General features: G+C 71.8%; 47 protein-coding genes (1 of these 47 running past the window's edge). 26 read left to right on the top strand and 21 right to left on the bottom strand.

From position 1 onward, the window contains the following. The 6 genes in view from M8542_RS44935 to M8542_RS44910 are tightly spaced (at most 52 nt apart) and all read left to right on the top strand, a layout consistent with a single transcriptional unit that may run on beyond the window. Nucleotides 1-947, top strand: the 3' portion of a protein-coding gene (locus M8542_RS44935; protein ID WP_257926536.1) for a ParA family protein. 25 nt of this gene lie to the left of the window's left edge; only the last 947 of its 972 coding nucleotides appear in the window; the start codon falls outside the window, past its left edge; it ends in the stop codon at nucleotides 945-947. Continuing rightward, on the top strand, nucleotides 944-1357 hold the full coding sequence (locus M8542_RS44930) for a cobyrinic acid a,c-diamide synthase (RefSeq protein WP_257926535.1): 414 nt from the start codon (nucleotides 944-946) through the stop codon (nucleotides 1355-1357). The genes M8542_RS44935 and M8542_RS44930 overlap by 4 nt, the downstream gene beginning before the upstream one ends. Beyond that, nucleotides 1357-2265, top strand: coding sequence for a segregation and condensation protein A (locus M8542_RS44925; RefSeq protein WP_257926534.1), 909 nt, complete (start codon nucleotides 1357-1359; stop codon nucleotides 2263-2265). The genes M8542_RS44930 and M8542_RS44925 overlap by 1 nt, the downstream gene beginning before the upstream one ends. Beyond that, complete coding sequence (gene scpB, locus M8542_RS44920) at nucleotides 2262-3293, top strand: SMC-Scp complex subunit ScpB (protein ID WP_257926533.1); 1032 nt, start codon at nucleotides 2262-2264, stop codon at nucleotides 3291-3293. Before M8542_RS44925 ends, scpB begins: the two co-directional genes overlap by 4 nt. Further along, a complete protein-coding gene (locus M8542_RS44915; RefSeq protein ID WP_257926532.1) occupies nucleotides 3280-4032 on the top strand; it encodes a pseudouridine synthase in 753 nt (250 codons plus the stop codon). The genes scpB and M8542_RS44915 overlap by 14 nt, the downstream gene beginning before the upstream one ends. 52 nt (nucleotides 4033-4084) lie before the next feature. Continuing rightward, nucleotides 4085-5926 carry a Xaa-Pro dipeptidyl-peptidase gene (locus M8542_RS44910; protein ID WP_257926531.1) on the top strand — a complete coding sequence of 614 codons (1842 nt, stop codon included), beginning with the start codon at nucleotides 4085-4087 and terminating at the stop codon, nucleotides 5924-5926. A gap of 109 nt (nucleotides 5927-6035) precedes the next feature. Here the strand turns inward: M8542_RS44910 and M8542_RS44905 are convergent, their stop codons facing one another. The 3 genes from M8542_RS44905 to M8542_RS44895 are packed head-to-tail and all read right to left on the bottom strand — an operon-like array spanning nucleotide 6036 to nucleotide 8124. Beyond that, the gene (locus tag M8542_RS44905) at nucleotides 6036-7229 is read right to left on the bottom strand and encodes a cation:proton antiporter (RefSeq protein ID WP_257926530.1); all 1194 of its coding nucleotides are present in this window, start codon (nucleotides 7227-7229) and stop codon (nucleotides 6036-6038) included. Nucleotides 7230-7236: 7 nt separating this feature from the next. Beyond that, nucleotides 7237-7719 (bottom strand): cation:proton antiporter regulatory subunit, encoded by a 483-nt coding sequence (locus M8542_RS44900; RefSeq protein WP_257926529.1) that lies wholly within the window; start codon nucleotides 7717-7719, stop codon nucleotides 7237-7239. 36 nt (nucleotides 7720-7755) lie between these two features. After that, nucleotides 7756-8124: a DUF4267 domain-containing protein gene (locus M8542_RS44895; RefSeq protein ID WP_257926528.1), complete on the bottom strand. Its 369-nt coding sequence runs from the start codon at nucleotides 8122-8124 to the stop codon at nucleotides 7756-7758. A 112-nt stretch (nucleotides 8125-8236) separates the two neighbouring features. Here M8542_RS44895 and M8542_RS44890 point away from each other — a divergent pair, with 112 nt between their 5' ends. From M8542_RS44890 to M8542_RS44865, 6 genes are all read left to right on the top strand, one after another. Then, nucleotides 8237-8782 (top strand): TetR/AcrR family transcriptional regulator, encoded by a 546-nt coding sequence (locus M8542_RS44890; RefSeq protein ID WP_257926561.1) that lies wholly within the window; start codon nucleotides 8237-8239, stop codon nucleotides 8780-8782. 90 nt (nucleotides 8783-8872) lie between these two features. Further along, a complete protein-coding gene (gene cmk, locus M8542_RS44885; protein WP_257926560.1) occupies nucleotides 8873-9577 on the top strand; it encodes a (d)CMP kinase in 705 nt (234 codons plus the stop codon). Next, complete coding sequence (locus M8542_RS44880; protein ID WP_257926527.1) at nucleotides 9574-10233, top strand: lysophospholipid acyltransferase family protein; 660 nt, start codon at nucleotides 9574-9576, stop codon at nucleotides 10231-10233. Before cmk ends, M8542_RS44880 begins: the two co-directional genes overlap by 4 nt. A gap of 16 nt (nucleotides 10234-10249) precedes the next feature. Beyond that, entirely contained in the window at nucleotides 10250-11719 is a 1470-nt protein-coding gene (der, locus tag M8542_RS44875; RefSeq protein ID WP_257926526.1) for a ribosome biogenesis GTPase Der, read from the top strand. A gap of 265 nt (nucleotides 11720-11984) precedes the next feature. Continuing rightward, nucleotides 11985-15911, top strand: coding sequence for a Pls/PosA family non-ribosomal peptide synthetase (locus M8542_RS44870; RefSeq protein ID WP_257926525.1), 3927 nt, complete (start codon nucleotides 11985-11987; stop codon nucleotides 15909-15911). Nucleotides 15912-16007: 96 nt separating this feature from the next. Beyond that, nucleotides 16008-17423, top strand: a complete 1416-nt coding sequence (locus M8542_RS44865) for a M1 family metallopeptidase (protein WP_257926524.1) — start codon at nucleotides 16008-16010, stop codon at nucleotides 17421-17423. Here M8542_RS44865 and M8542_RS44860 read toward each other — a convergent pair. After that, nucleotides 17420-18139 carry a hypothetical protein gene (locus tag M8542_RS44860; protein ID WP_257926523.1) on the bottom strand — a complete coding sequence of 240 codons (720 nt, stop codon included), beginning with the start codon at nucleotides 18137-18139 and terminating at the stop codon, nucleotides 17420-17422. The genes M8542_RS44865 and M8542_RS44860 overlap by 4 nt on opposite strands. 164 nt (nucleotides 18140-18303) lie before the next feature. Between M8542_RS44860 and M8542_RS44855 the strand changes: the two genes are divergently transcribed. From M8542_RS44855 to M8542_RS44845, 3 genes are all read left to right on the top strand, one after another. Continuing rightward, nucleotides 18304-20595 carry a glycosyl hydrolase family 95 catalytic domain-containing protein gene (locus tag M8542_RS44855; RefSeq protein WP_257926522.1) on the top strand — a complete coding sequence of 764 codons (2292 nt, stop codon included), beginning with the start codon at nucleotides 18304-18306 and terminating at the stop codon, nucleotides 20593-20595. A 25-nt stretch (nucleotides 20596-20620) separates the two neighbouring features. Next, nucleotides 20621-22897: a glycosyl hydrolase family 95 catalytic domain-containing protein gene (locus M8542_RS44850; RefSeq protein WP_257926521.1), complete on the top strand. Its 2277-nt coding sequence runs from the start codon at nucleotides 20621-20623 to the stop codon at nucleotides 22895-22897. 88 nt (nucleotides 22898-22985) lie between these two features. Then, a complete protein-coding gene (locus M8542_RS44845) occupies nucleotides 22986-23930 on the top strand; it encodes a peptidylprolyl isomerase (protein ID WP_257926520.1) in 945 nt (314 codons plus the stop codon). Between the two features lie 169 nt (nucleotides 23931-24099). On the opposite strand, the gene M8542_RS44840 is transcribed toward M8542_RS44845, so the two are convergent. From M8542_RS44840 to M8542_RS44815, 6 genes are all read right to left on the bottom strand, one after another. Further along, nucleotides 24100-25842: an FAD-dependent oxidoreductase gene (locus M8542_RS44840; RefSeq protein ID WP_257926519.1), complete on the bottom strand. Its 1743-nt coding sequence runs from the start codon at nucleotides 25840-25842 to the stop codon at nucleotides 24100-24102. Continuing rightward, nucleotides 25839-27584: a maleylacetate reductase and hydroxyquinol 1,2-dioxygenase domain-containing protein gene (locus tag M8542_RS44835; RefSeq protein ID WP_257926518.1), complete on the bottom strand. Its 1746-nt coding sequence runs from the start codon at nucleotides 27582-27584 to the stop codon at nucleotides 25839-25841. The genes M8542_RS44840 and M8542_RS44835 overlap by 4 nt, the downstream gene beginning before the upstream one ends. Nucleotides 27585-27758: 174 nt before the next feature. Continuing rightward, nucleotides 27759-28628, bottom strand: a complete 870-nt coding sequence (locus M8542_RS44830; RefSeq protein WP_257926517.1) for an AraC family transcriptional regulator — start codon at nucleotides 28626-28628, stop codon at nucleotides 27759-27761. 182 nt (nucleotides 28629-28810) lie between these two features. Then, nucleotides 28811-29605, bottom strand: a complete 795-nt coding sequence (locus tag M8542_RS44825) for a siderophore-interacting protein (protein ID WP_257926516.1) — start codon at nucleotides 29603-29605, stop codon at nucleotides 28811-28813. Continuing rightward, nucleotides 29605-30486, bottom strand: a complete 882-nt coding sequence (locus M8542_RS44820) for a PDR/VanB family oxidoreductase (RefSeq protein ID WP_257926515.1) — start codon at nucleotides 30484-30486, stop codon at nucleotides 29605-29607. Before M8542_RS44820 ends, M8542_RS44825 begins: the two co-directional genes overlap by 1 nt. After that, nucleotides 30486-31124 carry an MSMEG_1061 family FMN-dependent PPOX-type flavoprotein gene (locus tag M8542_RS44815; protein ID WP_257926514.1) on the bottom strand — a complete coding sequence of 213 codons (639 nt, stop codon included), beginning with the start codon at nucleotides 31122-31124 and terminating at the stop codon, nucleotides 30486-30488. The genes M8542_RS44820 and M8542_RS44815 overlap by 1 nt, the downstream gene beginning before the upstream one ends. Before the next feature lie 67 nt (nucleotides 31125-31191). Here M8542_RS44815 and M8542_RS44810 point away from each other — a divergent pair, with 67 nt between their 5' ends. Then, a complete protein-coding gene (locus tag M8542_RS44810; RefSeq protein ID WP_257926513.1) occupies nucleotides 31192-31809 on the top strand; it encodes a TetR/AcrR family transcriptional regulator in 618 nt (205 codons plus the stop codon). Here the strand turns inward: M8542_RS44810 and M8542_RS50770 are convergent. Together M8542_RS50770 and M8542_RS44795 are read right to left on the bottom strand one after the other, a co-directional pair. Then, nucleotides 31799-33646 carry a phosphotransferase gene (locus tag M8542_RS50770; RefSeq protein ID WP_443643252.1) on the bottom strand — a complete coding sequence of 616 codons (1848 nt, stop codon included), beginning with the start codon at nucleotides 33644-33646 and terminating at the stop codon, nucleotides 31799-31801. The genes M8542_RS44810 and M8542_RS50770 overlap by 11 nt on opposite strands. Beyond that, complete coding sequence (locus M8542_RS44795) at nucleotides 33643-34215, bottom strand: LuxR C-terminal-related transcriptional regulator (RefSeq protein ID WP_257926512.1); 573 nt, start codon at nucleotides 34213-34215, stop codon at nucleotides 33643-33645. The genes M8542_RS50770 and M8542_RS44795 overlap by 4 nt, the downstream gene beginning before the upstream one ends. 24 nt (nucleotides 34216-34239) lie before the next feature. Between M8542_RS44795 and M8542_RS44790 the strand changes: the two genes are divergently transcribed. After that, nucleotides 34240-35220 carry a sensor histidine kinase gene (locus M8542_RS44790; protein WP_257926511.1) on the top strand — a complete coding sequence of 327 codons (981 nt, stop codon included), beginning with the start codon at nucleotides 34240-34242 and terminating at the stop codon, nucleotides 35218-35220. Here M8542_RS44790 and M8542_RS44785 read toward each other — a convergent pair. From M8542_RS44785 to M8542_RS44775, 3 genes are all read right to left on the bottom strand, one after another. Continuing rightward, nucleotides 35162-35893, bottom strand: a complete 732-nt coding sequence (locus tag M8542_RS44785; protein ID WP_257926510.1) for a polysaccharide deacetylase family protein — start codon at nucleotides 35891-35893, stop codon at nucleotides 35162-35164. The genes M8542_RS44790 and M8542_RS44785 overlap by 59 nt on opposite strands. A gap of 76 nt (nucleotides 35894-35969) precedes the next feature. Further along, nucleotides 35970-36776 carry an NAD-dependent epimerase/dehydratase family protein gene (locus M8542_RS44780; protein ID WP_257926509.1) on the bottom strand — a complete coding sequence of 269 codons (807 nt, stop codon included), beginning with the start codon at nucleotides 36774-36776 and terminating at the stop codon, nucleotides 35970-35972. Nucleotides 36777-36802: 26 nt separating this feature from the next. Further along, nucleotides 36803-37612: an IclR family transcriptional regulator gene (locus M8542_RS44775; protein WP_257926508.1), complete on the bottom strand. Its 810-nt coding sequence runs from the start codon at nucleotides 37610-37612 to the stop codon at nucleotides 36803-36805. A 159-nt stretch (nucleotides 37613-37771) separates the two neighbouring features. On the opposite strand from M8542_RS44775, the gene M8542_RS44770 reads away from it, so the two are divergent. From M8542_RS44770 to M8542_RS44740, 7 genes are all read left to right on the top strand, one after another. Continuing rightward, nucleotides 37772-39277, top strand: a complete 1506-nt coding sequence (locus M8542_RS44770) for a sodium:solute symporter family protein (protein WP_257926507.1) — start codon at nucleotides 37772-37774, stop codon at nucleotides 39275-39277. A gap of 53 nt (nucleotides 39278-39330) precedes the next feature. Continuing rightward, nucleotides 39331-40266, top strand: coding sequence for a 5-dehydro-4-deoxyglucarate dehydratase (locus M8542_RS44765; protein ID WP_257926506.1), 936 nt, complete (start codon nucleotides 39331-39333; stop codon nucleotides 40264-40266). After that, nucleotides 40266-41522: a glucarate dehydratase family protein gene (locus M8542_RS44760; RefSeq protein ID WP_257926505.1), complete on the top strand. Its 1257-nt coding sequence runs from the start codon at nucleotides 40266-40268 to the stop codon at nucleotides 41520-41522. Before M8542_RS44765 ends, M8542_RS44760 begins: the two co-directional genes overlap by 1 nt. Nucleotides 41523-41526: 4 nt before the next feature. Beyond that, nucleotides 41527-42663: a hypothetical protein gene (locus M8542_RS44755; RefSeq protein ID WP_257926504.1), complete on the top strand. Its 1137-nt coding sequence runs from the start codon at nucleotides 41527-41529 to the stop codon at nucleotides 42661-42663. Between the two features lie 15 nt (nucleotides 42664-42678). Next, entirely contained in the window at nucleotides 42679-44133 is a 1455-nt protein-coding gene (locus M8542_RS44750; protein WP_257926503.1) for an aldehyde dehydrogenase (NADP(+)), read from the top strand. Nucleotides 44134-44304: 171 nt separating this feature from the next. Continuing rightward, nucleotides 44305-46668: a polysaccharide lyase 8 family protein gene (locus tag M8542_RS44745; protein ID WP_257926502.1), complete on the top strand. Its 2364-nt coding sequence runs from the start codon at nucleotides 44305-44307 to the stop codon at nucleotides 46666-46668. Between the two features lie 70 nt (nucleotides 46669-46738). Continuing rightward, nucleotides 46739-48184 carry a flavin-containing monooxygenase gene (locus M8542_RS44740; RefSeq protein ID WP_257926501.1) on the top strand — a complete coding sequence of 482 codons (1446 nt, stop codon included), beginning with the start codon at nucleotides 46739-46741 and terminating at the stop codon, nucleotides 48182-48184. Here the strand turns inward: M8542_RS44740 and M8542_RS44735 are convergent. The 6 genes from M8542_RS44735 to M8542_RS44710 form a co-directional block, all read right to left on the bottom strand. Continuing rightward, nucleotides 48181-48303: a ribosomal protein bL36 gene (locus tag M8542_RS44735; RefSeq protein ID WP_257926500.1), complete on the bottom strand. Its 123-nt coding sequence runs from the start codon at nucleotides 48301-48303 to the stop codon at nucleotides 48181-48183. The two genes, M8542_RS44740 and M8542_RS44735, sit on opposite strands and share 4 nt — an antisense overlap. A gap of 74 nt (nucleotides 48304-48377) precedes the next feature. After that, a complete protein-coding gene (locus M8542_RS44730; RefSeq protein ID WP_257926499.1) occupies nucleotides 48378-49586 on the bottom strand; it encodes a VWA domain-containing protein in 1209 nt (402 codons plus the stop codon). Further along, nucleotides 49583-51766, bottom strand: a complete 2184-nt coding sequence (locus M8542_RS44725) for a DUF5682 family protein (protein WP_257926498.1) — start codon at nucleotides 51764-51766, stop codon at nucleotides 49583-49585. The genes M8542_RS44730 and M8542_RS44725 overlap by 4 nt, the downstream gene beginning before the upstream one ends. Continuing rightward, on the bottom strand, nucleotides 51763-52848 hold the full coding sequence (locus tag M8542_RS44720; RefSeq protein WP_257926497.1) for an ATP-binding protein: 1086 nt from the start codon (nucleotides 52846-52848) through the stop codon (nucleotides 51763-51765). The genes M8542_RS44725 and M8542_RS44720 overlap by 4 nt, the downstream gene beginning before the upstream one ends. Continuing rightward, the gene (locus M8542_RS44715) at nucleotides 52845-54230 is read right to left on the bottom strand and encodes a DUF5691 domain-containing protein (protein ID WP_257926496.1); all 1386 of its coding nucleotides are present in this window, start codon (nucleotides 54228-54230) and stop codon (nucleotides 52845-52847) included. Before M8542_RS44715 ends, M8542_RS44720 begins: the two co-directional genes overlap by 4 nt. Before the next feature lie 406 nt (nucleotides 54231-54636). Further along, entirely contained in the window at nucleotides 54637-55932 is a 1296-nt protein-coding gene (locus M8542_RS44710) for an SWIM zinc finger family protein (protein WP_257926495.1), read from the bottom strand. Between the two features lie 125 nt (nucleotides 55933-56057). Here M8542_RS44710 and M8542_RS44705 point away from each other — a divergent pair, with 125 nt between their 5' ends. Both M8542_RS44705 and M8542_RS44700 read left to right on the top strand, forming a co-directional pair. Next, entirely contained in the window at nucleotides 56058-56567 is a 510-nt protein-coding gene (locus M8542_RS44705) for a PadR family transcriptional regulator (protein ID WP_257926494.1), read from the top strand. Continuing rightward, a complete protein-coding gene (locus M8542_RS44700; RefSeq protein WP_257926493.1) occupies nucleotides 56567-57166 on the top strand; it encodes a GyrI-like domain-containing protein in 600 nt (199 codons plus the stop codon). Before M8542_RS44705 ends, M8542_RS44700 begins: the two co-directional genes overlap by 1 nt. Nucleotides 57167-57503 lie beyond the last annotated feature (337 nt).

Raw genomic sequence — 57503 nt, 5'->3', positions numbered from 1 at the left:
TCCCGGCCGAGTCCGCCGGGTCGGCGGCGGCGAACCTCAACGACGTCAAGATCGCGACGCCGGAGATCCACGACGGCGACGAGCCGCAGGAGCGCAACGGCAAGAAGGTGAAGCTCGAGGGCATCGGGCCGACCGGCCGCCCGATCCGCGAGCACCCCGACCCGGCCCCGCTGGACAAGCACGGCCCGGCCAAGATCATGGCGATGTGCAACCAGAAGGGCGGCGTCGGCAAGACGACGTCGACCATCAACCTGGGCGCCGCCCTGGCCGAGTACGGCCGCAAGGTGCTGCTCGTCGACTTCGACCCGCAGGGCGCGCTCGCGGTCGGCCTGGGCATCCAGCCGCACGAACTGGACCACACGGTCTACAACGCCATCATGGAGCGGTCGGTCTCCGCGACCGACGTGCTCATGAAAACCCGCGTCGACGGCGTTGACCTGCTGCCGAGCAACATCGACCTGTCCGCCGCGGAGGTCCAGCTCGTCGCTGAGGTAGGGCGCGAGCACACGTTGTTACGGGTCCTTCGTCCGGTCATGAACGACTACGACTATGTTCTTGTCGACTGCCAGCCCTCGCTCGGCCTGCTCACGGTGAACGCGCTGACCGCCGCGGACGGCGTGATCATCCCGCTGGAGTGCGAGTTCTTCAGTCTGCGAGGCGTCGCCCTCCTGATCGACACCATCGAGAAGGTGCAGGAACGCCTCAACCCCAAACTGGACATAGTCGGGATTCTCGCCACCATGTACGACCCGAGAACCCTGCATTCGAAGGAGGTCATGGCTCGCGTGGTGGAGGCATTCGGCGAGACCGTGTTCGACACGGTCATCAACCGCACCGTGCGGTTCCCCGAGACGACGGTCGCGGGTGAGCCGATCACGACCTGGGCGCCCAAGTCGGCCGGCGCGGCGGCGTACCGTCAGCTTGCTCGCGAGGTGATCGCTCGGTGAGCAGGCGCGCCTCCCTGCCCGGAGCGTCGGAACTCTTCCGCATCACCTCCAGCCCCGCTCTCGACCTCCCCGCCCAGGCGCCGCCCGCGCCCGCCGAGCCCGCCGAGAAGCCCAAGCCCGCGGGCAACGGCCGCGGCGAGCAGCTCTCCCGCAGCGCGGCCCCGCACGGGTCGGGCCGCACGAAGCACGACGCGAAGATCACCGTGTACGTCTCCGGAGACGAGCTCGTGGCCATGGAGCAGGCCCGGCTGACGCTGCGCGCGAAGCACGACCTGGTCGTCGACCGCGGCCGGCTGGTGCGCGAGGCGGTCGCGGTGCTGCTGGCCGACTTCGACCAGAACGGCGACGAGTCGGTGCTGGTGCAGCGGCTGCGGGTGGTCGGCTCAGACGGCGGCGAAACCGAGGGCTGATGGACGAGCCTTCCCCGGCACCGGCTCCGGCGGACGAGGTTCCCGAAGAGCACCAGACAGTGCACGGCGGGATGATCCCCGAGGGCCTGAACACCGAGGAACTGAGCACGTCGAAGTTCAAGGTGCGGCTGGCCAACTTCGAAGGGCCGTTCGACCTGCTGCTGCAGCTGATCTCGCAGCACCAGCTCGACGTCACCGAGGTGGCGTTGCACCGGGTCACCGACGACTTCATCGCCTACACGCGGGCGCTGGGCACCGACTGGAACCTCGACGAGACGACGGAGTTCCTGGTCATCGCGGCGACGCTCCTGGACCTGAAAGCCGCGCGGCTGCTGCCGTCGGCCGAGGTGGAGAGCGAAGACGATCTCGCCCTGCTCGAGGCCCGCGACCTGCTGTTCGCGCGGATCCTGCAGTACCGCGCGTACAAGCAGGTGGCGGCGTTGTTCGGCGAGCTGGAGCAGGGTGCGCTGCGGCGCTACCCGCGGTCGGTGGCGCTGGAGGAGCGGTTCGTCGGGCTGCTGCCCGAGGTCATGCTGGGTGTGACGCCGCAGAAGTTCGCCGAGATCGCGGTGGCGGTGTTCCGCCCGAAGCCGCCGCCGACGGTGTCGATCGCGCACATCCACATGGGCCGCGTGTCGGTCCGCGAGCACGCGGCTCTGCTGCGGGTGAAGCTGGCCGAACGCGGCGAGGCGACGTTCGGCGAGCTGGTCGAGGACTGCGAGCACACGGTGGAGATCGTGGCGCGCTTCCTGGCGCTGCTGGAGCTCTACCGCGAGGCGACGGTCCAGTTCGAGCAGACCGAGGCCCTGGAGGAGCTGCACGTCCGCTGGACGGGCGGGTCGAAGGAAGAAGCCTCCGCGGCGGCCGAGCTGGACCGCGCCGCCGGAGACGAAGAGGAGTACGGGTGAGCCCCGAAGACAAGACACCGGAGCCGGGCGAGGGCGCGGCGGAGCTGGCGTTGGACGAGGCCCTGTCCGGCGAGCCGGTCGACGAGGACGGCTCGCCGGTGGAGCCGCCGGCCGAGGAGACGGTGGTCGTCGAGCCTGCCACGGGGGCGGCTGAAGTCGCGCCTGCCGATGAAGCTCCGGTCGAGGAGACGGCTGCCGCCGAAGATGAGCCGGCCGACGAGGCTGCCGCTGAGCCCGTCGCGGAAGCTGCCCCCGAGCCCGAGCCCGAGCCCGAGCCCGAGCCCGAGCCCGAGCCCGAGCCCGAGCCCGAGCCCGAGCCCGAGCCCGAGCCCGAGGCGGCACTTTCACGTGAAAGTGCCGCTCCCGCGGAGTCGGAAGCCGAGGCGGAGCTTTCACGTGAAAGCTCCGCCCCTGTGGAGTCCGATGCGGCCGATCCCGAGTCCGATCTCGTCGCCGCCGGGGATGTCGACTCCCTGCCCGACGTCACCACCGACGAGGCGCTCGAAGCCGCCCTCGAAGCCCTTCTCCTCGTCGTCGACTCGCCCGCCAGTGAGGAATCGCTCGCCGAGACCGTCGGGCAGCCCAAGGCGCGGGTCGTCGTCGCGCTGCGGACCATGGCGCAGAAGTTCACCGACCGGACCTCCGGGATCGACCTGCGGCGCGTCGGTGAGGGGTGGCGGTTCTACACTAGGGATGTCTACGCCCCGTTCGTGGAGAAGCTCCTGCTCGACGGCCAGCGGTCGAAGCTGACCCGGGCCGCGCTGGAGAGCCTCGCCGTGATCGCGTACCGGCAGCCGGTGACCCGTGCGCGGGTCGCCGCGGTGCGCGGCGTGAACGTGGACGGCGTGATCCGGACGCTGCTCGCGCGAGGCCTCATCGAAGAGATGGGCACCGACCCCGAGACGACCGGCACGCTGTACGTGACGACCGAGCTGTTCCTGGAGCGACTGGGGCTGTCGTCACTGAACGACCTGCCCGCCATCGCTCCGTTGCTACCCGAAGTGGACTCCATCGATGACATCCAGTGAACACCCCGACGGCGTCCGGCTGCAGAAGGTGCTCTCGCAGGCCGGCGTTGCCTCGCGGCGCGCGGCGGAGGACCTGATCGCGGCCGGCCGGGTCGAGGTGGACGGCCAGATCGTCACCGAGCTGGGCCGCCGGGTGCACCCGGACGAGGCGGTCATCCACGTCGACGGCACCCGCGTGAACCTCCGCGACGACCTGATCTACCTCGCCTTCAACAAGCCCAAGGGCGTCCACTCGACGATGTCGGACGACCGCGGCCGCCCGTGCGTCGGCGAGTACCTGATGGGCCGCTACGAGGAGACGCCCGGTGTCGTGCACGTCGGCCGCCTCGACGAGAACACCGAGGGCCTGCTGCTGCTGACCAACGACGGCGACCTCGGCCACCGGCTGATGCACCCGTCCTACCGGGTGCTCAAGACCTACCTCGCCGAGGTCGACGGCCTCGTCCCGCGCGGGCTCGGCAAGGAGCTCCGCAAGGGCTGGGAGCTCGAGGACGGCATCGTGAAGGTCGACCAGTTCCGGGTCAAGGACATGCACTCCGGAAAGTCGCTGGTGGAGCTGGTGATCCACGAGGGCAAGAAGCACATCGTGCGCCGCCTGCTCAAGGACACCGGGCACCCGGTGCTCAAGCTGGTCCGCACCGCGGTCGGCGACGTCCAGCTCGGCAACCAGCGCGTCGGCTCGATCCGGCGGCTGACCAAGGGCGAGGTCGGCGCGCTCTACCGCAACGTGGAGCTGTAACAACCGACTTTCCGCCGTGGCGCGAGACCGCCGCCACTGCCAGCGTTGACGCATGCGATCCGGTCTGGCACTGCTCGCGCTCGTCCTCTTCACGTCGTTCCTCCCCGGGGTGGCGCACGCGGCCCCCGCGGCGAGCGACCCGGTCTACGACTACGCGAAGGCGATCCGCGAAACCGTCTGGGTCGACATCGGCCACGACGGTGACGGCGACGGCAGGCCCGACCGCGTCGCCGCCGACATCGTGCGGCCGAGCGAGCTGACCTCGGGCGTGCCGGTGATCATGGACGCCAGCCCGTACTACTCCTGCTGCGGGCGCGGCAACGAAAGCGAGCTCAAGACCTACGACAGCGCCGGGAAACCGGTGAAGTTCCCGCTGTTCTACGACAACTACTTCGTGCCGCGCGGGTACGCCGCGGTGCTGGTCGACCTGGCCGGGACGAACCGCTCGGCCGGTTGTGCCGACGTCGGCGGCACTTCGGACGTCGACTCGGCGCGCAAGGTCGTCGACTGGCTGAACGGCCGCGCGACCGGCTACAGCGCGAAGACCGGCGGCACCGCGGTGACCGCGGGGTGGAGCAGCGGGAACGTCGGCATGATCGGGAAGTCCTACGACGGCACGATCGCCAACGGCGTCGCGGCGACCGGTGTCGCCGGGCTGAAGACGATCGTGCCGATCTCGGCGATCAGCTCCTGGTACGACTACTACCGCTCCGACGGCGCGACCTTCGGCTTCAACCCGGACGGGCTGGCGCAGACGGTCGAGGCGCGCAACAGCGGGCAGAACTGCTCGGCGCAGAACCAGCTCCTCCGGCAGGGCGCGACGGCCAACGGCGACTACGGGCCGCTCTGGGCCGAACGCGACTACGCGGCGCACGCGGGCAGCGTGCGGGCGAGCGTACTGCTTTCCCACGGCGTCAACGACCTCAACGTCAAGACCATCCACTTCGGACAGTGGTGGGCCGGGCTGAAGGTCGAGAAGAAGATCTGGCTGTCGCAGACCGGGCACGTCGACCCGTTCGACTACCGCCGCTCCGCCTGGGTCGACCTGCTGCACCGGTGGTTCGACCACTACCTGCTCGGCGTGGACAACGGCGTGCAGAACGGGCCGCAGGCGAGCGTCGAGCGGCAGCCGGACCAGTGGGCCGACCAGAGCGCTTACCCGGCGGCGAACGCCGTGGCGACGACGCTGCGGCCGCACACCGGCGGCACGCTCGGCACGTCGGCGGCGTCGGGAACCGCGTCGTTCACCGACAACCCGAACCTCGGCGAAGACACCTGGGTGACCAACCCGGGCAGCGCGGCGCTGACCTACTCGACCGGGACGCTGGCCTCGGACCTGCAGGTCTCCGGGACCACGTCGGTCACCGTGACGGCGACGCCGAGCACGGCGTCGGCCCGGCTTTCGGCGCTGCTGGTGGACCTCGGCCCGGCGACGATCCGCAACTTCGCCGGCAGCGGCGAGGGGATCAAGACGGGGACGACCGAGAACTGCTGGGGCTCGTCGACGTCCGGGGACGACGCTTGTTACAAGATCGCGTCGGCGGACGTGAAGAAGGTGAACTACACGATCCTCAGCCGCGGCTGGGCGGACCTGGCGAACTACGCGTCGCTGTCGCAGGAACGCCCGTTGACGCCGGGGACGGCGTACTCGATGACGTTCCGGCTGGCCTCGACCGACCACGTGGTGCCGAAGGGCCACGCGCTGGCGCTGATCATCGGCGGCACGGACGGCAGCTTCATCCGCGGGCCGGCCCAGCCGGGCCGGGTGACGCTGGACCTGGCCCGGACCTCGGCATCGGTCCCGCTGGCGGGAGTGGTCCCGGCGGCGACCACCCACCCGACCCCGGGCGGCGGCGCGCACGTGCCGTCGGCGGGCCGGGCGGACCTGCGCTGACCCAGACCCCCATGCGCCCCAATGTGGCGCTCGGTGCGTTGGACGCACCGAACGCCACATTGGGTGCGTTGGATGCACCCAACGCCACATTGGGGCGCTCTGGACCGGGCTAGCTTGCTTCGGCCGGTGCTGTCCGGGTGGACGACTTTCGTTGCAGTGCGCGGGCGATCGGCTCCACCACCCGGGCCGCCGTCGGGCCGAGGATCGCCATCAGCAGGACGTACGCCGTCGCCAACGCCGCCAGCTCGCCCTTGACCGCGCCCGCCGTCACCGCCAGGCCCGCGATGACGATCGAGAACTCGCCTCGTGCCACCAAGGCCGCTCCGGCCCGCGCCCGGCCCATCTTCCCGATGCCTTGACGGCGCGCGGCCCACCAGCCGGTGCCGACCTTCGTCAGCGTCGTGACCACCGCCAGCACGATCGCCCAGCCGAGCACCGGCGGGATCGACGCCGGGTTCGTGTTGAGGCCGAACACCACGAAGAACACCGCGGCGAACAGGTCGCGCAGCGGCTCGAGCATGTGCGTCGCGTTCTCCGCCGTCGACCCCGAGATCGCGATGCCCAGCAGGAACGCGCCGACCGCGGCCGACACCTGCATCGCCGAGGCCAGGCCCGCCACCAGCAGCGCCGCGCCGAGGACCTTGAGCAGGAACACCTCGCGGTCCGGGCTGTCGACGGCCGCCGAGACGTACCGGCCGAACTTCAGCGCGATCACCAGCACCACAGTGATCACCAGCAGCGAGATCCCGACGGCCTCCAGGCCGCCCAGGAACGAGACGCCGCCCAGCACCGCCGTCAGGATCGGCAGGTAGAGCGCCATCACCAGGTCCTCGAACACGAGGATCGACAGCACCACCGGCGTCTCGCGGTTACCGAGCCGGCCGAGGTCGCCCAGCACCTTCGCGACGATCCCGGACGACGAGATGTACGTGACGCCCGCCATCACCATCGCGCCGACCGGGCCCCAGCCCAGCAGCAGCGCGACGGCCGCGCCCGGGGCGGCGTTGAGGACGATGTCGAGCAGCCCGGCCGTCCAGGACCGGCGCAGGCCGGTGAACAGCTCGGCCGCGGAGTACTCCAAGCCCAGCAGCAACAGCAGCAGCACGACGCCGATTTCGCTGGCCAGGTGGGTGAAGCCGCCGATGTCGGTCAGCGGGATCAGCCCGCCGGAGCCGAAGCAGAGGCCGCCGAGCAGGTAGAGCGGGATGGGGGAGAGGCCGATCTTGCCGGCCAGGCGCCCGAGCGCGCCCAGCACGAAGAAGACCGCCCCCAGTTCGATCAGGGACAGTGCGGTGTGGTCCATGGTCGGCTCAGCCGTACTTCAGGATCTTGGCGGCGGCCTCGAGGCCTTCGCTCGTGCCGACGGCGACCAGCAGGTCGCCGCCGGTGAGCGCGAAGTCGGGCGTCGGCGAAGGGTGCACCTGCCCCGCCCGGGCCACCGCGACCACCGAGACGCCGGTGCGCGTGCGCATCGCCGTGTCGCCGAGCGTGCGCCCGTCGAAGGGCCCGGCCGGCTTGATCGGCAGCTGCTTCGTGCTGATCCCCGGCAGGTCCTGGTGCTCCTCGGTGAGCTGCGCGACCAGCTGCGGCGCGCCGAGGAGGTTGGCCAGCGTGCCCGCCTCGTCCGCGGTCAGCGGGATCGAGGCGGCGCAGGCGTCCGGGTCGTCCGACTTGGACACGATGAGCTCGGTGTGGCCGTCCCGCTGCGACACGACGCCGATGCGGCGGCCGGTACGGGTGCTGAAGTCCTTGCGGACCCCGATGCCGGGAAGAGGGGTTACTTCGACGTTCACCCAACCACCGTAACCCACGTGTCCGTTTCGCGACGTTCAGCCGAGCAGGAGCAGCACCGACGCGACGACCATCACGACGGCGGTCAGGCCGTGGACGCCGAACGCGATGGCCTTCTTCCCCCGGTGGCGCAGGATGATCAGCATGTCGAAGACGGGCCAGAGCGCGGCGGCGAGGAAGGCCCAGCCCAGCGCGTGCGGGTCGCCGTAGACCAGCAGCGCCAGCGGGACCAGGCCGGCGCCGATGTCGCGGCCGCCCTTGACGTTGAGGAAGGTCTGGGCGTTCTCTGGGACTTCGGTGAAGCCGAAGCCCGCGGCGATCTTGGCCGGCGCGAAGAGGTAGTTGAGGCCGACGTAGATGATCCCGAGCGAGACGAGCCCGACGAGGACGTAACCGGCGACGATCATGGTGTTCCCTCCAGTTTTCTAGCATCGCTAGGATTGCTAGCAACGCTAATCTAGCGGCGCTAGTTTGTCTAGCAGTGCTAGCGTGTGACGTATGACCCAGCGACAACGGCGTGTGCGCGACCGGACCGAGCGCGGCCAGCGGATCGTCACCGCGGCCCGGGAGCTGGCCGAGGCGGAAGGCTGGGACGCCGTCACGACCCGGCGGCTGGCGGCGCTGATCGAGTACAGCCAGCCGGTGCTCTACAGCCACTTCCCCGGCGGCAAGGACGCGATCATGGCGGCTGCCGCGCTGGAGGGCTTCGCCGAGCTGGCGGCGACGCTGGTGGCGGCCCGCCCCGGCGGCCTCGGCGGGGTGGCGGAGGCGTACGTGGCCTTCGCCGAGGTGAAACCGGGCCTCTACGACGCGATGTTCACGCACGCGTCGGAACTGCGGTTCGCCCAGGACGACACCCCGGACGTGATGAAGGCGTGCTTCGAGGAGCTCTTCGCGGTCATCCAGCCGACGGCGGACGAGCGGAACGCGGGCGCGTTGACCGAGGTGTTCTGGAGCACGCTGCACGGGCTGGTGATGCTGGACCGGGGCCATCGGCTGTCCCCGGTCCACCGTGACGAGCGCCTCGCGCTCGTGGTGGAGCGCTTCGGCACGCGGGGCGACTGATCTCCTCCGCACCCCGACCGGCAGAATGGGGGTCGGCCCAGCCATGTCGAGAACGCGAGGAGAGTGCCGGTGACGGGAGCCCTACGTGGTGTGGTCGCGCTGGACGGCCCGTCGGGGACCGGGAAGACCACCGTCGCGCGCAAGCTCGCCCAGCGGCTCGGGGCCGGCTACCTCGACACCGGCGCCATGTACCGGATGGTCACCCTCGCCGTGCTGCGCGCCGGGGTCGATCCCGCTGACGCCGAAGCCGTCGCCCGGGTCGCCGACACCGCCGACTTCGGCATCGGCACCAGCCCCGACCGGCCCGAGATCCGCCTCGGCGCGGACGACGTCGCCGCCGACATCCGGGGGCCCGAGGTCACCAAGGCCGTCTCGCCGGTCTCGGCGGTCCCGCACGTGCGTGAGCTGCTGGTCGCGCGGCAGCGGCGGATCATCGACGACGTCGTCGGGCACCGCGGCGGCATCGTCGTCGAGGGCCGGGACATCGGCACCGTCGTGGTGCCGGACTCGCCGCTCAAGGTCTACCTCACCGCCTCCGCCGACGTCCGCGCGTCGCGCCGCAGCACCCAGGACACCGCCGCCGGGCGCAAGTCGTCGGTCGCCGACGCGCTGGCCAGCGTCGAGCGCCGCGACCACCTCGACTCGACCCGGGCCGCCTCCCCGCTGCGCGAGGCCGACGACGCCGTGCACGTCGACACCTCGGAACTGTCGATCGACCAGGTGATCGTCGCCCTCAGCGAGCTGGCCAGCCACCGCGGCATCCTGGCGGACTGCAAAGAAGAAGTGGCGCGATGAAAGCTGACGGACTGCCGGAAGGCTCCGTCGGCTGGCTCCACGACGCCGGCCGGATCTTCGGCCGGTACCATTTGCGGTCGGCCTTCCGCATCCGCGTGCACGGCCGGGAGCGCATGCCCGCCACCGGGCCGGTGCTCGTGATCGCCAACCACAGCTCCATGATCGAACCGCAGCTGATCTTCGGAATGCTTCCCCGGCGTTCGGCGTTCCTGGTCAAAGCCGAGATGTTCACCGGGCTCGTCGGGAAGTTCTTCCGAGCGATCGGGCAGATCCCGCTCAAGCGCGGCGAGATCGACCGCAAGCCGCTGCTCACCGCGGTCGGCGTGCTCAAGGGCGGCGGTGTCGTCGGGATCTTCCCCGAAGGCACCCGCGGCGCGGGCGACGTCGGCGCGGCCGAACGCGGCGCGGCCTGGCTGGTCCGGGCCTCCGGCGCGACCGTGCTCCCGGTCGCGACGCGGGGGACCCGCAAGCCGGCCGACGGCAGACGGCGCTGGCGCCCGCGCGTGGACATCCTCGTGGGGGAGCCGTTCACGCCGAAGGTCGGCCCCGGCAAGACCGGGCTCGACCAGGGCACCGAAGAGCTGCGCGGCGAGCTCGCGGCGCTCGTGAAGACTTTGGACGATTGGCGTAGCGAAAACGGATTCGCTACGCCGTAAGGGAAATTGGGTAGTGATGGAAGAGTTGGACAGCATCGGCGAAGTCGACGGCACTTGGTCCGAGGAGACCGAGTTCGCCGCGCTCGACGCGCAGATCGAGGCGGCCGAGCTGGCCGAAGAGGCCGCGCTCGCGCAGCCGGTGCTCGCCGTCGTCGGCCGCCCGAACGTGGGCAAGTCGACGCTGGTCAACCGCATCCTCGGGCGCCGCGAAGCCGTCGTGCAGGACGTGCCGGGCGTGACCCGCGACCGCGTCGCCTACGACGCCTACTGGGGCGGCCGCAAGTTCACCCTGGTCGACACCGGCGGCTGGGAGCCGGACGCGACCGGGCTGCAGGCCTCCGTCGCCGCCCAGGCCGAGCTCGCCATGCAGACCGCGGACGCCGTCCTGCTGGTGATCGACGCCACGGTCGGCGCCACGGCCACCGACGAGGCCGTCTCGCGCGTCCTGCGCCGCTCGAAGAAGCCGGTGCTGCTGGCCGCCAACAAGGTCGACGACGACCGCCTGCTCGCGGACACCGCGTCGCTGTGGTCGCTCGGCCTCGGCGAGCCGCACCCGGTCAGCGCCCTGCACGGCCGCAGCTCGGGCGACCTGCTCGACGCCATCCTCAAGGCCCTGCCCGAGTCGCCGCGCGAAGGCGGCGCCGTGACGTCGGGGCCGCGGCGCGTCGCGCTGGTCGGCAAGCCGAACGTGGGCAAGTCGAGCCTGCTCAACAAGCTTTCGGGCGAGGAGCGCTCGGTCGTCGACTCGGTCGCGGGCACCACCGTCGACCCGGTCGACTCGCTGGTCGAGCTGGACGGCGAGACCTGGCGGTTCGTCGACACCGCGGGCCTGCGCAAGCGCGTCAACTTCGCCGCCGGCGCCGAGTACTACGCCTCGCTGCGCACCAAGACCGCGATCGACGCGGCCGAGGTCGCGATCGTGCTGCTCGACGCGGCCGAGCCGCTTTCGGAGCAGGACCTGCGGGTGCTGACCATGGTCGTCGAGGCCGGGCGCGCCTGCGTGCTGGCGTTCAACAAGTGGGACCTCGTCGACGAGGACCGCCGCCACGCGATGGTCCGCGAGCTGGAGCGCGGCCTGGTCCGCGTGCCGTGGGCCGAGCGGGTCAACATCTCGGCGCTGACCGGCCGCTCGGTGCGCAAGCTCGCGCCGGCGCTGCGGACGGCGCTGGGTTCGTGGGACCAGCGGGTGCCGACCGGCCAGCTCAACGCGTGGCTGTCGGACCTCGTCGCGGCCACCCCGCCGCCGGTCCGCTCCGGGAAGCAGCCGAAGGTGCTGTTCGCGACGCAGGCGGGCATTCGGCCGCCGACGCTGGTCCTGTTCACCACCGGATTCCTCGAAGCGGGCTATCGCCGGTTCATCGAACGCAAGTTCCGTGAGCGGTTCGGCTTCACCGGCAGCCCCGTTCGGGTGAATGTGCGTGTCCGGGAAAAGAAGGCGAAGCCGAAGGTCGGCGGAAAAGCGGCCAGGCCCGCCAAGTCCCGGTGAGTTTTTGACGTCCCAGCTGACGTCCGGCCGGCGTGGTCCGCTCGGTGCGACCTGGATCACGCTGGTCAGGGCGGTCTTGGTGAGGTCCGACACTCCGTCGTGATCTCGAAGATATGTTTCCTTCATCTGCGAGTATGGTGGAGGGTCGTTGCGGGCGCCTCATTCAGGAGTGCAAGCCCGGTGAGGCTCGCGGAAGGTGAGTGATGGGCTTGCGCGCCCATAGTTCGTCCCTGCACGTCTTCGTTCCGGTCGAGGTGAACGCCCGATGACCGTCACGATCGAACCCGCCGAATCCGCCGCGGAAATCACCGCGCCGCTCGCGTGCGTCGCCGAAGTGACGCACGCGCCCTCGACCACCCCGGTCGCCGACCGGGCGCTGTTCTGGTCCGGCCTCGGCGCCAGCGAGCGCACCCTGCTCGACATCGTCGCCACCACCGCGGAGCGGCACCCCAACGCCGCCGCGATCGACGACGGCACCACCGTCCTGACCTACCGCCGGCTGCTGGAGGAGATCGACGCCTACGGCCGCCGCCTGCGCGGCTACGGCGTCGGCCTCGGCGACCGCGTCGGCATCCGGATCTCCTCCGGCACCGCCGAGCTGTACGTCGCGATCCTCGCCACCCTGTCCGTCGGCGCCGCCTACGTGCCGGTCGACGCGGACGACCCGGACGAGCGCGCCGAGCTGGTCTTCGAAGAGGCCCAGGTCGCCGCGGTCGCGACCGACGGCAAGATCAACGTCCACAGCACCCCGGGCGGGCGGGACGGCGTCCCCGGCCCGGCCGACGACGCGTGGATCATCTTCACCTCCGGCTCCACCGGCAAGCCCAAGGGCGTCGCGGTGACCCACGCGAGTGCCGCCGCCTTCGTCGACGCCGAGGCCGAGCTGTTCCTCGCCGAGGAGCCCATTGGTCCCGGCGACCGCGTCCTGGCCGGCCTGAGTGTCGCCTTCGACGCCTCCTGCGAAGAGATGTGGCTGGCCTGGCGCCACGGCGCCTGCCTGGTGCCGGCGCCGCGCGCGCTGGTCCGCACCGGCGTCGACCTCGGCCCGTGGCTGGTCGCGCAGCGCATCACCGTCGTCTCGACCGTGCCGACGCTGGCCGCGCTGTGGCCCGCCGACGCGCTCGAGGACGTCCGCCTGCTCATCTTCGGCGGCGAAGCGTGCCCGCCGGAGCTGGCCGAGCGCGTCGCCGTCGAAGGCCGCGAAGTCTGGAACACCTACGGCCCGACCGAGGCCACCGTCGTCGCCTGCGCCGCGCAGCTGACCGGCGAGGGCCCGGTCCGGATCGGCCTGCCGCTGGCCGGCTGGCAGCTCGCCGTGGTCAACGACGAGGGCGAGCCGGTCGCCATGGGCGAGACCGGCGAGCTGGTCATCGGGGGTGTCGGCCTGGCCCGCTACCTCGACGCGCAGAAGGACGCCGAGAAGTTCGCGCCGCTGCCGTCGCTGGGCTGGCAGCGCGCCTACCGCTCGGGCGACATGGTCCGCGCCGAAGAAGACGGCCTGCTGTTCCTCGGCCGGCTCGACGAGCAGGTCAAGCTCGGCGGCCGCCGCATCGAGCTGGGCGAGGTCGACGCCGCGCTGCAGGCCCTGCCGGGCGTGCAGGGCGCGGCCGCCGCGATCCGGCGCACCAAGGCCGGCAACCAGGTCCTCGTCGGCTACGTCGTCCCCGGCGACGAGCCCTTCAACCACGACGACGCCGCGAACCGGCTGCGCGAGCACCTGCCCGCCGCGCTGGTGCCGCTGCTGGCCGTCGTCGAAGACCTGCCGACCCGCACCTCCGGCAAGGTCGACCGCAACGCCCTCCCGTGGCCGCTGTCCACTGTGGACGCCACCGGGCTGTCGCCGACCGAGACGTGGCTCGCCGAAGGCTGGGCCGAGATCCTCGGTGTGTCGGTCGACGACCCGAAGGCCGACTTCTTCACCCACGGCGGCGGCAGCCTGACCGCCGCGCAGGTGGTCGCCCGCATCCGCACCCGGCACCCGCAGGTGTCGGTCGCCGATGTCTACGCCCACCCGAAGCTGGGCGCGCTGGCCGCGATGCTGGACGCGCTGAGCGGCGCGGCCACCGAACGCCGCGACATCGCGCCGACCCCGCGTCGCGCCGGTGTGGTCCAGACGCTGCTGATGGTCCCGCTCATGGGCCTGGTCGGCCTCCGCTGGGCGACGCTCGCCGCCGCGCTTTCGAACACGATGGCGCTGCTCGGGGTCACCTGGGCGCCGACGCTCAACTGGGCGTGGCTCGGCCTGGCCTGGGTCGTGCTGTTCAGCCCGGCCGGCCGGATCGCGATCGCCGCCGGTGGCTCGCGCGTGCTGCTCTCGGGCGTCCGCCCGGGCACCTACCCGCGCGGCGGGAGTGTCCACTTGCGACTGTGGACGGCCGAGAAGCTGGCCGAGTTCTCCGGAGCCGACAGCGTCGCCGGCGCGTCCTGGATGACGACGTACGCGAAGGCGCTCGGCGCGCGGATCGGCAAGGACGTCGACCTGCACTCGCCGCCGCCGGTCACCGGCTTCCTGAAGCTGGGCCGCGGCGCCGCGATCGAGCCCGAGGTCGACCTGTCCGGCCACTGGGTCGACGGCGACGTCGTGCACATCGGCAAGGTCCGCGTCGGCGCGGAAGCCCGCATCGGCGCGCGCAGCACGCTGTTCCCCGGGGTGCGCATCGGCAAGGGCGCGGAGATCGCGGCCGGTTCGACCGTCCGCGGCGCCGTCCCGGCCGGGCAGCGCTGGGCCGGTTCGCCCGCGGCGCGCGTTTCCAAGGACGAGCGTGACGCGCTGAAGTGGCCGTCGAGCCGCCCGCCGCGGTCGCACTTCTGGGCCACCGTCTACGGCGCGACCTCGCTGCTGCTCGGGTTCCTGCCCGGCATCGCCGCGCTGGCGGGCGTCGCCGTGCTCGGCTACGCGATCGCCGGCGCCCCGACGCTCCTCGACGCGTTCGTCCAGGCGATGGTCTTCGTGCCGGTCGCCACGGCCGCGTACTTTCTGGCGTACATGCTGCTCGTGCTGGTCGGCGTCCGGGCGCTGAGCGTCGGCATGGTCGAGGGCTACCACCCGGTGCACGGCCGCGTCGCGTGGCAGGTCTGGGCGACCGAGCGCCTGATGAGCATGGCCCGCGAAGGTCTGTTCCCGCTGTACGCCAGCCTGTTCACGCCGGTGTGGCTGCGGCTGCTCGGCGCGAAGGTCGGCCGCAACGTCGAGGCGTCGACCGTGCTCGCGCTGCCGAAGATGACCAAGGTCGACAGCGGCGCGTTCCTGGCCGACGACACCATGGTCGCCACCTACGAGCTCGGCCACGGCTGGCTGCACGTCGCCCCGGCGCGGATCGGCAAGCAGGCGTTCCTCGGCAACTCGGGGATGACCGCGCCCGGCCGTTCGGTGCCCAAGCGCGGACTCGTGGGTGTGTTGTCCTCGACGCCGCTGAAGGCGAAGAAGGGCTCGTCGTACCTCGGCATGCCGCCGCTGCCGGTGCGTCGCGCGGTCGGCGAGGCCGACACGAGCCGCACCTACACCCCGGCGCTGCACCTCAAGGCGGCGCGGGCGCTGGTCGAGCTGTGCCGGATCATCCCGGTGATGTGCGGGGTCGCGCTGACCGTGTCGGTCGCGTTCGGGCTGCTGTGGGTCGCTTCCGCGTACGGCTTCGGCGTCGCCCTGCTGCTGGCCGGGCCGGCCCTGCTGGCCGCCGGGATCGTCGCGGCGCTGACCGCGACCGTGCTGAAGTGGCTGCTGGTCGGCAAGTTCCGCGAGGTCGACCACCCGCTGTGGAGCTCCTTCGTCTGGCGCAACGAGCTGGCTGACACGTTCGTCGAGGCGCTCGCGGTGCCGTGGCTGATCGGCTCGGTCGGCGGCACCCCGCTGCTGAGCGCGTGGCTGCGCACGATGGGCGTCAAGATCGGCCGCGGCGTGTGGCTGGAGACGTACTGGCTGCCCGAGGCCGACCTGGTCGAGCTGGGTGACGGCGCGACGATCAACCGCGGCTGCGTCGTGCAGACGCACCTGTTCCACGACCGGATCATGAGCATGTCGCGCGTGGCGCTCGGCGAGGGCGCGACGCTCGGCCCGCACGGCATCGTGCTGCCGGGCGCGGGCATCGGCGCGCGCACCACGGTGGGCCCGGGCTCGCTGGTGACTCGCGGCGACGAGGTGCCTGCCGACACGCGCTGGCTGGGCAACCCGATCTCCGCGTGGACGGGCAAGTAGGCAAGAAGGTCACGAAGTACCCACCGGGCTCGCCGGACTCACTCGTGGCGTGCGAGCCTGGTTTGGTACGGCCGCTCGAGGAAAGGTTCGCAACGGGTGATTTCGAAGGCTCCTGCTCCGGCACCCGGTGCGGATACTTCCGGTGACCCCTACCTGCCCGCGCACGGCAACGGCGGCTACCGGGTCCGGCACTACGAGCTGACCCTCGACTACAAGGTCGCGCCGAACCGGCTGTCGGCCTCGGCGGTGCTCACCGCGGTGGCGACGCTGGCGCTGTCGCGCGTCAGCCTCGACTTCGGCGAGTTCCGGATCAACCGCGTGCTGGTCGACGGGAAGCCCGCGAAGTACCTGAAGCGCGGCGCGAAGCTGCACGTGCGTCCGGCCAAGTCGATCGTGGCCGGCGCGACGTTCACCGTCGAGGTCCACTACGTCGGCAACCCGCGTCCGGTGCGCAGCCGCTGGGGCGACGTCGGCTGGGACGAGCTGACCGACGGCGCGCTGGTGGCGAGCCAGCCGGTCGGGGCGCCGTCGTGGTACCCGTGCAACGACCACCCGTCGGACAAGGCGACGTACCGGGTCAGCGTGACGACGGCGTCGCCGTACTTCGTGGCGGTGACGGGCGACCTGGTCGAGCGCGCGACGGCGTCCAGCACGACGAGGTGGGTCTTCGAACGCCCCGAGCCGACGGCCACGTACCTGATGAGTGTCCAGGTCGGCCGCTACGACGAGCTGGAGCTGACCGGCCGCGGCTGGATGGCGCCGGGTCTCGCGGGTGCCCGCCGGTTGATCCTGGGCTTCGGCCGCGGGCACGTCGAGTCGGTGGCCGAGTCCGTGCCGCAGCGCGCGGCGGTACCTCCACGTCTGCGCCGCGCGTTCGAGCGGGACTTCGGCCGGCAGGGCCGGATGATCGAGATGCTGCAGCGGCTGTTCGGCCCGTACCCGTTCGGCGAGTACGTCATCGTGGTCACCGACGACGACCTCGACGACCCGATCGAGGCGCAGGGAATGGCGATCTTCGGCGCCAACCACGTCGACGGCCGCCGCACGTACGAGCGGCTGGTGGTGCACGAGCTGGCCCACCAGTGGTTCGGCAACAGCCTGACGGTGGCGAACTGGAGCCACATCTGGCTGAACGAAGGCTTCGCGACGTACGCGGAGTGGTTGTGGTCGGAGGAGTCGGGCGGCCAGCCGGCTTCGGCTTTGGCCCGGTCGTGGCACGCTCGTGTCAAGGCGAAGCCTGCTGATGTTCGGATCGCGGATCCTGGGGTTGCCCGGATGTTCGATGAGCGGGTGTACAAGCGTGGGGCGCTGACGTTGCACGCGCTTCGGGCGGAGATCGGGGATCCGGCGTTCTTCGCGTTGTTGAAGTCCTGGACCGGGGACCATCGGCATGGGCTGGTGAACACGGGTGAGTTCGTGCTGGCTGCCGAGGCTTACGCCGGGCGGTCGCTCGAGGAGTTCTTCGAGCGCTGGCTGTGGACTCCGGCGTTGCCTCCGCTGCCGGACGTCTAGGTCTGGCAGCGGAACAGCGAGCTACAGGTCGGGCAGCGGGCCGTCACCCGGCGCCCCAGCGGGAGCCGCGCGTAATCCGAGAGGGCCCGCTCGTGCCCCAGCCGGTAAGCGCCGTCCGCCGCGCCGGTGAACGGGCGAACCTCCTCGCCGAACGCCAGCGCGCGCTTCGCCAGTACGTACCCCATCTCCGGCGGTGACAGGTACCCGACGCGGGACGTCGTCCGGCGGCGGGTGTAGCGCCCCTGCAGGACGTCGACGCGGTACGCCGCCAGCATCGGGCGGCCGATGCCGAGGTAGAGCGTCGCCGTGTCCACGAAGATCTCCGCCTGGGACAGGCCGTGGCGGTGCAGGAAGATGTGCATCACCTCGTGTGCCAGCACCGCGGGGATGTCCCGCGGGTCGTCCTGGTAGTGCGGGCTGAGCGTGACGAAGTATTCCGGGCCCGGCCCCAGCTCGACCTCGCCGACGTGCCCGCCGAGCGGGCTGAACGCCACGATCACCCGCGTGTCGCCGATGCCGAGGTGCCGGGTCATCGCCGCCGCCGTGTGCTGGGCCTCGACCAGCGGGTCGCGGCCCGGTGGGGGTGGCAGCTCGAGCGTGCCGAACGCCTTCACCGGCAGTCGGGTGTAGAGCGTCCGGATCGCGCTTCGGACGTCGTCGATCCGGTCGAACGTCCCCGGTGGTGCCACCGGCCGGGGCCGCCGGAGAAGGGCCATGTCCGGTAGACGACCGAGCCGGCAGGCAAGTTCCCGGGATACATCGGATGTCTTTGCCGCTTTCCGGGTGAATGGCTCTGGCCTTATGGGGCTATGTCTGCAAATATGGCCGCACGCCGCCTGTGGATCTCGTGAAACGTAGTATGAATGCGAAAGGACGCTTCATGGACGCAGTGTCGCGGCGTACCCTGCTCCGCTCCGCCTCGGTCGTCGCGGGTGCTGCCGCGTTCGGCGGGCTCTGGGCTTGGGCGGCCCCGCCGGCGTCGGCCGGGGGCACCCCGCACCGCGACGTCGCCACCGACGCGCGCATGGTCTGGAAGCGGCTGCCGAAGAACTGGCAGGAAGGCCCGTTCCTCGCGAACGGCTACCTCGGCGCGCAGGTCTACGCCGGGAAGACGCCGCAGGTGCTCAAGGTGATGCTGAGCCACAGCCAGGTGCAAGACCAGCGGATCCAGTGGGAGGCCGGGATCGGGCTGTCCCGCCTGCCGATCGGCTACCTCACGCTCACCCTTGCCGGCGCGATCACCGCCGTCGACTGGACGCTCGACCTCTACAACGCCGAGCTGGGCGGCACCATCACCACCACCCAGGGCTCGGTCGCGTTCTCCGCCGTCGTGCACAACGACCTCGGCGTGCTGCTCTTCTCGATGACACCCAGCGCGGGCGAGGCCGGGGCCGCGTGGGCCTTCCAGCCGCTGGAGTCCGCGACCACCCGGACCGTCCGCAAGCCACCCGAGTACGTCGCGAACCCCGCGCCCGAGACCGGCGACGGCTACTGCGCGCAGCCGATGCTCGCCGGCGGCGGCTACACGACGGCCTGGCGGGAGCGCGCGATCGGCGGCCGGCGGCTCCTCGCCGCCACCGTCGCCTACAGCTTCCCGGGCACGACGCACACCGCGGACGCGCTTTCCGCCGTGAAGAAGGCCCTGGCCGCGAACCCGGACGCACTGCTGGCCCGCCACCGCCGCTGGTGGAACGACTTCCACCGGCGCAGCTTCGTTTCCGTGCCGGACAAGCAGGTCCAGCGCTTCTACTGGATCCAGCTGTACAAGATCGCCGCCGCCACCCGTGCGGACGGGCCGGTCGTGTCCGAGTGGGGCCCGTGGTTCCCGGAGGTCGGCAACAGCTGGACCGCGGTCTGGTGGAACCTCAACGTCCAGGTCACCTACCCGATCGTCAACAGCAGCAACCACCCCGAGCTCGACGCCGTCACCGAGACCTTCCGGCGCGACCACGCGAACCTCGAAACGTCCGTCCCGCCGGCCTACCGTGACGGCGACACGTACGCGCTCTCCCACCCGGGGGACTGGCGGCTGCGGCCCGGCGGCACGCGCTCGGTCGGCGTCCCCGGGACGACGTCGAAGACCGACCAGACCGGAAACCTGTTGTGGGGCCTGCACAACGTCTGGCTGGCCTACCGCCACCACATGGACCGCCGGGTGCTGCGCGACGTCCTGTACCCGACCCTGGCGAAGGCGCTGAACTTCTACCGGCACTTCCTGTTCACCGGCCCGGACGGCGCCCTGCACCTGCCGCTGACCCGGTCGCCGGAGTACGCCGACGCGCCGGACTGCACCTACGACCTCTCCCTCATCCGGTGGGCCGCCCGCACCCTCGTCGACACCGCGCGGATCCTGCGCCTCGACGAGCCGCGCGTGCCGGTCTGGCGGGAGATCGGCGCGAACCTGGTGCCGTACCACGAAGATCCGGCGAACGGCGTGCTGATCGGCGACGGCGTCCCGCTCGCCGCGTCCCACCGGCACTTCTCGCACCTGCTGTGGCTTTACCCGCTGCGGGAGAAGGTCTGGGACCGCACCGGTGACCGTGCCATCATGACCCGCACCTTCGACCACTGGGCGGCCGACCAGTCCGCTTGGCACGGCTACAGCTACGCGGCCGCGTCGTCGATGAAGTCCGTGATGGACTCACCTGAAGAAGCGTTGCGCTACCTGAAGTTCTTCCTCGACCGCAACGTCGTGGCCGACACCGAGCTGACCGCGAACACGATGTACCGCGAAGGCTCGAACTTCGCGATCGAAAGCCCGATCACCGCCGCGCAGTCCGTTGTGGACATGCTCATGCAGGGCTCCGGCGGGGTGCTCAAGGTCTTCCCGTCGGTGTCGGCGACCTGGCGTGACGCCTCGATCGCCGGCCTGCGCGCGGAAGGCGCGTTCCTCGTGGACGCGTCCCGCCGCGGCGGCACGACGGAGTTCGTCCGCGTGCACAGCGAAGCCGGGGAGCCCCTGGTCCTGCAGCACGGTGTCGCCGGAGACGTCGACGTCCGCGACGAGCACGGCCGCCGCCTGCCCTGGCGCCCGGCCGGACCCGGGCGGATCGCGATCGGGCTGCGCCGCGGCGGCACCGCCGTCATCACCCCGCACGGGCGACGCCCGGACTTCGGGCCGCGCGACGTCCCCGCGCTCGGCCCGGCACCGGCTTGGGGGCTGCCGGGCTGAACACGCTTTCGACAAGGAGGCCGGAATGGACATCACTCGCAGGACCGTGCTCGGCGGCGCGCTCGCCGGGATCGCCGCCGGCGCGGCGGGGCGCACCCCCGCGTTCGCCGACGTGCCCGGCAGTGACGACTTCGGCTGGGCCGGGTTCCTGGCCACGGCGGACCTGCACTGGCGGCGGCTGCCGAAGACCTGGTACGAGGGACCGTTTCTGGGCAACGGGTTCCTGGGCTCGGGCATCTACGCCGAGCCCGGGCGCAACGCGCTCCGGTTCAACGTCCAGCACAGCCAGGTGCAGGACCACCGCCCGGAGTTCGGTTCGCTGTTCGGCCTGGCGCGGCTGCCGATCGGGTACTTCACCCTGGAGCCGGTCGGCGCGATCACCGCGATCGACTGGCGGCTGGACCTGTGGAACGCCGAGCTGACCGGCACGATCACGACGGCGGCGGGCAGCCTGAGCCTGCGTGCGATCGTCCACACCGGACAGTCGTTGCTCGCCGTCGAGGTCCGGCCGTCGGACGGCGAACGCGGGTTCCGGTGGGTGTTCCACCCGGCCGTGGCGGTCAGCCCGCGCGCCGACCCGGTGTGGGGCAAACCACCGCCGGCCGGCTACACCGCGAACCCGCCGGTGCAGCTGTCGGGCAGCGGTGACGCACGGCTGGCCGTGCAGCCGCTGCTGGCCGGCGGCGAGCACGTCACGGCCTGGCGTGAGGTCACGCGCGGCGGCGCGCGGACGCTGTACACGTCGGTGGCGTGGTCGCATCCCGCGAAGACGTCGGTGGCGCGGGCGCTCTCGACGGTCCGCCGGGCTCCGGCGTTCGGCGCGCTCACCCAGGACCACCGGCGTTGGTGGCACGACCACTACCGCGCGAGCTTCCTGTCCATTCCGGACACCCGGCTGCAGAGCTTCTACTGGATCCAGCTGTACAAGGTGGCGTCGGCGGCGCGGCGGGAGGCGCCGGTGATGGCGACGTCCGGGCCGTGGCTGGAGAACACGCCGTGGCCGGCGACGTGGTGGAACCTGAACGTCCAGCTCGAGTACTGGCTGATCCACGGCTCCAACCACCTGGAGCTCGACGCCGTCAGCTACGCGCTGGGCAAGTACCGCGACAACCTGACGAGCCAGGTGGCTTCGCCGTACCAGAGTGATTCGGCGGGCATCCCGCGCACGACCGACATGACGTTGCTCAACGGCGTTTCGAACGCCACCAGCGGGTTCCCGGTCGGGATCCCGGGGCAGGACACGCCGACGCCGGAGGTCGGGAACCTGACCTGGGCGCTGCACAACGTGTGGCTGTCCTACCGGCACACGATGGACCGATCGCTGCTGCGGGACACGCTGTTCCCGTTGCTGCGCAAGGCGATCAACTACTACCTGCATTTCCTGGCGCCGGGCCCCGACGGCAAGCTGCACCTGCCGCCGACGTTCTCGCCCGAGTACGGTGTCAACGCACCGGACTGCAACTACGACCTGTCGCTGATCCGCTGGGGCTGCCGGACCCTGCTGCAGACCGCGCCGGACGACGCGCTCGCGTCGAAGTGGCGGAACGTTCTCGCGACGCTGGCCGACTACCCGGCCGACGCCAACGGGTACATGATCGGCGCCGGTGTCCCGTTCGCGAAGTCGCACCGGCACTACTCGCACCTGCTGCAGATCTACCCGCTGTACGACGTCACGTGGGAGCAGCCGGAGCACCGGGCGATCATCGAGACGTCGCTGAACCACTGGGTCGGCTTCGAGGGCGCGCTGCAGGGCTACACGTTCACCGGCGCGGCGTCGATCTCGGCGCAGATGCTGCGCGGTGACCAGGCGGCGTTCTACCTGGGCGAGCTGCAGCAGCGGTTCATCCAGCCGAACACGATGTACAAGGAGTCCGGGCCGGTCATCGAGACGCCGTTGTCGGCGGCGAAGTCCCTGCAGGACATGCTGGTCCAGAGCTGGGGCGGCGTGGTCCGGCTGTTCCCGGCAGTGCCGTCGGCGTGGGGTGACATCGCGCTGCGTGACTTCCGCACCGAGGGCGCGTTCCTGCTGAGCGCGTCCCGGGTGGCCGGGAAGACGCGGTGGCTGAAGGTGCACAGCGAGGCGGGCGCGCCGTGCGTGCTGCGGCCGGGCATCGAGGGCGAGCTGGTGGTGACGGACGCGCGGGGGCGGGCTCGGCGCTGGCGGCGGTCGGGCGCCGGGGACGTGCAGGTGGAGCTGGGGCGCGGGGAGGACGCGTTCGTGTACCGGAAGGGTGACAAGCCGGACTTCGCGGTGCGGCCGGTCACCCCGGGTGGGGCGAGCGAGCCGTGGGGGCTGCCGTGACACGCTGATCGGCCGCGCCTCCTTTCCGGATTCCCTCCCGGGGAGGAGGCCTTCGCGGCACAATGGGCGATTGACGAGGGGAGCGGGGATGAGCGAGCCGGGCGCGCCGGGGGACCGACCGGACGGGGGTGGGCCGCGGCCTCCGTACCCGCCTTACCAGTACCCGCAGTGGCAGCCGCCCGTGCCGCCGAAGAAGACGTCGCCCGCCGCCGTCGTGCTGATCATCGGTTCGGTCGTCGTCGTCATTCTGATGGCGCTGGCCTTCCTGGCTTGGGGCTATCCCGGGTTCCTGCGTGACGACCTGCCCAAGAGCGCCATCGGGACGCTGCCCTCGACGTCGGCCTCCCCGCCGCCGCTGTCGACGGCCGCCACCACCGAGCCGAGCGCCGCGTACACGCTGCCCCACAGCGGCCCGGCCCCGATGCCGAAACGGCCGAAACCCCTTGCCGACCCGGTGACCTGCGCGTTCACCCCGGACCCGACCTCGCCGGCGCCCAAGAAGGTCGCGCTGCCGCCCGACGGCCCGGCTCCGTCGTCGGGCACCGTGCCCGTGCGGCTCGCGACGAGCGCGGGCGCCATCGGGCTCTCCCTCGACCGCGCGCTCGCGCCGTGCACGGTGGTCAACTTCCTGAGCCTGGTGAAGCAGGGGTTCTACGACGGCACGTCGTGCCACCGCCTGTCCGTGGCGGCCGGGCTGCAGATGCTCCAGTGCGGCGACCCGGTCGGCGACGGCACCGGCGGCCCCGGCTACACGATCCGCGACGAGGTGTTCCCCGAGCTGACGTACGGCCGCGGCGTCCTCGCGATGGCGAAGACGGCCCAGCCCGACTCGGGCGGCTCCCAGTTCTTCCTGGTCTTCGGCAAGACGGAGATCCCACCGGAGTACACGGTGTTCGGCAGCATCGACGACCCGGGCTTGGCGGTGCTGGACAAGGTCGCCCAGGGCGGCGTCGACACGGCCAAGTCGAACATCGGCGACGGCAGCGGCCCCCCGAAAACCCCAGTCACCTTCACCCAGGTCACCACACCCTGAGGGGCATCACCCGTGATTGAGCGGGCATCACCCGTGATTGAGCGGGCATCACCCGTGATTGAGCGGGCATCACCTGTGATTGGAGGGGCATCACGGCGATGCCCCGCCAATCACACGTGATGCCTCTTCAATCACACGTGATGCCCCGCTGATCACGGGTGATGCCCCTTTACGCACGGTCCAGGAGGGACTTCAGGGTTGTGAGGAGGGCGGCTGCCGCGTTTGGGGTTGCTGTGCCGTGGCGCCAGGCCACGTAACCGTCGGGGCGGATCAGCAGGCAGCCGTCCTCGTCGATGGCGCTCAGGCGGGACCAGTCGCCGTAGGCGTCGCGGGACGACGGCTCGCCGACGCGCACCGTTCGCAGGTCCAGGCCCAGCTCCGCGCCCACCTTGGCCGCCGCGTCGCGCCAGGGGGTGCCGGTCAGGCCGGTCAGGACCGTCCAGCGGCCGCCGCCCACGAGGTCCAAAGTGGACACGCGACGGCCGTGCGGGCCGACCAGCCACGCGTGTGGCAGCTTCGCGCCCGGTTCGGTGCTCGGCTGGTGGAACAGCTCGGGATCCCGGTCCGGAAGCACCGAAACGCCGTCGGGCAGCACCGCGCCCGACGCGTACCGCTGGTCCAGCTCGACGCCGTGCGCGTTGAACTCGTAGTGCTTGAGCTCGATCGCCTGCTCCAGCTCACGTCGTTTCCGCGCGCCCTCGGCGGTGGGCGCGAGGCAGGTTTCGAGGCCGGCCGTGATGCCGTCGGCGTCGGTGTCGCCGGTGATGCCGAGCGCGGCGAAGATCGGCCCGAACTGGTCGCGGCTGAGGTTCGCCCGGTCGACGATCTGCTTGCCCACCGGCGCCCGCTCGGCGCTGTAGCTGTCCAGCAGCCCTTCGCCCGCTTCGCCGCGAAGCACCATCGCGAGCTTCCACGCCAGGTTGTAGGAGTCCTGGATCGACGTGTTCGAGCCGAGCCCGTTGGACGGCGGGTGCCGGTGCACGGCGTCCCCGGCGCAGAACACCCGGCCCGCGCGGTACTCGGTCGCGTAGTTGTGGTTGACCGTCCACAACGACGTCGAGGTGATCTCGACGTCGAGGTCAGGGGCGCCGACGAGGTCGCGCACCAGCCGCGTCGCCTCTTCGACGTCGACCTCCGGCGGCTCCTGGGAGATGTCGTAACCCCAGGTCAGCAGCCATTCGTTCCACGGCCGGACCATCCGGACCAGGCCCATCCCGATCCCGCCGAGGTGCGCGCCCGGCCGCATCACCCAGTAGAGGACGCTCGGCCGGTGCGCCACGTACGGCGCGAGGTCGGCGGTGAACGTGATGTTCATGCTGCCGGCCTTACCGGTCTGCCCGGCGATCGGCAGCCCGGCCTGCTCGGCGACGCGGCTGCGGGCGCCGTCCGCGCCGATCAGGTACTTGGCGCGCAACGTGAACTCGTCGCCGCGCACGCGGTCGAGGAACCGCGCGGTGACGCCGGACGCGTCCTGGGTGAAGTCGAGGAATTCCGTGTCCAGCCGCAGTTTCGCGCCCCGCGCGGCGGCTTCGCTCGCGAGGATCGGCTCCAGGTACGTCTGCGGCAGGTCGATCATGTGACACGGGCTGGCCGCGGTGTACTCCGCCGCCGAACGGTCGCCGGTGCCCCAGCTGGCGATCCGGCCGATCTCCGGCCCGGTCAGCGACGTGCAGAGCACGGTGTCACCCATCAGCTCCGGCGGCGTCCCCACGGCGAGGGCCTTGTCCTCGACGCCGAGGTCGCGCAGCACCTCCATGGTGCGCTGGTTGGTGATGTGCGCGCGGGGCGTGTTGGCCATCCAGCCGTACTTGGTGGCCAGCACGGCCGGCACGCCGTAGGTGGCGAGCAGCAGCGCGGCGGAGCCGCCGGCCGGGCCGCTGCCGACCACGATGACGTCGGTGTCGTAGCTCATGCGCCGCTCCCTGAGATCCGGAAGGTGAATTCGAGGCGCTGCTCGGCGAAGTCGACGATCAGGCCGTCCTTGACGCCGAACACGGTGTCCGAGTCGAGGTAGTCGCCGCCGGCGACGAACAGCTGCGTGATCAGCGTGCGGTAGCCGGGTTTGGCGATCATGAAGTGCACGTGCGGCGCGCGGTACGGGTGGCGGCCGACGGCGTCCAGCATCTCGCCGACCGGGCCGTCGGCCGGGATCGGGTACGCGCTCGGCACGATCGTCCGGAACCGCAGCCTGCCCTCGGCGTCGGTGCGGAACCTCGCCCGCAGCACCGGACCGTCCACATCGGGCAGCTGGACGTCGTAGAAGCCGTCCTCATTGGACTGCCAGACGTCGACGACGGCTTCGGGCACCGGCTGGTCGTCGGTGTCGGTGACGAGGATGTCCGTCCACAAGGGAGTACCTGGCAGGCCTTCGGCGATGTCCGCGCCCTGCGGCGTCTCTGGCGGGCCTTCGACGTAGAACGGGCCCAGCACGGCCGACGGCGTCGTGTCCGGCGTGCGCGAGTTGGTCAGGACGTCGACGACGCTCGACACGCCGAGGGTGTCCGACAGCAGGATGAACTCCTGCCGCGTGTCGGTCGTGATGTGCCCGGCCCGGGTCAGGACGCCGATCGCGTACTCCCACTCGTCCTGCGTGAGGTCGGTGCGGATCGCGTACCCGTGCAGGGTTTCGACGAGGTCGGTGAGCAGCTCGCGGACCCGCGGCGGCGCGCCCGCGAAGCTGTCGACGACCTGCTTCGTGAGCGCCTTGAGGCTCGGTGGTGCGGCGGGGCGGGTGCCGTGCAGTGCCTGGCGGAGCAGCTCCGGCTCGCCGTCGAGGTCGGCCTCGGTGAGTCCCAGCTCGGCCAGGGAGTGCGGGATCGGGAGGCTCGCGGCGAGGTCGAAGACGTCGTTCGCGTCGGCGAGGCCCTGGTGCGCCATGACGTACGGCAGCAGGACGGCGTGGGTTTCCGCGTGCGGCAGGCCGAACTTGCCGCCGAGGTGGTGGCAGAGCTCGTGGTGCGGGCCCATCGTGACGGCGTCCAGGCACGACCCGGCCAGCCAGGCTCCGCGTAGCATGTCGGCACGTGCGTCCACATCGGACGGATCCGCGGCGACGCGCGGGAGGGCGTTCATGAGCAGCCGCTTGGCCTCCGCGGCGAGCAGGTCGGTCATCGGGTTGGCGTCGGGCGCGTAGGTCGCTTCCACCGCGTGGGCGAGCGCGTTCAGGCCGCTGGCCGCCGAGATGGCGACGGGCAGCTCGAGGGTGAGACCGACGTCGTAGAGGACGGCCTCGGGCCGCACCTTCGGGGTCTTCCGGGTGGTCTTGCGGCCGTCGGCGGTCTGGCCGAGGACCGACGTCAGCTCCGAGCCCGCGTACGTCGTCGGGACGATCAGCTGCGGCAGGTCGGTGTGCAGCGCGATGGCCTTCGCGAGCCCGGTGGCCGAGCCGCCGCCGATCGCGACGACGCCGTCGACGTCGTGCTCGGCGACGACCTTGAGCGCGCGTTCGGTGACCTCGACGGGGGTGTGCATCGCCGGGTCGTCGAACCGGGCGGCCAGGCGCGGGCCGAGCACCGCCGCGGCGCGGTCGGCGTGGCGCGGGCGGCCGATGAGGAGGACGCGCTCGAGCCCGAGCCGGCCGGCTTCGTCGCCGAGGGTGTCGAGCGAGCCGAAGACCACGCGGACGGGGTTCGCGGCGTAGCTGAACGAGGTCATGCAGGGGAGTATCCGGCCGCGGCGGGGCGAGGTCCTGCACGTTCGTGCTGCCCGGCAGCACGAAACGCGCGTGATCGAAGCCGGAACTCACGTGATTGAAGCCGTAACTCGCGTGATTGGGGCCGGTACGGCTTCAATCACGCGAGTTCCGGCTCTGATCACGCGAGTTACGGGTCAGCCGGCGCGTCGCAGGGCCGCCGGGGTCGTGCCCAGCTGGGCGCGCAGCACGCGGGTCAGGTGTTCCTGGTGGGAGAAGCCGCAGCGGGCGGCGATGTCCGCGATCGGGGTGTCGCCCGTGCGCAGCAGCAGGCTCGCCTGCTCGACCCGCAGCCGCAGCAGGAAGCGGTGCGGGGGCAGGCCGGTCCGGGCCTTGAACTGCCGGGAGAACTGGCTGACGCTCAGCCCGGCGAGCGCGGCCAGGTCGGTCAGCGGCACCGGCTCGGCCAGGCGTTCGGCCAGCACGTCGCGCACGCGCGCGAACTGCTGGTCCGACAGCCCGCGCGCCGGGGCGGGTGCGGCGGCCGGCCCGGCGCGGTGCCGCCGGACGAGCTGCGCGGCGATGAGCGCGCCCAGCTGGTCGGCGTAGGTGCGGGCGCTCGGCTCCCAGTCGCGGACGACGCCGTCGAGGCTGAGGACGAGCTGTTCGAGCAGGGGATCCGTGCTGCCCAGCTCCTCGGCGAGCCGGACGGGCTCCCCGGCGGCCTCCTGGACGGCGTCGTCGGCGACGTAGACGTGCACGGTGTCGAGCTCCCCGCCCAGCTCGACGGCCAGGTCCGCGTGCGACGGCTGCAGGAACAGCCCGCCGGCCGGCATCCGGCGGCTGTGCTCGCCGGGCGTGCCGACGCCCCGGCGGACGGTCACCGGCCCGTCGAGGTGCAGGATCAGCTGGTGGCTGCGGGCGGCCCCGAACTCGGCGCGGTAGGGACGTTCCCGCTGCTTGGAGACGTAGACCCGGTCCCAGCCGAGCCCCGCGCTGGTGCGTTCGGGCCGGACCCAGGGCAGCGCGAGGATGCCGTTGGTGTCGGCCAGCCCGAGTTCGCCCACGCCTGCCTCCTCGACGTCGAGGCTGCCCGCGATCGTACGCGTACCCGCAGGGTCGGCTCGCGTACCTGGACAGTCGGCCGGCGTACCTGGAGGGTCGGCTCGCGAACCGACCCTCCGGGTACGCGAGCCGACTCCCTGGGTACGCGAGCCGACTCCCTGGGTACGCGAGCCGACCCTCCGGGTCAGCCGGGGGCGGAGCGGCCGTGGCGCCAGTAGCCCAGGAACGCGATGTCGGGCTTCGCCCAGCCGCGGTCGCGCACCAGGTGCCGGCGGACGCCGGTCGCCAGCGCCGACTCGCCGGCCACCCACGCGTACGCCCGGTCGCGGGGCAGGTCGGCCGTGCGGACCGTGGACAACGCCAATGCGCCGGGACGCGCTGGGCCCGGCCGCGGCAGCCAGTGCACCCGCACCCCGGCCGGCGCCGGGACCGGCCGGACGTCCGCGGCCGACGGGACCTCGAGGAACACCTCCGCCGCCCGGTCCGCCGGGGCCTGCTCGAGGATCGCCAGGATGGCCGGCAACGCGCTTTCGTCGCCCACCAGCAGCTGCCACCGCACTCCCGGCGGCGGCAGGTAGCTCACACCCAGGTCGAAGATGCCCGCCGGGTCGCCGGGACGCGCCCGCCGGGCCCACGACGCCGCCGGGGCGTCGCCGTCGTGCAGGGCGAACTCGATGTCGATCTCGCCCGGGCGGGCTCGCCGGATCGTGTAGTTGCGGACCCACGGTCGACGGCTCTTCGGCATCATCAGCACCTCGGCCATCCAGCCCTCGTTGTCGAGGGTCGGCATCCGCAGCCCCGCCTGGCCGACGCGCGGGAAGAACAGCCGCACGGCCTGGTCGTCGCCGGCCACCTCGAGTTCCGCGAGCGCCGGGCCGCCGAGGGTGATGGTCCGGAACGCCGGGCTGGGCGCGGTGTTCGCCAGGACCTCGAGCGTGAGCATGCGCCGCGCGGCCGGGCGCCGCACCTTCGGGATCATCAGACGTCCAGCACGAGCCGGGGCGACCGCGCACGCGACACGCACGGGTACAGCCGCCCGGCCGGCGCGCCGATGTCGTCGCGGTGCTCGGGTTCGCCGTCGAGGACGGACAGCTCGCAGCTCCCGCAGACGCCTTCGCGGCACCCGGAGGGCACCGGCCGGCCGGCGTGGTTCAACACGTCCAGCAGGGACTCGTCCGCCGGGACCCGGAGCCTCGTCCCCGACCGGGCGCACACCACCTCGAACGGCGTGTCCGGCCCGAACACCCGCCGCGTGGGCTCGAAGCGTTCGACGTGCAGCCGCGGGAAGATCGCCTCGGCCGCCGCGATCATCGACGCCGGCCCGCAGCAGTAGACCTCCTGCTCCCTCGGCAGCGCCGAAAGATCGGGCCGGCCGTGGTCGAACAGCCGCACGCGTTCGCCATACGTGGCAACGAGGTCCGCGGCGAACGGCATCGTCGACGCCGACCGCCCGACGTACACCAGCGAGGCCGCGGCCCCGGAAGCGACGGCCGCACGCAGCATCGGCACGATCGGCGTGATCCCGATGCCGCCGGCCAGGAACAGGTACTCCGCCGCCGGCGCGAGCGGGAAGTGGTTGCGCGGCAGCGACACTTCGAGCGTCCGGCCCGGCTGCAGGTACCAGTGGACGTACTCCGAGCCGCCCCGGCTCAGCGGGTCGAGGCGGACCGCGATCCGGTACGCCGAGAGGTCGCCGGGGTCACCGCACAGCGAGTACTGCCGGGTCAGCCAGTTCGGCAGCGCGAGGTCGACGTGCGCGCCCGGCTCCCACGGCGCCAGCGGCCCTTCGTCGCCGCGCAGCACCAGCGACACGACGTCGTCGGCGACGCGCTCGACGCGGTCGAGGATCGTCTTCTGCATCAGTACAACTTCCGGTAGCTGTCTTCGAGGACCTGCTCGAACACCGCCGGGTCGACGGCCACCCCGAGCTGGTCGGTGACGATCTCGCCGGCCGAAGGCATGTTCTCGGCCAGCGCCTGGCTGGCCGGGTCCCACAGCCGCGACCGCAGCAGCGCCCGGCCGCAGTGGAAGTACGCCTCGGCCACCTCGACGATGATGGCCAGCGTCGGCGCCTTGGCCTCGGTGCGCATCCGGGCGAGCACGTCCGCGTCGTCGGTGACGTACGCGCTTCCGTTGACGCGCAGCACTTCCCGCATGCCGGGGATGAGGAACAGCAGGCCGACGCCGTCGTTCTCGGCGATGTTGCGGAACGAGTCGGCGATCTTGTTGCCGGGCCGGTCGGGCAGCGCGAGCGTGTGCTCGTCGAGGACCTTCACGAAGCCCGGGTAGTCGCCGCGGGGGGAGCAGTCGCCGCGGCCCGCGGCGTCGGAGGTGGCCAGGGCGAGGAACGGCGCGTGCGCGATGAACCGGCGGGCGTGCTTGTCGACGTGGTCGAGCTTCTTGCCCTCGAGCATCTCCTCAGGCGCGCCCAGCCGGCTCCTCACTTCGGCCATGGAGACTCGCCGGTACCGCGTGCTCAGCGTGTTTGTGCTGGTCATGGCACAATTATGAGCAAATACTCAGATCTTGCGCTACTCGCTTTTCGCCGGAACCAAAGGGAGCGAAGTGACCCCGGACCAGCGCCGCATCAAGCCACGTAAACAGCCTCGTCAGGTCCGCGCCGAGCTGACCCGGCAGCGGATCCTGACGGCGGCTGCTCACGTTTTCGGCGAGCACGGGTACGCCGCGGGCACCACCAACCGCATCGCCGAGCGGGCCGGGATCTCCATCGGCTCGCTGTACCAGTACTTCCCGAACAAGGACGCGATCCTCGCCGAGCTGCTCGTCCGGCACCTCGACAACGGCATGGCCATCGCCGAGCGGGTCCAGCGGGAGCAGCTGCCCGGCCCGATCGACCAGGTCTTCCGCGTCTTCGTCCGCGGGGCGATCGAATCCCACCTCGACGAACCCCGCCTGCTGCGGATGCTGCGGGAACAGGCGCCGCAGACGAACGAGCTGCTGGAGAAGGTCGAACGGATGAAGCGGTCCCTGGTCGCCTACATGCGGGCGCTGCTGGACGAGCACCCCGAGGTCCGGGTCGCCGACACCGACACGGCCGCGCGGCTGATCGTCACGACGGTCGAGCTGGTGATCCACCAGCTCGTGGCCGACCACGAGCCGATGGACCACGGCCGCCTCGAAGACGAGCTGGTCGCGATGCTGACCCGGTACGTCAGGGGGTGAACTGGTAGGCGCCGGCGTCGACCCGGGTGCCGACGGGGTTGCCGTCGACGTCGATGTCCGCGTACTTCGTCGTGCCGAGGCCGATGGCCGGGCTGCCGGTCTTCAGGACCAGGTTCGTCGCGGAGGTGAACTTCGGGTCCGCGACCTTGTCCGTGGTGCCGGGGGTGAACTGCCGCCGGCCGCCGAAGAAGACGTTGTGGTCGGTCGCGGTCCAGCCGTCGTCGGCGTACCCGACCTTCAGCGCGGCCTGGATGACGTTCTGGGTGAGGGTCAGGGTCCGGTCGGTGCAGCCGCCGTAGCAGACGAAGCCTTCGGACTCGGCGTTGCTGAGCCGGATCGAGTTGTTGCGGAAGACGGTGCCGGTGACCGGGCCGTTCTGGTCCTCGGCGTCGCGCGTGACGATGCCGCCGCGGGTCTTGGGGCCGAAGACCGCGTTGTACTCGTAGACATTGTCGCGGGACACGCCGTCCGGGTCGTCGCGGTAGGTGCCGAGCTCGGTGAAGGACTCGTTGTCCTCGGAAATGTTGTGGTGGATGATGTTGTCCGAGCCGTAGAACAGCTCGATCGCGGCGCCGTCGAGGCCGCCGAAGTCGTCGCTCACCGCGATCGACCCGCTGATCCGGTTCCAGCCGATGTCGGAGCCGTTGCCCTGCACCAGGATCCCGAACGCGCCGGAGTCGTCGCTGCCGCCGGGTGTCACGCGGGTCATGTGGTTGTTGTCGACGAGGTCGTTCTGCGTGACCTCGGTGCCGTCGGCGGACGGCGCGATGTACACCCCCGCGCCGGCGCCGGTGACGTAGTTCGAGAGCACCTTGTCGTGATCGCCGCCGACTTCGATGCCCGCCCAGGAACAGCGCCCGGCGTCGGCCGCGACGCCGACCTGCAGGTCCCGCACCACGAGGTAGTCGCCCGGCAGGTTCACGCAGGCTTCTTCGTTGCCTTGCACGATCGGGCGGGCGCCGTCGCCGTACGCGCCGATGGTCACCGGGGCCGACGCGCTGCCGGAGCCACGCACGGCCAGCCCGCCGCTCCAGGTGCGGCCCCGGCGCAGCAGCACGGTGTCCCCGGCGGTCAACGTCGTCGCGCCGACCTTGGCGAGGGTCTTCCAGGGCGCTTGCGCCGTCCCGGCCGCGCTGTCGCTGCTCTCGATCGGTGCGAGCGTCGGTGGCGAGTCGTTGGCGAACGTCCCGGAGGCCGCGCCGGCGAGCGCCGCCTCGGGCTGCCAGGCCAAGCTGTCCCAGTCGTGCACCGCCCGGATCTCCTTGTGCCAGCGGAGGTTCTGCGCTTCGAAGTCCGCGTGGCCCAGCACGGAAGGCAGGTCCGCGGCCAGCAACCGAGTGCGGGCCCGGACGGCCGTTTCGACGACGTGGGCGGGCACCGCGCGCTGGTCCCGTTCGTCGAGGAAGCCGATCGCGGGCCACAACCCGGGATCGCGGTGGTCCCACCGCGCCCAGCGCGGGTTCGGCAACGGCGGCGCGACCACCACCGCGGCCAGCTCGGTCATCAGCCACGCGAACACCGCCGCGTACCGCGCGGCGACCGCCGGCGAGTCACCGGGCAGCACCACACCGCCGGGCCGGTGCTCCTCGGCGTGCACGGCCAGCCCGTCGGTGACGATGACCGCGGTGATCGGCCGGGGACACGGAAACCCGCGTTCCGCCAGGTGTTTCTGCGCAGCGACGCAGGAGTCGGCCCGGCCGTCGGCCGCGCGGGCCTTCACCACGACCTCGCGGCCGTCGGCCAGCCGCAGCCCGGCGACGTCGGACAACGACCGGCGCTCGAACAGGACGTCGACCGGGGTGCTGCCCAGGTGCCGCGCGCACCACTGCGCGATCACCGGTCGCGCGCCACGAGCGCCGCCTGCGTGCGGCTCGTGACGCCCAGCTTGGCCAGCACGTTGCCGACGTGCACCTTCACCGTCCGCTCGGCCAGCCGCAGCCGCGTCGCGATGTCCCGGTTGGACAGTCCCTCGCCGAGCAGCTCCAGGACGTCCCGTTCGCGCGGGGTCAGCGCGCCGCCCGCGCTCAACGCCGAGGCCACCGCCGGGCTCAACGCGGTCACGCCCTGGTGCGCGGCCCGGACGGCGGCCGCCAGCTCGTCGCCCGAGGCGTCCTTGAGCACGAACCCGGCCGCGCCCGCGGCGAGCGCCTCGCGGATTTCGCGGGGCCGGCCGACCGTGGTCAGCATCAGGACTCGCGCCCCGGGCAGTCGGCGCAGGACTTCGAGGCCGTCCATGCCGGGCAGGTACAGGTCGAGCAGCACGACGTCGGCCTCGACGGCCGAAGCGAGCAGCTCCGGGCCGCTCGCGTGCTGCGCGACGACGTCGAGGTCCGGCTGGGCGCCGAGGATCAGGGCGATGCCCTCACGCACCAGCGCGTGGTCGTCGACGACCTGAACCCGGATCATGCCGGGCACTCTACTGTCGGCGGCATGCGTCAGTCCTTCGTCACGACGGCCGCGGTCACGGCGGTGTTCTTCGCCAGCGGCGCCTGGAGCCCGCAGCAGGGGTGGCTCGCGGCCCTGCTCAGCGTGCTCCAGCTGGTCCCGCTGCTGTGGTCGCGCCGCGCGCCCGCCGTCGTGCTGGTGGTCGTGACCCTCGCGACGTGCGGTCACCTGGTGGTGGAGCAACCGCGCAACACGATGTACGTGCCGGTGCTGCTCGCGCTCTACAGCACGCCGCGGCGGTCGCTCGCGGCCGCCGCCGCGCTCGCCGTGGGCGTCGCGGTGTTCCCGGCGAAGGGCCCGCTCGACGGCACGGTCCTGGCCGTGACCATCGGCGCGGTCGCCTGGCTGCTCGGCGCCGAACGCCGGCGCGCGCTGGCCGACCGGGCCGAACGCGCGGCGCGGCGGCTGCACGACACGCTCGCCCAGACCACGGCCGTGATGCTCGTGCAGGCCGAGACGCTGCGCGCGGTCGGTGACCTGACCGATGCCGACCGCGAACGCCTCGACACGCTGCTGGCCGCCGGCCGGGGCGCGCTCACGCTGGTCCGCCGCACGCTCGACGACCTGCGCGAGGACGCCGAACGCACCCCCGACCTCGCCGAGGTCCTGGCCCGGTTGCGCACCGCGGGCCTGGTCCTCGACCGCGACCCGGTGCTGCCCGCGCTGCCGCGTCCGGTGCGGGAGCTGGCCGAGCGGTTCGTCGCGGAGACGGCGGTGAACGCGTTGCGGCACAACGGTCCCGGCGTCCGGCTGCGCTTCGACGTCGAGGCGGGGGACCCGGTGAAGATCACCGCGCGCAACGCGCTCAAGGGAACTCCGCGTCCGGGTAGCGGCTACGGGCTGGCCGGCCTGGCGGAGCAGGCAGGGGGCGCGTTGTCCTTCGGCGCGCGTGACGGCGAGTGGGTGGTCAGTGTCGCATTGCCAGCAGCTGCGCCACGGTCACGAACCGGTAGCCGCGCTGCTTGAGCTGATCGACGATCGGCCCGATGGCCTGGCGGGTCTGCTCGCGCGAGGCGTACATGGCGTGCAGCAGCACGATCGAGCCGGGCCGGACCTGATCGAGCGTGGTCCGTTCGACGGTCGCCGTGTCGGGAGTGCCGTCGGAGTCCGGCTCGGCGTCCCAGGTGATCGTCGTGCGGTGGTGCGACGCGAGGTAGTGCGGCAGCGCGAAGAGCTTCTTGCCGTTCGGTGGCCGGAAGAGGATTTCGCCGGTGTAGCCGGCGGTGCGGATCAGCGCGTCGGTGGACTCGACCTCCTGGGCGACCCAGCCCGGTGTCACCCCGATCATCCGTTCGTGCGAGAAGCTGTGGTTGCCGAGTTCGTGGCCCGCGGCGGCGATGTCGTGCGCGAGTTCGGGGTGCGCTTCGATGTCCCGGCCGATGAGGAAGAAGGTCGCGGGGACGTCCCGGGCGCGCAGGGTGTCGAGGATCGCGTGGGCGCCCGCCGGGTCAGGGCCGTCGTCGAAGGTGAGGGCGACGACCTTCTCGGTGGTGTCGACGCGGTTCACGAGCGTGCCGAAGAACTGGAAGGTCCGCGACTTCGACACCTCGAACAGCGTGAAGGCGGCGCCGAGGACGACGACGAGCACGCAGGCCACGACGATGGTCCACTTCCGCGCGCGGCGGGATTTCAAGATCATGGCGCCACCCTGGCCGCACCCGACGAGACGACGGAAGCCGCGAAGGTACTAGTACCTCCGCGGCTTCCGAAACTTCTCAGAGCGGGTTGAAGACGCCCAGGGGAGCGGTGCAGAACGGGCCGCCGACGTACTCGGCCGCCGCGCCCGTCGGCGCGGGCTTCGACGCCAGCTGCTCCGCGTACACCTCGGCGTCGTCCAGGGACTTGTAGCCCAGCGCCTCCGCCTCTTCCAGGGAGTAGATCCGGCGCGTGTTGTCCGAGACGCCCCAGATCAGGCGGTAGCCCGGGGACGGCGCCGTGAGGCAGGCCTCGAACAGCCGGGCGCCGTCGTCGGGGGAGAGCCACGTCGTCAGGCCGCGCGGGCCCAGCGGCAACGGCGTCTCGAAGCACGAGCCGATCCGGATGACGATCACGTCCATGCCGAAGCGCGAGTGGTACAGGCTGCCCAGCGCCTCGATCGCCGCCTTGGAGACGCCGTAGTAGGTGTCCGGCCGCGGCGAGGAGTCCGCCGGGAGGTCGGAGTCGTTGCGGCGGAAGCCCACCGCGTGGTTGCTCGACGCCAGGATCACGCGCGACACCCCCGCCTCGCGCGCCGCCTCCAGGACCGTCTGCGTGCCGTTGATGTTGACGTCGAGAGTGGCTTCCCACGAGTTCTCGCGGCTGTGCCCGCCGAGGTGGATCAGCGCGTCGACGCCTTCGCACGCCGACGCCATCGCCTCGGCGTCGGTCACCGACGCCGTCACGACCTCTTCGGAGGCGTCCGACGCCGTCTGCGGGGCCAGGTCGAGCAGCCGCAGCACACGGCCGTCGCGCTTCAAGCGGGGCCGCATCAGGGTGCCGACGACCCCCGCCGACCCGGTGATGAGCACACGCTGGTCCGTCATTTTCTTCCTCTCGGTAAGGGCGGCGGTCAGCGAATCCCGGCCCGGCGCAGCTGCTGCCCGAGCTCGGTGGTGACTTCGGCGAGCAGCTCGCCGACGCGCTGGGCGTCGGCGTCGGTCACCTGGGCGATCGGCATCGAGCAGCTGATCGCGTCGGTGCCCGGGATCCGGTACGGGATCACCGCGGCGACGCACCGGACGCCCAGCGTGCCTTCTTCCATCTCGGCCGCGTACCCGCGCTCGCGCGTCGCGGCGCACTCGGCGTGCAGTGCTTCGAGCGTGGTGATCGTGTTCGGGGTCAGCGCGATCAGCGACGCCGGCATCAGCGCCTCGATCTCGTCGTGCGTCAGCTCGGCCAGCAGCGCCTTGCCCAGCGCGGTCGCGTGCGTGGGCAGCGTGCGCCCGACGCGGGAGACGAGGTGGGTGGAGCGCTGCGACTCGCGCGTCTCCAGGTAGACGACCTCGGTGCCGTTGCGCCGCGCGAAGTGCGCGGTGAAGCCGGTCTTCTCCCGGATGCGCTCCAGGGCTTCGGTGGCGAACGGGACGACGGCGTCGCGGTCCAGGTAGGCCGTGCCGCAGATCAGCGCGCGGACGCCGAGGCGGTAGCGGGCGGTGTTCGTGTCGGCTTCCAGCCAGCCGGCCTCCAGCAGCGTCCGCAGCAGGCCGTGCAGCGACGAGCGGGGGAAGCCGGTGCGCGCGTGCAGGTCCGAGAGCGACAGCCAGACGTCGTTCGCCGCGAACGTCTCGATCAGGTCGACCGCCCGGCGCGCGGACTTCACTCCGGACGACTCGGCGGGAGCACCGTCGGTCGCCGCCGGGTTGTCCACCTTCTGCGGCATTTGTGCGCCTCCGTCCGGCCGTTGACTTGTGACTCCGGCCATATTAGCGTCCCGAACAACGTTCTTATGGATGAACATAATCACTATAACAGACTCCGTTCATGGATGTGAACATCTCTTCCGGGAGATCGGACCTGTGGACGCGGAAAGGAGCCTGCGGTGCACGCACTCGACTGGACGATGGTCTGCGCGTACTTCGCGCTGATGATCGTGATCGGCTGGTGGTCGCACAAACGGGTCAGCGACGTGAAGGACTTCTTCACGGCCGGCGGCAAGATGCCGTGGTGGCTGGCCGGCATCTCGCACCACATGTCCGGCTACAGCGCCGTGCTCTTCGTCGCGTACGCGGGTGTCGCGTACACGTCGGGTATCACCGTGTACTTCTGGGGTTTCGCCAGCATCGGCATCGGCGTGGGCATCGGCAGCTGGCTGTTCGCCGCCCGCTGGAACCGGCTGCGCTCGAAGCTCGGCGTCGCTTCCCCGCTGGAGTACCTGGCCAAGCGGTACAACGTGCCGACGCAGCAGGCCCTCGCGTGGAGCGGCAGCCTGCTCAAGATCTTCGACATCGCGGCCAAGTGGTTCGCCGTCGCGACGCTGCTGCACGTGTTCGCCGGGCTCGACTACAACCTCGGCATCCTGATCACCGGCGCGGTCACCCTCGTCTACTGCACCATCGGCGGGCTGTGGGCCGACGCGCTCACCGACTTCGGCCAGTTCGTCATCCAGGCCATCGCGGCGATCGTGATGATCGTCGTCGTGCTGGGCAAGCTGGGTGGCATCTCCGCGCTCTGGACGATGTGGGACAAGCTGCCCGCGAGCCACGTCGACCCGGTCACGTCCAAGTACACCACCATCTTCCTGCTGGTCTACGTGCTCGTGAAGACGCTGGAGTACAACGGAGGCATGTGGAACCTGGCGCAGCGTTACATGGCGGCGCCGAGCACTTCCGAAGCCCGGCGCGGTGCGCGGCTTTCGTCGGCGCTGTACCTTTTGTGGCCGCTGGTGCTGATGTTCCCGATGTTCGCCGCGCCGCTGCTCATCCCGGGTGTCAAGGACCCGACGCAGTCCTACGCGATCATGACCACGACGTTCCTGCCGCCGGGCCTGATCGGCCTGGTGCTGGCCGGGATCTTCTCGCACACCATGGCGATGGTCTCCTCCGACGCGAACGCGATCTCCGCGGTGATCACCCGCGACATGATCCCGGCGATGTTCCGCCGCACCCGCGAGTGGACCGACGTCCAGGGCCTCAAGGCCGCGCGGATCACGACCGTGATCTTCGTCGCGCTGACCATGCTCGTGGCCACCCAGGCGCAGAACCTCGGTGGTGTGCTGCAGATCGTCGTCAACTGGGTGGCCGCGCTGATGGGCCCGATCTCCATCCCGCTGCTGCTGGGCATGCTGCCGTGGTTCCGCAAGTGCGGCCCGCGCGCGGCGCTCGTGTCCTGGGCGGGCGGCCTGATCGACTACGCCCTCTGCTACTACGTCTTCAACGCGAACCAGACGGTGCTCATCGCGACGCCGATCCTGGTCTCGCTCGCCCTCTACGTCGGCCTCGGGCTGATCGCGCCCGAGCGCAGCGCGGTCACCGATGAGATCGTCGACACCGTGAACACCGACGACGACGTCGACCGCACGAAGGAAGGCACGACCGTGCCCGCCTGACCGGCGCCGGTCCACCCCCGGCCGCACCCGACAACACGGAGAGCAGAAAACAGATGGCACAGACCGAGATCGCGCTGGACGGCCTGCTGGCGTTCCCCCTCACCCCGTTCACCGAGGACCTCGAGGTCAACCTCGACGCCCTCGCGGAGAACGTGGAAAGCCACATCGCGGCGGGCGCCGGCGCGATGTTCGTCGCGTGTGGCACGGGCGAATTCAGCTCGCTGGCGCCGGCCGAGCACGCCGCGGTGCTCGCGAAGACCCGTGAGGTCGCCGCGGGCCGGGTCCCGGTCTGGGTGGGTGCGGGCGGGGGTGCCGCCTCGGCGCGGGCGGGTATCGCCCTCGCCGAGGCCGGGGGCGCCGACGGCGTCCTGCTGCTGCCGCCGTACCTGGTGACCGGGCCGTCCTCGGGCCTGGTCGACTTCGTCCGCTACGCGGTCGGCGACTCGTCGGTGCCGGTGATCGTCTACCACCGCGGCACCGGCGTGTACACCGCGCCGACGGCCGCGTCGCTGCTCGAGATTCCCTCGGTCGTGGGACTCAAGGACGGCTACGGCGACGTCGAGGTGATGACCCGGATCGTCACCGCCATCCGGGCGCTGGACACCGACCGGGCGCGGAACTTCCTGTTCTTCAACGGGTTGCCGACCGCCGAGGTCTCGGCCAAGGCGTACGCCTCGATCGGCGTCGCCCGGTACTCCTCGGCCGTGCACTGCTTCGCGCCGGAGATCGCGCACCGGTTCCACCGCGCGCTCGGCGAGGGCGAAAGCCGCGTGATGGACGCGCTGCTGACCGGCTTCTACCTGCCGCTGGTGGCGCTGCGGGACGAGACGCCGGGCTTCGCGGTCTCGCTGGTGAAGGCGGCCGCCCGGCTGCGCGGTGACAAGGTCGGCCCGGTCCGGCCGCCGCTGGTCGAGCCGACGCCCGAGCAGATCCACCGGCTCGAGAAGATCGTGGAGGACGGCTTCGTCACGCTGAAGGCGCTGGGCTGATGAAGATCCTCGATGTGGTGCTGACGCCGGTCGCGTTCGCCGACCCGCCGCTGCTCAACGTCATGGGCGTGCACGAGCCCTTCGCGCTGCGCAGCGTCGTCCAGGTGAAGTGCGAAGACGGGATCGTCGGGCTCGGTGAGTCCTATGGGGACACCGCGTTCCTCGGCGAGGTGCGCAAGGTGCTGCCACAGCTGCGCGGGCACGACGTCTTCGACCTGCCGGGCCTGCAGCGGCTGGTCGCGCGGGCGCTGTCGGACACGGTGCTGACCGACGCGCACGGGCTGATCGGCGGGTTCTCCATCCGCAAGACCGTCGCCAGCGTGTATTCGCTGTTCGAGGTCGCCTGCCTGGACGCGCAGGGGCAGTTCCTCGGCCGGCCGATCACCGACCTGCTGGGAGGGAAGGCACGCGACGCCGTCGAGTTCTCGGCCTACCTGTTTTACAAGTACGGCCAGCACGTCGACGGCCGCGAAGACTCGTGGGGTGAGATCACCACGCCGGAAACCCTGGTGGGCTCGGCGAAGCGGATGATCGACGAGTACGGCTTCCGCTCGATCAAGCTCAAGGGTGGTGTGTACGAGCCCGCGCAGGAGGTCGACGGGATCCGCGCGCTGGCCGAGGCGTTCCCCGGGCACCCGCTGCGGATCGACCCGAACGGCGCGTGGACTCCTGAGACCGGCATCCGGGTCGCCTCCGAACTGGACGGTGTCCTCGAGTACCTCGAAGACCCGACGCCGGGCATCGACGGCATGGCCCAGGTGGCCGCCGAGGCGTCGATGCCCCTGGCCACCAATATGTGCGTGGTGAACTTCGGCGACATCGACCCGGGGTTCCGGGCCCGCGCGATCGGCGTGCTGCTGTCGGACCACCACTTCTGGGGCGGCCTGCGCGCGACGCAGTCGCTGTCGACGACGTGCGAGAGCTTCGGCGTCGGCCTGTCGATGCACTCCAACAGCCACCTCGGGATCAGCCTGGCCGCGATGGTGCAGGTCGCCGCGGCGACCCCGCACCTGACCTACGCCTGCGACACGCACTGGCCGTGGAAGGTCGAGGACGTCATCGAGCCGGGCGTGCTCTCCTTCCGTGACGGGGCCGTCGAGGTGCCCACGACGCCGGGTCTCGGCGTGCAGCTGGACGAGGACGCGCTGGCCCGGCTGCACGAGAACTACGTCCGATGTGGACTGACCAAACGGGACGACGTGACCTACATGCGCAAGTACGTGGCCGGGTTCGAGCCGAACACGGCGAGGTGGTGACCCGGTGAAGGTGACCGGATACGCCTACCCCTGGGACGTCCTGGAGCCCGGGTTCGCCGCCCGCGCCCGCGACCTCGGCGTCGACGAGGTGGCCGTCGCGCTGTCGTACCACAGCGCGCGTGCGGCGACGCCGTGGTCGGCTTCGCACACGGCCGTGGTCGCTCGGCACGCGGCCTTCTACCGGCCGGTGCGCGAGGAAGCCTGGGGTGGCAAACGTTTGCGGCCGTCCACTCCGGACTGGGTAGCTGCCCAGGACAGCGGTTCCGACGCCGTCGCACTGCTCAACGAGGCCGGGATCCCGGCGGCCGCGTGGATCGTGCTGACCCACAACTCGCAGCTCGGCTACGAGCACCCGGACGTCGTCGTACGGAACTGCTTCGGCGAGAGCTACCCGTGGGCGCTGTGCCCGTCGCAGCCCGCGGTGCGCGAGTACGCGGCCACGCTGACCGCCGAGGCCGTCGCCGGGCTGGAGCTGTCGTCGGTGATCCTCGAAGCCTGCGGCCCGCTCGGCGCGGTGCACCAGCACCAGCACGAGAAGACCGACGGCGTCTGGGCGCCCGCGGTGGCCCGGCTGCTGTCGATCTGCTGCTGCGACGCCTGCGCCTCCTCGTGGGACCTCGACGCGGACGCCGTCCGCGCCCAGCTCGTCGAGGAGGTCCGGCGGCTGGTCGCGACCGGCGACCTGGGCGTCACGGCCGACGATCTGCCGCCGTCGCTGAGCCAGGCATTGCTGCGGACCCGGCAGCAAGCCACCGACGCGCTGCGGGCCGCGGTGCTGGCGTCGTTGCCCGCGGGTGTCCGGATCGTGCTGCACGGCGCGCTCGACCCGTGGGTCACCGGCGCGCTGCCCGGGCTGACGCCGTCCGCTGCGGATGACGCCGACGCGGTCGTATTGTTCGGGTGGGCGCCGGCCACGGGGGCGGACGCCGTCGCCGCGGCCCGGGAGGCCCTGCCCGAGCGGGTCGCGATCGGCAGCTACATCACCGCGGTCGCCGCCACGCCGGTGCCGGACATCGCCGCCTACGTCGGCGAGCTGGCCAAGGCGGGTGCGGCCGAGCTGCACCTGTACCACCTCGGACTGGCCGGACCGGGTCGCTGGGGCGACCTCGGCACGGCCACCGCCGCCGCCCACGAAAACTGAGGAGCTGTTCCACCCATGAGCCAGGCCACCGACGCCGCCACGCTCGAGAAGATCCTGGCGGGAGCCGCCGAAGCGGCCCGCCCCGCCGCCGAAGCCACCCCGGCCGCACGGGCCGGCTGGCTGTCCGCCGTCGCCGACGCGCTCGACGCCGCGGCCGACGAGCTCGTCCAGCTGGCGCACGCCGAGACGCACCTGCCCGCGGCACCGCGGCTGTCGGGCGAGCTGAAGCGCACGACGTTCCAGCTGCGCCTGTTCGGCCAGGTGCTCACCGACGGCGAGTACCTCGGCGCGACCGTCGACCACGCCGACGCCGACTGGCCGATGGGCCCGCGGCCGGACATCCGCCGCGTCAAGATCGCGATCGGCCCGGTGCTGGTGTTCGCGGCCAGCAACTTCCCGTTCGCGTTCAGCGTCGCGGGCGGCGACACCGCGTCCGCGCTGGCCGCGGGCTGCCCGGTGGTCCTCAAGGCCCACCCCGGGCACCCGGAGCTGTCGGCGCGGACCGGCTCGATCGTGCGCGAGGCGCTGATCAAGGCGGGCGCGCCCGCCGCCCTGTTCAACGTCATCTTCGGCCAGGAGGAGGGCGTCACCGCGCTGAAGGACCCGCGGATCGCGGCGGCGTCGTTCACCGGGTCGATCCCCGGCGGGCGGGCGCTGTTCGACATCGCGAACGCGCGGCCGCGGCCGATCCCGTTCTACGGCGAGCTGGGCAGCGTCAACCCGGTCGTCGTGACCGAGGCCGCGATCGCGGCGCGCGGGGAGGCCGTCGCCAAGGGGTACGCCGGGTCGTTCACCCTCGGCGCCGGCCAGTTCTGCACCAAGCCGGGCCTGCTGTTCCTGCCCGAGGACCACAACCTGACGGCGACGTTGCGGGACGCGCTTTCCGGGGCGGCCGCGCAGCCGATGCTCAACGACCGGATCGCTTCGGGGTACGCCTCGAAGCTGTCCGCGCTGCGCGAGGTCCCGGGTGTCGAGGTCGTGTCTTCGTCGGATTCTTCCGCGCCGGCGTTCACGCCGACGCTGCTGGCCACCACCGGCAAGCAGTTCCTCGAAGGCGGTGACGCGGTGCACGAGGAGTGCTTCGGGCCGGCGTCGCTGATCGTCACCTACGCCGACCAGGCCGAGCTGCTGCGCCTGCTCGACGTGATCGAACCGGGGCTCACCGCCACGATCCACGGCGAGGAGTCCGACGCGGACTGGCTGCGGCCGGTGCTGCCGTCGCTGACCCGCATCGCCGGCCGGCTGCTGTGGAACGACTGGCCCACCGGAGTGACGGTGAGCTGGGCCCAGGAACACGGCGGCCCGTACCCGGCGACGACCGCCCCGACGACGACGTCCGTCGGCACCGCGGCGATCGAGCGGTTCCTGCGCCCGATCGCCTGGCAGGGCTTCCCGGACGCCCTGCTGCCCGAACCCCTGCAGGAGGCCAACCCCTGGCAGCTGCCCCGCCGCACCGACGGCACCCGCTGACCGGTTCGCTCCCGCGGGCCCGCTGATCCGGCGGCCCGCGGGGGCGCCCCCCAGTTTCGACTTTACCGCCTGGCACCGACAGTTTCCGGTGCCGAGCACCGAATACGCCGCCGCACAACTGAATCCCCGTTCCCCAAGCCAAGGATGTCTTGAATCCTGGGAGGCATTGTCATGCCCGTGAACCGGAGAAACGCCCTGCGCGGCGGCGCCCTGGCGGCCGCGTCCACCGTGTTCCTCACTCGTCCCGTGTTCGCCGCCTCGGCGAGCACCTCGCTCGCGCCGGTGAGCGCCGCCGGTGGGGTGCCCGCCGCGACCGCGTCGATCGTCACTGCTTACCGGCAGCTGCAGTCCGGGATCAACCGGCCGTCGCCGGAACGCACCGAAGCGCTCGCCAACCTCGGCCGTGTCGCCAAGGCCTACAACGCGAGCATGTCCGTCGCCGGCGGTGGGGCTCCACTGTGGACGGATCTGCCGCTCGGTCCCGGCAGCGACTACACGACCTCGATGTACGCGCGGCTGCGCGCGATCGCCGTCGACTGGGGCACGCCGGGCGGTGCGCTGGCCGGTGACCCGGCCGTCCTCGACCGGATCAAGGCCGCGCTGGAGCTGATCTACGCCAGCCAGTACAACGAAAACGTCGGCGAGATCGGCAACTGGTACACCTACGAGATCGGCGTCCCGTACTACCTGCTGCACACGCTGTCGGTCGTCGCCGACCAGCTCACCGCCGAGCAGCTGGCCCGCTACCTCGCGCCGGTCAAGCGCTTCGTCGGCAACCCGAACCTGCGCGCCAACAACGCGTCGGTGATCGAGACCGGCGCCAACCGCGCGGACAAGGCGCTCATCTCGATCGTGTCCGGCGCGATGCTCGGCGACACCGCCTGGATCAAGACCGGCATCGACGCGCTCACCGACGTCGCGGGTGGTGGCGCGGCGAGCGTCGTCGCGAAGCTGGACCGCGCGGCCGGTGACGGCTTCCACGTCGACGGCTCGTTCATCCAGCACGACACCATCCCGTACCCGGGCCACTACGGCATCGTGCTGCTCACCGCGCTCGCCGGCGCCATCCACGTCACGGCGGGCACCGAGTACGCGCTCCCGCAGCCGCTTAAAGACAAGATCTACGCGCTGGTCGCCGACAGCTTCGCGCCGTTCGTCTACGCGGGCGCGCTGATGGAGCCGGTGCGCGGGCGGATGCTGTCGCGGCAGGGGGAGACCGGGCACGACATCGGCCACCAGCTCACCGTCGCGACGCTGGTGCTGGCGCGCACCGCGACCGGCAAGACCAAGACCGACCTCAACGCGCTCGCCGCGAAGTGGATCAAGGAAGGCACCTTCGCGCCGTTCCTGAAGATCCCGGACCCCGAGCGGTTCGCACCCGGCCCGGACCTGGTGGCCACGCCGGGCATCGAGTTCGCCCAGGACATGCTGGCCTCGGGCGCGCGGCCGGCGCGGATCACCGCCACGCACCGGACCTTCGGGCAGCAGGACCGGCTCGTCCACGTCACCGACGGCTGGTCGGCGTCGCTGGGTGTCAGCTCGACGCGCATCTCGCGCTACGAGTCGATCAACGGCCAGAACCTGAAGGGCTACTACGTCGGCGACGGCGTGCTCTACACGTTCCTGCCGAACGCCAAGGGCCACTACACCGACGCTTACTGGCCGACGGTCGACCCGCTGCTGCTGCCGGGCACGACCGAGAACGACGGCCCGGTCGATCCGAAGTTCGGCGGTGTGCCGGTGGGCCCGAACCCGCACACCGGCGGCGTCCGCTGGGACACCCGCCACGGCGCCTTCGGGATCGACTTCACCTCCTGGGACGGTTCGCTGGTCGCCAAGAAGTCGTGGTTCTTCACGCCGTCGGGGATCGTCTGCCTCGGCGCCGGGATCACCAGCACGTCGGCGGCCGCGGTCCGCACCACGATCGAGAACCGCAACCTCGGCGAGGGCGGGCGCGGCACGCTGCTGGTCGACGGCCGTCGCGTCCCGACCGAGCTCGGGAAGGCGTCGGCGCTGCGGCGGCCGCACTGGGCGCACCTGGAGAACGTCGGCGGTTACGTGCTCCTGGACGACGCCCCGGTGACCGCGTTGCGCGAAGACCGGACGGGCGCGTGGCGCGACATCGACACCGGCGCCAACACCAAGGGCACGACGACGCCGAACACCCGCCGGTACCAGAAGCTGGTGCTGGAGCACGGCGTGAAGCCGTCGAACGCGAGCTACGCCTACGCGGTGCTGCCCGGCGCGTCCGTGGTCGGGACGCTCACGGCGTCCTGGGCCTGGCAGGTCGTGGCGAACACCCCGGTGGTGCAGGCGGTCCGCGTCGGCGACACGCTGCTGGCCAACTTCTTCGCGGCGGGCTCGGTCGACGGCGTCCGCGTGTCGGGTCCCGCGTCGGTGGCGCTCGGCCGGCGGCAGCTCGCGGTGTCGGACCCGACCCAGGCGCAGGACAGCGTGACGGTGACGGTGCGCGGCAAGTCCGTGGTGGTGCCCCTCAAGGGCTCCTTCGGCGCGACGAAGGTCGTTCCGCTGTAGTGGTTCTTCCCCGCCGGACCGGTGCCCCGACCCGGTCCGGCGGGGTCCCCACCTCGGTAGGCTGGCGGCCATGACCGAACACGTCGACGTCCTGATCGTGGGCGCCGGGCTGTCCGGCGTCGGCGCGGCCTGCCGCCTTCAGGAGCGGCTGCCGGGCAAGACGTACGCCGTGCTCGAAGCCCGCGACACCATCGGCGGCACCTGGGACCTGTTCCGCTACCCGGGCATCCGGTCCGATTCGGACATGTTCACCCTCGGCTACCCGTTCCGGCCGTGGAAGGACCCGAAGGCGATCGCCGACGGGCCGTCGATCCTGACCTACATCCGCGAGACGGCCGAGGCGTTCGGGATCACCGACCGGATCCGCTTCGGCCACCGGGTGGTGACGGCGTCGTGGTCGTCACCGGACGCGCTGTGGACGGTGACGACCGCGCACGGGGCGACGTTCACCTGCCGGTTCCTGTACCTGTGCAGTGGTTACTACTCGTACGAGGGCGGGCACGTCGTCGACTTCCCGGGCCGCGCCGACTTCGCGGGTGAGATCGTGCACCCGCAGCACTGGCCGGCTTCGCTGGACTACGCGGGCAAGCGGGTGGTGGTGATCGGCAGCGGCGCGACGGCGGTGACGCTGGTCCCGGCCATGGCGGCGACGGCGTCACGGGTGACGATGCTGCAGCGCTCGCCGTCCTACATCGTGGCGCGCCCGGGCCGCGACGCGCTCGCCGACCGGATCCGCGCGCTGCTGCCGGAGCACCTCGCGCACCGGGTGGTGCGCGGCAAGAACGTCGTCATGGGCACGTTCTTCTTCCAGCTACTGCGGCGGCTGCCGGACCGCGCGTCGCTGGCGCTGCGCAAGCGGGTGGCGGCGCAGCTGCCGGCGTCGATCCCGGTGGACCCGCACTTCGTGCCGGACTACGCGCCGTGGGACCAGCGGCTGTGCCTGGTGCCGGACGCGGACCTGTTCCGGGCGCTGCGGTCGGGCAAGGCGGACATCGTGACCGACCGGATCACGCGGTTCACGGCTGCCGGCGTGCTCTTGGAGTCGGGCGGCACACTGGAGGCGGACGTCATCGTGACGGCGACGGGCCTGCGTCTGGTGGCGTTCGGCGGGATCGCGCTGACGGTCGACGGCCGCTCGATCGAGCCGGGGGAGCAGCGGGCGTACAAGGGCATGATGTTCGGTGGCGTCCCGAACCTGGCGTGGTGCGTCGGGTACACGAACAACTCGTGGACGCTGCGCGCGGACCTGACGTCCCAGTACGTCTGCCGCCTGCTGGAGCACATGGATCGCCGCGGGTTCGCCTCGTGCACCCCGGACCCGGCCTCGGCGGCGTCGGCGGGCACTCCCCGCCCGATCGTGGACCTCGCTTCGGGGTACATCAAGAGGGCCGCCCCCGACCTGCCGAAGCAAGCCGGGCGGCGGCCCTGGATGATGCGCCAGAACTACCTGCTGGACCTCGCGGACATGCGCTTCAACCGCCTCGAAGACGGCGTGATGCGCTTCGCCGGTCGTTAGCCCTGGCGGGCCTTGCAGCGCGGGTTGTCCTTGTTGATGACCAGCACCTTCGCGCCGCGCCGGATGACCTGGGCGCCCGGCTGGCGGGCGAGCGAGCGGATCGAGCTGCGGACCTTCATGGTGAGCCGTCCTTCCCGTGGGAACCCGTCCCACACCCCGGTCAACCACGACGGGGTCGGTTTGATTCCGCAACTCAGCTGGTCTCCCGGGCCACCCACCCCTGCAGGTCGTCGCCGCGGACGGCTGCTGCCATCAGCTCCGGGAACTGGTCCGGCGTACATGCGAAGGCCGGGATTCCCAGCTCCGCCAGTGCCGCCGCGGTCTCGTGGTCGTACGACGGTGCGCCCGAGTCCGACAGGGCCAGCAGCGTCACCACCTGGACCCCCGCGCCGACCAGCTCGCCGATGCGGTGCAGCAGCTCCTCCTCATTGCCGCCTTCGTACAGGTCGCTGATCAGCACCAGCAGTGTGCGCTCCGGGCGCTCGACCAGGCCCTGGCAGTACGCGATCGCGCGGTTGATGTCCGTGCCGCCGCCCAGCTGGGTGCCGAACAGGACGTCGACCGGGTCGGCCAGGTGCTCCGTGAGGTCCGCGACCTCCGTGTCGAACGCGACGAACGACGTCTTCAGCGCCCGCATCGACGCCAGCACCGCGCCGAACAGCCCCGAGTACACCACCGACTCCGCCATCGACCCCGATTGGTCGACCGCGAGGATCACGTCCCGCTCCACGGCCTGCCGGCGCCGGCCGAAGCCGACCAGCTGCTCCGGGACGATCGTGCGCAGCTCCGGCGAATAGTGCTTGAGGTTGCGGTGGATCGTGCGTGCCCAGTCGACGTCGCCCGGGCGCGGCCGGTGCGTGCGCGACGCCTTGTCCAGCGCACCCCGGATCGCCGCGCGGGTGCGCTCGGCGAGGCGCTGCTCCAGCTCCTCGACTACCTTGCGGACGACCTCGCGCGCGGTCTCCTTGGTCTCCTCGGGCAGCACGCCGTTCAGCGAGAGCAGGGTGCCGACCAGGTGCACGTCCGGCTCGACCGCCGACAGCAGCTCCTTCTCCAGCAGCATCCGGGTCAGGCCCAGCCGGTCGACCGCGTCGCGCTGCATCACCTGCACGACGGTGCTGGGGAAGTAGCGCCGGATGTCGCCGAGCCAGCGTGCGACCCGCGGCGCCGACGCGCCCAGGTTCGCGCTGCGCGGCCCACCCGTCGTTTCTTCGTCCGGCTTGTCGTAGAGGGCCGCCAGCACGGCGTCGACGCCACTGTCCTCTTCGGACAGCTGGGCGTCTGCCAGCCCGGAGCCCGGGCCCGCGCCGTCGCCGCCCAGCACCAGCCGCCAGCGGCGCACCTGATCGGTGGCGGTGTTCGATGCCGCCTCCGCGGGAAGAAGTGCGTCGTCGGTGCTCATACGCCCACCCCCAGCAGCGTCGCCAGAACGGGCAAGACGTGCTCCGCCCGCTCCTCGTCCAGTTCGTCGGCCACCGTGACGACCGCCGCCGTGCCGGTGAGCCCGGCCGCACGCTGTCCGATCGCCCGTTTCTCGGGCCCGCTGAACGCGCCGAAAGTGCGGCGCAGCAACGGAAGCACCTCGGTGAAGACGTCGTCCGGGATCGACGCGAGCCACGCGTCGATCACCCGTAGCAGGCCCTCGTCGTGCACCAGCAGCAGCGCGCCGCCGTCGAAGAACCCTTCGACGTACGCCGCGCCCGCCGACGGCACCACACCCGGTGTGAGCGCCCGGCCCAGCCGCAGCTCGATGTCGAGCGCGTCGAGCCGCCCGGCGTCGTGCAGGATCCGCGTGAGGCGGCCGGCGAGCAGCGGCGGCAGCGACGGCCGTTCGGCCAGCCGGGCCAGCGCCGCGAGCCAGCGCTCCTTCGCGTCTTCGCCCAGCAGGGACGTCGCGTCGTGGACGCCGTCGACCAGCTTGGCCATCCGGGCCGCGGCGTCGTCGTCGATCCCGTGCGTGGCCGGCGGGAGCCCGGCGCAGATCCGGTCGAGCATGCGGTCGGCGACCGCCCGCAGCGCGCCGGTGTCGGTGCCGCGCACGTTGCCGTACCGGGTCGCGCGGGCCAGCGCGGGCAGCGCCGACATCAGCCGCGCGACGTCCGCGTCCGCCGCCGCCCGCGCGTCGAGCGCCGCGAGGGCCTCGGGCAGCGCCTCCGGCAGGTCGGCGAGCAGGCAGTTCTCGACAGCGGTGGTGACTTCGTCCAGCGGCGGCGAGCCCTCGACCGTGCCGCGGACCGCCGCGCTCGCCGCCGACGGCACGGTGGTGCCGTGCACCGCCGCCGCGACCAGATCGACCTCGAACGACGGCTCCCAGGCCAGCGCCCAGGTTTCCCGGAACGTGCCCTTGTTGCGCCGCGCCGACGCCTCCCGGCTGCCCCACTCGATGCCGAGGATCCGCAGCCGGTGCAGCAGCTTCGAGCGGTCGAGCCCGCCGGGGGTGCGCAGGTCGAGGTCGAGCTCCTTGACCATCGGGTCCTTCTTGAGCCGCAACCGTTTCGCCGTCGCGGTCAGGTCCGCGGCCAGGGGCGGCTGCGGCACCCGCTCGGGCACCTCGCCGAGCCGTTCGCCGACGACGAGCCGCCGCGTGACCAGCTCGACCTGCACCTCGTCGCCGCCGCACAGCACCGAGCGGGTGGCTTCGGTGACTTCGGCGAGCCCGGCCGACGACCGCCCGCGCAGCGTGCCGAGCGTTTCCGCGAGCCGGACCGCCTCGATGACGTGCGCGGTCGAGACCGGCAGGTCCTCCTCCCGCAGCACCGCCGCGACCCCGGCCAGCCAGCGCGTGGTGACGTCCTCGGCCGTGGTGAACAGGTGGTGGTACCAGCCCGGCGACCGCACGCCCGCGCCGTACCCGCTGGCCGTGGCCAGGCGGCCGTGCGTCCACGGCACCCAGGTGCACGCGACCTTGCGCTTCGGCAGTCCTTTGAGGACGGACGCGTCGTGCGACGCCGGTGGCAGCGGGTCGGCCAGCGCGGGCACGTGCCACGCCCCGCAGACGACGGCGATGTTCTCGAAGCCGTCTTTGCGGGCGCGGCGCAGCACCGTGCGCATGTACGCCTCGCGCCGGGCTTCGTTGCCCTTGGGCGGCTCCTCGTCCTCGCGCACCGCGGTCATCGCGTCCGCGATCACGTCGAACGGGTTTTCGTTGTCGCGCCGGGACTCGACGACGTCGTCCCACCAGCGTTCCGGATCGTCGTAGCCGCCGGCCGAGGCCAGCAGCGCCAGCGGGTCGACCGGCGGTCCCGCGTGCTCGTCCGGGCCCGCGGCGAAGGTGTTCGCGGCCGGGAGGTCGCAGAACCGCACCGGGATGCCCGCCTCACGCGCGTACGCGAGCGCCTGCCACTCGGGGCTGAAGACCGCGAACGGCCAGAACGCGGCCCGCGAGACGTCGTCGGTCGCGTACGCCAGCAGCGCGACCGGCGGCTGCATGGCCGGGTCTTCGGTGAGCTCGACCAGCGCGTCGGCCTCGGGTGGGCCTTCGATCAGCACGACGTCGGGCTCGAGCTCGGCGAGCCGCGTCGCCACGGCCCTGGCGGATCCCGGGCCGTGGTGGCGGATGCCGAGCAGGTGGGTGGCCGTCACGAGATCTCCTGGCCCGCCCGGTAGAAGTCGGCCCAGCCGTCGCGCTCGCGCACGACCGTTTCGAGGTACTCGATCCAGATCGCGCGGTCGGCCACCGGGTCCTTGACCACCGCGCCGTGGATGCCGGCCGCGACGTCGTGCGGGCGCAGCACGCCGTCACCGAAGTGCGCCGCGAGGGCGAGGCCGCCGGTGAGGACGCTGATCGCCTCCGCCGTGGACAGCGTGCCGGACGGCGACTTCACCGCCGTGCGGCCGTCTTCGGTGCGGCCGGAGCGCAGCTCGCGGAACACCGTGACCACCCGGCGGATCTCCGCCAGCTCGGCGGCTTCGGCGGGCAGCTGCAGCGACGTGCCCAGCTCGGCGACCCGTCGGCTGACGATCTCGACCTCGGCGTCGGCGCTGTCGGGCAGCGGCAGCACGACCGTGTTGAACCGCCGCCGCAGCGCGCTCGACAGCTCGTTGACGCCCTTGTCGCGGTTGTTGGCCGTGGCGATCAGGTTGAAGCCCGGGCGGGCCTGGACCTCGGTGCCCAGCTCCGGCACCGGCAGCGTCTTCTCGGAGAGGATGGTGATCAGCGAGTCCTGGACGTCGGCCGGGATGCGGGTCAGCTCCTCGAGCCGGGCGATCTTTCCGTCGCGCATCGCGTGCAGCAGCGGGCTTTCGACCAGCGCGGCGGGGCTCGGGCCCTCGGCGATCAGGCGGGCGTAGTTCCAGCCGTAGCGGATCGACTCCTCGGACGTGCCCGCGGTGCCCTGCACCAGCAGCGTCGAGTCGCCGCTGATCGCGGCGGAGAGGTGCTCGGACACCCACGTCTTCGCCGTGCCGGGCACGCCGAGCAGCAGCAGCGCGCGGTCGGTGGCCAGGGTCGCGACCGCGACCTCGATCAGCCGCCGCGGGCCGACGTACTTCGGGGTGATCACGGTGCCGTCGGGCAGGGTGCCGCCGAGCAGGTACTCGACGACGGCCCAGGGGGAGAGGTTCCAGTGGGGCGGCTTCGCCCGGTCGTCGGCGGCGGCCAGCGCGGCGAGCTCGGCGGCGTGGTCCTGTTCGGCGTGCGGCCGGAGGACGGTGGGGGCGGTCATGCGAGCTCCTCGTACATTTCGCGGCGGAAGTTCAGCGTTTCGGTGAGTGCCCGCCGCCACGGACCGGCGTCCATGGTCAGGCGGGTGGTGGCGAGCGGGTGGCGGAGGCACTCGGCCGGGACCGCGCGGGCGATCACGACGGCGGCGTGCGAGACCAGGCGATGGTCGTCCTGGCGGGCGATCCAGTCGAGCAGCGCGGTGCCGAGCTCCTTGGTCCACGGCCGCGGCAGCTCGTGCACCAGCCGCGCGAACGACTCGACGGGCAACCGGCTGACCAGGTGCCCGATGGTGGCGGCCTGGCTCGCCGGGCTCAGCACGCCGAGCAGCGGTGGCGTGGTGCGGCCGCCGGGGTCGGCGCCGATGAGTGCCTGCGCCCAGGTTTCGTCGTGCTGGCGCTGGGCGGCGGTGGCCCAGGAGTCACGCAGGACGCCGGCCGGGCAGCCCTCGACGGTCATCCGGACGACCTCGGCGGGCGGGCCGAACTCGGTCCAGAAGGCCAAGGGAGCGGCCGCGACGAGCGTGCGTAGCCGGACGGTGCCCTCGCCGCGTTCGCCCGGGGGCAGCGACACTTCCAGCACGCGGCCCTTCCGCCGGACCAGCGGTCGCAGCCGCTGCGCCATCTGCTCCCCGTACCTCGTGCCGGGCAATCGCCCGAGCAGCTCGGCGGCTCGTTCCCGGACGGCGGCCGCGCGATCGGTGAGCGCGGCTTCGAGGAAGGCTTCGTCGCCGGGGCGGACGTGCGGGGCCAGGACGCCGAGGAAGTCCGCCCGCACGTCCGCGGGCTCGGTCTTCCAGGAGGACTCCAGGGCTTCGCGGGCGGCGCCGGGATCGTCGGCGAGCTTGCCGGCGAGCCAGCGGCGGCGCTGGGCGAGACTGCCGTACTGCCAGACGTCCCCGGATTCTTCGGGCGGCGCCGAGAGGAAGGCCCAGTCGGGGTTCCGCTGCCCGAGCCAGGCCCCGACGGGCCCGGCGACGGCGACGAGCGGCCCCCGCAGCGCGGCCTTGCTGCGCGCGGCTTCGGCGAGCAGCGGCAGCGTTTCCGGCGGGACGCGGTAGGGCGTGCCGGCGACGATGCCGAGCCATTCGAGCAGCAGATCGGGATGACTGGCGGCGAGCAGCCGGGCCAGCCGTTCCCGCGCGAGGGGCGGGACGAAGGGCCGTTCGTCGTGGCCGGCCACGGGAAGCGGCCGGACGTCGTGGAGCGGCTGCCGCCCGGCCCGCCGGTAGCTGGTGAGCACGGCCGCGGCGGCGAGCAGCTGCTCCGCGGGCTCGGTGCGGTCTTCGACGAGGGCGCGGACCGCGGGGGGTTGGGTGGCCGGGTCGAGCGTGCGGCGGCGGGTGCCGAGGAGTGCGGTGCTGATCAGGTCTTCCCAGGCTTTCACGGCTTCACCGCCTTTCGGGTGGGGTTGGTTGGTGGGGTGGCGGGTGGTCGGGTGGTGGGAGCGGGGTTGCGAGCCGAGGCGGTGGGCCGGGAGGCGCCGGCGCGGGCTGGAGTCGGGTTGGTGGGGCATCGGGTCGCCGGGAGGCTCGCGCGGGCCGAGTCTGCGAGGTGCTGGTTGGTTGGCCGGGTGGGGTTTGCGGGCCGCCGGCTTGCCGACCGGGCCGAGTATGCGTGGTGCTGGTTGGTTGGTGGGGCGGGGTTTGCGGGGTGCTGGGTGGGGTTTGCGAGGTGCTGGTTGGTCGGCCGGGCCAGGCCCGCGTGGTGCCGGCTCGCCGACCGGACCGGGCCCGCGAGGCGCCGGCCGGCCGACCGGGCCGAGCCTGAGCCGCGCTGGTTCAGGGAGCCGTTCACAGCCGCACCGCCCGGTTGTCGTGCCAGCACGTCAACGGGCGCAGCCCGGCCTGGCTCCACTCGGCCGCCACCGTCAGGGGCTCGCCCGCCGACATTGCCAGCAACGACCACGGGAACGCGTAGGGCACCAGCAGCAACGCCGTTCCGTCCTTTTCGGACAGACACCAGCCGCCGGCGTGCTCTGCCGGCGTCACCTCCGAAAGCAGGACCGGCCACCGCTCCAGCCATGGGTCCTCCGCCATCGCGCGGGCATACGCCGCCAGTGCTTCCGAAATCGAGCCGCCCTCGGCCGTCGGGGCCGGGAGGGGGATGCCGCGCTCGGCCACCAACGCCCGCAACGGTGCCGCGCCCGGGTAGAACGCCAGCTCCGCCGTCAGCACGTGACCCGGCGGCAACGACGCGTCCAGCGGACGGCCCGGTGGCGCGAACGACAGCACCAGCGCATCCCGGCCGCTGCCGCGCCCGCGCAACCACGTGCGCCGCGTCAGCAACCTGTCGTTCTCCTCGTCCGCCGCGCCCGTGATCAGCCATTCGTCCGACACGCGCTCGCCCTGCTCCAGGACGCGAGCCGTCTCCACCGAAAACCCGAGCCGCGTGCGGACCGTCTCCGCCAACGGCGGCGGCAGCGACGCCAGCCGGGTGGCCGAGTCCGCCAGCAGGTACAGCAGCGACAGCTCGCCCAGCAACGCCTCCGGCCAGTCGCGCCGGCCGACGATCCCCGCCGCCCGGCGCAGGCCGCCCGCCAGGCCCGACGCCTGCGCGTCGACCATCCGGGCGGCCACCGTGCGCAGCTCTTCGCCGCCGCTGCGGTCGAACCCCGCGAAACCCGCGCCGATCCGGTCGGTCAGCCAGACCTTCAGCTCCGCGACGCCGCCTTCGACGCGCGTCACCCGCTCGGCGGCGCGGCGAGCGGCCGCTTCCTCGTCCTTCGGGCCGGCCGCCTCCGCGCGCTTTTCCGCGCGACGCGCCCGGTCGGCGCGCTCGGCGAGCCACGTGTGCACCCACTCGGGCGGCGAAGCCCGATCGATTTGCCCGGCCGACCACAGCAGCAACAGCCCCAGCGCGTGCTTGCACGGGAACTTCCGGCTGGGGCAGGAGCACCGGAACGCGGGCTCGGCGAGCTCGACGCACGTCTGGTACGGCTTCTTGCCACTGCCCTGGCAGAAACCCCACACGGCGTCTTCGGACGCACCCGCGCCCGACCACTTCGCCGGCGCGGCGAGCGCCCGGCCCGCCTTCGCCGAAGCGGGATCCGGCGCCAGCCCGGCCACGCGTTCCGCGGTCCACGGCATCGCCGTCACCACCTGTCCCCCCACTGTTCTCCCTCGCTTTCCGTACTCGCTGAAGCATGCCAGCCCCCACCGACAATTTCCGGATGCGTTGACGAACGGCGCTATTCTAGTACTAGAATATCGCCGTGCTGACCGACGCGGAGCTGACGGTGCTGGGCCTGGTGGTCGAGCGGCCGAGGCACGGCTACGAACTGGACGAGGTCGTCTCCGAACGCGGCATGCGCGACTGGACCGCGCTCGGCTTCAGCTCGATCTACTACGTGCTCGGCAAGCTGCGCGACCGCGGCCTGGTCGCCGAGGTCGAGCGGGACCGCGCGCACGCCAAGGCGAAAAAGACCTACACCGCCACGGAAGCGGGCCGGAAAGCGTGCGCGGAGGCCGCCGAAGCCGCCATCGCGGAGCTTCGCCCGGCGCACCAGCCGGTGCTCGTCGGCCTGGCCAACAGCCCGGCGATCACGCCCGAACGGCTCGCGGCCGCCCTCGCCCAGCGGGCCGAGGCGGTCGTGGAGCGGCTGGCTGAAGTGCGCCGCGCGGCCGCCGCCCAGGCCGGCGCGCCCCCGTTCGTCCGGGCGATCTTCGACTACTCGATCACGCAGCTCGAAGCCGAAGCCGCGTGGCTGGAAGGGATGACCTGATGCCGTACGACCTCAAGAAGGAGCTCAAGCAGCTCTACGCGCCCAAGAACACCGACTGGGCGCTGCTCGACGTCCCCGAGCAGCAGTTCCTGGCCCTCGACGGCCGCGGCAACCCGAACACCGCCGAGAGCTACCGGGAAGCCGTCGAAGCCTTGTACGCCTTCGCGTACACGATCAAGATGACGGCGAAGCGCGAAAGCCAGGACTTCGTCGTCGGCCCGCTGGAAGGCCTGTGGTGGGCCGAGGACTACGCGGCGTTCACGGTGCGGGCCAAGGACACCTGGCAGTGGACGATGCTCATCGCGCAGCCGTCGTGGATCGGTGAGGACGCTGTCGAGCGAGCGCGGGAAACCTTGCGGCGCAAGAAGAAGCTCGATGCGCCGGTCCGCCTCGAGAAGCTCCACGAGGGCCGTTGCGCGCAGGCGCTGCACATCGGCTCCTACGACGACGAAGGCCCGGCACTGGCCCGCCTGCACGGCGAGTTCCTCGCGGAGCACGGACTCGAGCCGACCGGCCTGCACCACGAGGTCTACCTCGGCGACCCGCGGCGGACCGAGCCCGCGAAGCTGAAGACCGTGCTGCGTCAGCCGGTGGGCTGAGTGGAGCGTGCCTCGGGCGCTCCCGACCCCAAGCGCCCCAATGTGGCCTTCGGTGCGTCAGACGCACCGAAGGCCACATTGGGTGCGTTGAATGGGCACTGCGGCGCGGAGCGCCTCCGTTGCATTGGGTGCGTTGAATGGGCACTGCGGCGCGGAGCGCCTCCGTTGAGGGTGGTGGTGGGGGCATCGGTGGAGCAACCAAGGCCACATTGAGGTTTTCTCAATAGGGCTGGTGGGTGTGCGTGTTGGCTTGAGATGAGGCGTGGGGCCGCTGGTAGGACTGAGTTTGCGAAGACCAAGTCCGAGAGTCCAGAGGCCCCACGTGATTTCTTATAGT

Source organism: Amycolatopsis iheyensis (assembly GCF_024703995.1).
GTDB classification, from domain to species: domain Bacteria; phylum Actinomycetota; class Actinomycetes; order Mycobacteriales; family Pseudonocardiaceae; genus Amycolatopsis; species Amycolatopsis iheyensis.
This window is presented reverse-complemented; position numbering and strand designations above follow the sequence as displayed.

What these genes read in the sequence shown, in the direction of transcription:
- M8542_RS44925 (WP_257926534.1), top strand. Translation starts at nt 1,357, where the DNA reads ATGGACGAGCCTTCCCCGGCACCGGCTCCGGCGGACGAGGTTCCCGAA.
- M8542_RS44915 (WP_257926532.1), top strand. Translation starts at nt 3,280, where the DNA reads ATGACATCCAGTGAACACCCCGACGGCGTCCGGCTGCAGAAGGTGCTC.
- M8542_RS44910 (WP_257926531.1), top strand. Translation starts at nt 4,085, where the DNA reads ATGCGATCCGGTCTGGCACTGCTCGCGCTCGTCCTCTTCACGTCGTTC.
- M8542_RS44905 (WP_257926530.1), bottom strand. Translation starts at nt 7,229, where the DNA reads ATGGACCACACCGCACTGTCCCTGATCGAACTGGGGGCGGTCTTCTTC.
- M8542_RS44895 (WP_257926528.1), bottom strand. Translation starts at nt 8,124, where the DNA reads ATGATCGTCGCCGGTTACGTCCTCGTCGGGCTCGTCTCGCTCGGGATC.
- M8542_RS44880 (WP_257926527.1), top strand. Translation starts at nt 9,574, where the DNA reads ATGAAAGCTGACGGACTGCCGGAAGGCTCCGTCGGCTGGCTCCACGAC.
- der (WP_257926526.1), top strand. Translation starts at nt 10,250, where the DNA reads ATGGAAGAGTTGGACAGCATCGGCGAAGTCGACGGCACTTGGTCCGAG.
- M8542_RS44870 (WP_257926525.1), top strand. Translation starts at nt 11,985, where the DNA reads ATGACCGTCACGATCGAACCCGCCGAATCCGCCGCGGAAATCACCGCG.
- M8542_RS44860 (WP_257926523.1), bottom strand. Translation starts at nt 18,139, where the DNA reads ATGGCCCTTCTCCGGCGGCCCCGGCCGGTGGCACCACCGGGGACGTTC.
- M8542_RS44855 (WP_257926522.1), top strand. Translation starts at nt 18,304, where the DNA reads ATGGACGCAGTGTCGCGGCGTACCCTGCTCCGCTCCGCCTCGGTCGTC.
- M8542_RS44850 (WP_257926521.1), top strand. Translation starts at nt 20,621, where the DNA reads ATGGACATCACTCGCAGGACCGTGCTCGGCGGCGCGCTCGCCGGGATC.
- M8542_RS44845 (WP_257926520.1), top strand. Translation starts at nt 22,986, where the DNA reads ATGAGCGAGCCGGGCGCGCCGGGGGACCGACCGGACGGGGGTGGGCCG.
- M8542_RS44840 (WP_257926519.1), bottom strand. Translation starts at nt 25,842, where the DNA reads ATGAGCTACGACACCGACGTCATCGTGGTCGGCAGCGGCCCGGCCGGC.
- M8542_RS44835 (WP_257926518.1), bottom strand. Translation starts at nt 27,584, where the DNA reads ATGACCTCGTTCAGCTACGCCGCGAACCCCGTCCGCGTGGTCTTCGGC.
- M8542_RS44825 (WP_257926516.1), bottom strand. Translation starts at nt 29,605, where the DNA reads ATGATCCCGAAGGTGCGGCGCCCGGCCGCGCGGCGCATGCTCACGCTC.
- M8542_RS44820 (WP_257926515.1), bottom strand. Translation starts at nt 30,486, where the DNA reads ATGCAGAAGACGATCCTCGACCGCGTCGAGCGCGTCGCCGACGACGTC.
- M8542_RS44815 (WP_257926514.1), bottom strand. Translation starts at nt 31,124, where the DNA reads ATGACCAGCACAAACACGCTGAGCACGCGGTACCGGCGAGTCTCCATG.
- M8542_RS44795 (WP_257926512.1), bottom strand. Translation starts at nt 34,215, where the DNA reads ATGATCCGGGTTCAGGTCGTCGACGACCACGCGCTGGTGCGTGAGGGC.
- M8542_RS44790 (WP_257926511.1), top strand. Translation starts at nt 34,240, where the DNA reads ATGCGTCAGTCCTTCGTCACGACGGCCGCGGTCACGGCGGTGTTCTTC.
- M8542_RS44785 (WP_257926510.1), bottom strand. Translation starts at nt 35,893, where the DNA reads ATGATCTTGAAATCCCGCCGCGCGCGGAAGTGGACCATCGTCGTGGCC.
- M8542_RS44780 (WP_257926509.1), bottom strand. Translation starts at nt 36,776, where the DNA reads ATGACGGACCAGCGTGTGCTCATCACCGGGTCGGCGGGGGTCGTCGGC.
- M8542_RS44775 (WP_257926508.1), bottom strand. Translation starts at nt 37,612, where the DNA reads ATGCCGCAGAAGGTGGACAACCCGGCGGCGACCGACGGTGCTCCCGCC.
- M8542_RS44765 (WP_257926506.1), top strand. Translation starts at nt 39,331, where the DNA reads ATGGCACAGACCGAGATCGCGCTGGACGGCCTGCTGGCGTTCCCCCTC.
- M8542_RS44760 (WP_257926505.1), top strand. Translation starts at nt 40,266, where the DNA reads ATGAAGATCCTCGATGTGGTGCTGACGCCGGTCGCGTTCGCCGACCCG.
- M8542_RS44750 (WP_257926503.1), top strand. Translation starts at nt 42,679, where the DNA reads ATGAGCCAGGCCACCGACGCCGCCACGCTCGAGAAGATCCTGGCGGGA.
- M8542_RS44745 (WP_257926502.1), top strand. Translation starts at nt 44,305, where the DNA reads ATGCCCGTGAACCGGAGAAACGCCCTGCGCGGCGGCGCCCTGGCGGCC.
- M8542_RS44740 (WP_257926501.1), top strand. Translation starts at nt 46,739, where the DNA reads ATGACCGAACACGTCGACGTCCTGATCGTGGGCGCCGGGCTGTCCGGC.
- M8542_RS44735 (WP_257926500.1), bottom strand. Translation starts at nt 48,303, where the DNA reads ATGAAGGTCCGCAGCTCGATCCGCTCGCTCGCCCGCCAGCCGGGCGCC.
- M8542_RS44730 (WP_257926499.1), bottom strand. Translation starts at nt 49,586, where the DNA reads ATGAGCACCGACGACGCACTTCTTCCCGCGGAGGCGGCATCGAACACC.
- M8542_RS44720 (WP_257926497.1), bottom strand. Translation starts at nt 52,848, where the DNA reads ATGACCGCCCCCACCGTCCTCCGGCCGCACGCCGAACAGGACCACGCC.
- M8542_RS44710 (WP_257926495.1), bottom strand. Translation starts at nt 55,932, where the DNA reads ATGCCGTGGACCGCGGAACGCGTGGCCGGGCTGGCGCCGGATCCCGCT.
- M8542_RS44700 (WP_257926493.1), top strand. Translation starts at nt 56,567, where the DNA reads ATGCCGTACGACCTCAAGAAGGAGCTCAAGCAGCTCTACGCGCCCAAG.